A 57671-nucleotide genomic window follows, 5' to 3' on the forward strand; every position below is an offset into this window, starting at 1 on the left:
TATATAATTAATTTTAATAACTAAATATAAAGATTATATGAAGCAAAAATAATTATTTTATGGAATGGATTACCATGTTATTATGCTATAAAAATTAAAACTTTATTCATGAAATTTTAATTTAAACTATATATGTATTAAGGTAATATTTTAAGTAACAATATGAAAAATTAGGTGATAAAACATCAATAAAATTTTAAGTTCATGGGCATACTTAATTGGAAATAAAAATCAATGAAATAAGAAATGTGGAAAATTGACTATTATGTGGTGACTAATTCACTGCTATGCTATAATAGTCCTAATCGGGAGCTGGGAACTTAAGATTCGTAGTTATAAACTGATAATTATATAAAGGGGAAGGTTTAATGAATGAATTTACAACATATATTATAGAGGCTTTAACAAAACATTTTGGATATACTTTAATAGAGCTTGAAAGTGAGAGTGGAGGAATTGCATCGCCCTGGGGGCTTTTAAGGGAAAATGAAGAGGGTGAGCTAAAGGGAATAGTGTTTTGCAGAGAAGATTATGGTGTGTCTGATGACAATTGGGTTAAATATAATTTCAGTAAAAATACCAATGAGTCCTTTGTGAAAATTACTAGGATATACTTAATAGATGGAGAGATAGCAGCCAGGAAGGTAATGGACGAAGCTAATAGTAATTCGTTAAATGGCGATAATTATATAGCTGTAGATTTACAAAGTAATGCTATTACCTTTTATACAGGGGATGAGGAAGAAGTATTACAGACAATTTCTTATTATTTAAATAGAGGTAATATCATACCAGATGAAAAGAAAGTAAAAGAAGAAAAACCTATTCTTACATATATTTTTGTAGGATTGAATGTGCTTATGTACTTAATTACTGCATTTCTATCAGGAAATATAATAGATAGTAATACAAGAGTTTTAGTGTTTTTAGGAGCAAAGGTTAACCCCTTAATAGATAGAGGCCAGTACTATAGACTTATTACAGCGGCTTTCTTACATGGAGGATTAATGCATATAGGCTTTAATATGTATGCTTTAACTGCACTAGGGCCACTTGTTGAAAAGGTATTTGGAAAAGTTAAGTATATTATTATATATTTTGTTTCAGCAATTACTTCCTCTTATTTAAGCTATATTTTTTCTAACAGTATTTCTGTAGGTGCATCTGGTGCCATATTTGGTCTTTTAGGAGCATCCTTAGTATTTGCAGTTAGATCTGAAGATAAAGTTGGAAGAGGATTTGTAAATAACATTATGTCTGTTATAGTTGTGAACTTAATTATAGGTTTTTCTATAGCTAATGTGGATAACTTCGGACATATTGGGGGATTAATTGGAGGATTTCTGGTGTCGCTGATACTTTACAAACGTGAAATTAAATCGGAGATATAGATTACATATGACTCCATAATTTTGTATAATAACTGTTAATTATTAGCTTACAGTTAATATAAAAATCTAGTTTATTACAACTAGATTTTTTATATGCAATAAAATCTTAGAGACTATGTAGGGAACTAAAATTCACTTAAATAGGTATTATTCTTTTAAAAACTTTCCCTGATCAGGTACTGCAATTTCTTCAAATTCATGAACAAGTAAGGATAGGTGTTTTGAAAGTTCTTCACCTTCCATGGGCTGGCCATGGCTTGGAAGGGCTAATAAAGGATTTAAATCTTTTAGTACTTTTACGGACTTTTCAGCGGAATCCCAATTTGTAGTAAGATATTTTGGGGGACCGCTTATCTCTTCCTTTTGAGTTATTACAGATATAAGAGATTCTTGTTTTACTGTCGTAAAGGCATCACCAACTATAAGGACTCCATCTTTTTCTCTAAATAACGATATATGACCTTCAGTATGTCCAGGAGTATGTATCCATTTCCAATCTGGCATACCAGGAACGGTACCATCGGATGGCAAAACTTTTACATGCTCTTTTAAATCAATACTTGTGTGAGGAAAAGTAGGTGATAATCTTGCAACCATTCCTCCACCAACGGCTGGATCTGCTAAGGGATAATCTTTTTTTCCTGTTACATAAGGAAGTTCCAGTTCATGAATATAAACAGGCACATTCCACATATTAATAAGCTTTATTATTGAGCCTACATGATCAAAGTGTCCATGAGTAAGTATAATTGCTTCAGGACGACTATCCTTTCCAAAGCGCTTTTCAGCGGATTCTAAAATAAAATCTGCTGAATTTTCAAGGCCAGCGTCCACAAGTACCCATTTGGAAGACTTATCCTTAGGAGTGCCCACTAAAAAGGCATTTACAACAGTGAATTCTAAAATTAAAATATCTGAATTAATTTGCAGGGAAGAAGTAGTCAGCTTGGACAATCCTTCTACTAGAGCATTTCCCATATATATTACCACCCTTCGTAATGTAGAGTAATTTATAGTAACTAAGAAAGACATCTTAGCTAAAACTAAAATGTCCTACTTAGTTGTAAATTAATAATTTTACTGCTGATTGTATTGTGGTTCTTGTTGTTGTATATATTGCTGTCTTTGCTGTAATGTTTGAAGTGCACTATCAAGGTCTTGAGCAATGTTTTGAAAATCTTTTTTAGCTTGAGTATCTTCAGTTTCTAGAGCAAAAGTTTTCATAGTTGCTGAAGCACTTTGAATACCAGCAATAGCTTGTTGCATTTGAGTTCCCACTGTCATATAAATCACCTCCTTTCATTATCCTTTTGGTTTGAATATGAGTGATGCCAAAAATGCAAATATTATAGCAGCAGAAATTCCTGCACTGGTTATTTCAAAAATTCCTGTAAGTACACCAATAAATCCTGTTTTTTCTGCTTCAGTTAAAGCACCTTTGACTAAGGCATTTCCAAAACTCATTATTGGAGTAGAAGCTCCAGCACCTGCAAACTTTATTAGGGGATCATACCATCCAAGACCTCCAAGTATAGCCCCTACAACTACCATTGTACTTGTTGTATGGGCAGGAGTGAGTTTAAATACATCCATCATTATTTGTCCTAAAACACATATTCCACCACCTACAATAAATGCCCAAAATATTTTCTCCATATGTATGCACCTCTTTTACATTTCTATAGATACTGCATGAGCTATGCAAGGGATACTTTCCTTTTGTTGATAGGACAAAGGAGATAGAAGTGCCCCAGTACCAATGATTAATATCCTTTTAAGCTCTCCCTTTTTCATTCGGTTTAATAAATGGCCGTGTAATACTGTTGCTGAGCAAGCACATCCACTAGCACCAGCAAATACTGGCTGGTCTTCTTTATAAATTAATAGTCCACAATCAGTAAAAGTCTTTTTAGGTATTATTAATCCATGCTTAGTTAATAAATCAGCACATATTTGATGGCCAACCCTTCCTAAGTCTCCTGTTGCAATTAAATCATAGTAAGTTGGATCTATATTTAAATCTCTGAAATGCGCTTCAATTGTATCTACGGCAGCAGGGGCCATAGCTGCTCCCATATTATATGGATCTGTAATTCCCATATCAACCACATGGCCAATGGTAGCTGAAGTTATCTTAGGACCGTTGCCCTTTGAAGCAACCAGTCCTGCTCCAGCGCCAGTTACAGTCCACTGAGCAGTTGGAGGTTTTTGTGCTCCATATTCTGTAGGATATCTAAAAAGCTTTTCTGCAGCTACATTGTGACTTGATGCAGCAGCAATTATGTAATTGGCAGCACCACTGTCTATAAGCTGTGAACCTATAGCTAAACCCTCTATAGCGCTTGAACAGGCTCCAAATATTCCAAGATAGGGTATACCAAGGCTTCTAGCTGCAAAGCTGCTTGAAATTATTTGATTCATAAGGTCACCGCTTAAGAAAAAAGTGATATCTTCTTTTTTCATATTGGCTTTGTGAATTGCCGTTTCGGCAGCTTCTTGTAAAAGTGTTTTTTCTGCTTTTTCAAAACTATCTTGACCAACCCATGTATCTTCATGAAGTATATCAAAGTCTTCAGCCAAATTGCCCTTTGCTTCGAAAGGACCGCCTACAGCAGCAGAAGATATAATTACAGGTTTTGATTCAAAAATCCATGATTGATTGCCTTTAAGCATTTACATCGCCCCCAACCATTGAAGAGTAAGTTTTATTATTGCAACTACAAAGGCAGAAAATGTTCCAAATACAATAACAGAACCTGCAAGCTTAAACATATTTCCACCTACACCTAAAACATAGCCTTCAGTTCTATGTTCAATGGCAGCTGATGCCATGGTATTTGCAAATCCAGTAATTGGAATGGCTGTACCAGCTCCAGCCCATTGTGCAATATGGTCAAAAACTCCAAAGCCAGTAAGTGTAATAGAAACTATTATAAGTACTGCAGAAGTCGGATTGCCTGCAGTTTCAGGCGTAAAGTTAAATTGATTAATAAAAAAGAACTGTAAAATCTGTCCGATGGCACATATAAGTCCTCCAACTAAGAAAGCTCTTATACAGTTCTTAAAAACAGGGCGTTTTGGTTCTCTATCCTTTGCAAAGTCTTGATATTCCTGTTGAGTAGGAGTTAATTCCTTCTTTTTTTTGCTAGACACAAAAATCACCTTCCAATAAAATTTATCTAACGCATAAGATAAGGCTCTAATTTATCCATGACCTTTTTTAATCTATTTGCATTGTTAAAGTAGGCCTTTTTAACCTCCGGGTTATTTACCTCTAAAGAAAATGAAAGTAAATCAGATTGAGCTTTGGCAATACTTGCGTATAGCAATTCCTTAACTTTAGCCTGAGGTACGTCTATAGAATCCATAAAAAGATCTATATACAAATCACCAGAAGAATCAGCTTGAGCAATAAATACATTATCTAGTGATACTCCAGAGCTGGATAATTGAACCTTTAACCATTCTCTGTTAAGCCCTATATTTTTTAAGCCTTCATCAAGGATATTTCCATCTAATATTACAGTCTCAGGCTCTGAAGAGGGATTAACCTTTTGATGTAAGTCATGAGGAGTTACAGGTTTTTTATCAGATTTTAATAGGACGTTTACATCTCCTGTGGTTTCCATAACTGCAAACTCCACATCTGCTAAGTTAAAGGCACTTTTTGAACGCAGCTCCCTTAAAAGCTCGTCACCTGTAAACTTTACTTGCATTAAGTTGTTTTCAAGAACTTTACCGTCTTTCATAAGAACCGTTTCACGTCCATTTATGAAATCATGAAGTTTTTTACTTTTTAACGATAAATAATCTAGTGCAAGCAAGAGTAAAACCCAGCTTGCTAGGGCAACAAATGCAAAAGCAATGTTTGGTACTAAACCTAAAGAAATCAAAACCGTTATTATAGATACAAATATGTAACTTATGACTTTAAAAGGAGAAGACTTCGATAAATTTTCATTTCCTACAATTTTAGTTATGCCTAAAGCTACAAAAAATAAAACTACAGTTCTTAAAAGTACTATAAACCAAGCTTGCATATATATCCCTCACTTAATTACCTTTATATTGTGGTTCTTCAAATTCTAGTGTTTTAATTCTATTTTCCATATCATAAATTACGGACTCAGCATCTTTTAATGCTTCTTTATAAACACTTTTTTCTTCTTCATTTCTGCTTTGAAGTGAATAAATCCTAAGTGTACTTTCAATTCCTTTTAAATTAGCAAGAGTTTGTTTGACTTTTGAACCAACTGTCACCTTGAATACCTCCTTAGAACGTCATTTATCCGATGGCAACCATCCGTAATACTCCTATCCCTTTTAGGTGGGAGATATTAGAACTCTTTGACTTCAGTCAGTTAGAGCTCTTATGCTGTGCATAACGGATGATACGCCCCTGGATAAGTTCTTCTAAGACTCAGATGGAGAGAAGTATTCTTCATAAGCAAGCTCCACCTGAGTCTAAGAATCACTTGATCTTAAATGATTATTAATTTTTAAAATATATTAAAAGGTTGCGAGTTTATTATTAGTAGTATTCATAAAAAATATTAGTTTTTTAGTAAAATTTTTATATTTTTTTATTCAATATGTTATTTAACAAATTATTAAATAGAGGTAAACATTTTGAAAAGTAATTGTTTGGTAAAGTTAACTATATGTATTGACATATTATGAATAAAAATATAAAATGAACATAATAAAACTAAGTAAACCTATAGGAATAGTTACAAAGATGACGTCAATTTAAAGTAAAATAATAAAATTATATAAATTACAAAATAAAGCATCTCAATGAAATTGAGATGTATTAATTAATAGTTAAACCTAGTATTTATATATGAATACTATAACAACCTGGAGGTGTTGAAATGAAGAGTAGGCTTAATTTTAAGATTTTTTTACCATTAGTAGCTTCAGCTATTGCAATGCTTATTAGTAAATTTGTCCCTAATAAAATACAGGCATATAGAACAGTTTACTGGGTTCCTTTTATTTGTACATTTGCAATAATATTTTTATTATTAATACTTATTTCATTGAAAAACAAAAAGCTTTTACATAATTTAAAGGAAAAGGCACCATTAATTACGGTGGCAATTTTTATATTATCATTAATGGAAGTGTTAACAGCTAAAACAAGGATATTACCACTACCATATTTTCCAGCACCAGGACAAGTAGTGGATGCTATGATAACTGATTGGAAAATGCTTTTAACAAGTGCATTATATTCACTTAGAATGCTAACTTTAGGTTATTTTGTAGGAGCAGCACTAGGACTTGTAACAGGTACAATGATAGGTTGGAATAAGAAGTTAAACTATTGGCTCTCTCCACTGCAAAAGGTCATAGGGCCAATACCAGCAACAGCATGGATTCCAATTGCAATGACAGTTTTTCCTACAAGCTTTGCTGCTAGTATATTTATACTGGCACTAACAGTGTGGTTTCCAGTTACGGTTATGACAAGCTCTGGAATTGCAAATGTTAGAAAGTCATATTTTGAGGTAGCAGAAACCCTTGGCGCTAACAAGTGGTATTTAATATTTAAAGTAGCGCTGCCTTCAGCTCTGCCAAATATATTTATAGGACTGTTTATGGGCCTTGGAACATCCTTTGTTACATTAATAGTAGCAGAAATGTTAGGAGTTAAAGCTGGTCTTGGATGGTATATTAACTGGGCTCAAGGATGGGCAGAATATAAGAAGGTTTATGCGAGCTTGGTTGTTATGTCCCTATTATTCTCTACAATTATAACGCTATTATTTAAGGTTAGAGATAGGATACTGATATGGCAAAGGGGGCTTATAAAATGGTAAAGAGTGAAGGAAAAATATTAGTGGAAAATTTGAGTTGTGAGTTTGTAGACCATGAAGGTAATAAAATGACAGCCTTAGATAAGGTTAATTTAGAGTTTAACGCTGGAGAATTCGTATCAATTGTAGGGCCAAGTGGCTGTGGAAAGTCAACATTACTTAGAATAATTGCAGGCCTTCAAAAGCCAAGTAATGGAGGTACATTATTGGATAATGATGAAATTAATGGTCCAAGTTATGAGAGAGGATTAGTATTTCAGGATCCTACGCTGTTTCCATGGATTAATGTTCGTGATAACGTAGCTACGGGGCTTGTGGCTAGGAAATTATATAAGGAAAGAAAGAATGATGTAACAGAATACATTAATCTTGTTGGTCTTAAGGGCTTTGAAAAGTCCTATCCTCATCAATTATCTGGGGGAATGGCTCAGAGAGTAGCTATTGCAAGAGCCTTAGTAAATCATCCTAAGGTGCTGCTTTTAGATGAACCTTTAGGAGCACTGGATGCCTTCACTCGTATGTACATGCAGGATGAAATACTAAGAATATGGAAAGAACGTAAAAGCACAATGATTTTGGTTACTCATGATGTGGACGAGGCAATTTATCTAAGCGATAAGATAGTAATAATGTCCCCACGTCCTGGTCGAGTTCAAAAGGTTATAGATGTTAGTATGGCTAGACCAAGAAGAAGAAATGGTAAGGAATTTACGGAGCTTAGAAATGAAATATTAGAAGTGCTTAATTTTTAGGAGGTAACAATTTTGAAAAAAGGTATTATAAGAATTATTAGTGTATTATCAATTACAGCGGTGCTTGCCACAGGATGCTCAAGCAAATCAAAAGAAACTGCTTCAAAGGACACAAAGGGTGAACTTACAAAGGTGACACTTGGAACATATAACGGTACTTGTGAGGCACCACTATATGCAGCGGTTGAAAATGGTACTTTTAAGAAATATGGTTTAGATGTAGAACTTGTAAATATAAACTCTGAAACTCTTAAGGAAGGACTTGCTTCAGGAAAAATAGATGGAGCTCAAATTTCTCCAGGAATGTTTAAGGCAATAGAGCAGGGACTTAATATTAAACTTACAAACGGAGTACATACAGGATGTATCCAAGGGGTTGTATCAAAGGACTCAAAAATACAATCTGTTAAGGATTTAAAGGGTAAGAAAATTGGAATAGATGCTATTGGGGGAGTTCCTCAGGTGCTTTTAACTCTTGAACTTGGTAAATATAATATTGATGGAAAAACTGACGTAGAGTGGAGAGTATATCCTCAGGCAAACTTACAACAGGCTCTTGACAAGGGAGATATTGATGCATTTGCAGCTTGGGATCCATATGGAGCTATGGCTGTATCTTCAGGGAAGGCTAGAAAGATATTTGGAAACAACAATAGTGAAAGTGGAGCACAGGACAGCTACTGCTGCTTCTTAGGGGTAAATGGAAAACTTGCTCAGGAAAAACCTGAAATTGCAAAGGCAATTGATGATGCTTGGAAAGAAGCAAATGAATGGGTACAGCACAATCATGAAGATGCAGGAAAAATGGCCGTTGATAAGAAATATGTAAGCAGCGGAGATGAAGTTGCAAATAGTAAACTAATTGGAGACTATAAGTTTGTATCTGATAAAGAAAAGGCAAAGGTAGACTTTAAAAATACTTTAGATGCTATGAAAAAACAAGGAATACTTGATCAGGCAACAGATGTTAATCAGCTTGTAGAAGACACTTTTATAAAATAAAGTGTTAAAATTAAAGTGCCATCCACGTGGCAAGTGGCAAGTGAATAATAGACAATGGCTAAAATTATTAATATTGATTAATTATTTTATTTGTGATACTATGAAAATAAATTAGTAAAGAAATAATTTTAATGTTAAAAGGGAGTAGCTGCCCGTATTAGGGTGATAAAGTCAACATACTGGCTTTCGAGTCTGGCTTTATCGTGGCTTATTTTAGTCAAGTGAGACTTTTAGCACAATGGCTTATTTGTCGTTGTGTTGAAGGTCTTTTTTAGCGTAATAATTATGTTAAAAAAGATTTTCAACACAAAGATAAGCGTTGTGCTGAAGGTCTTTAATTTTTTATATTTTAATCCAAAAAGGAGGTTATAATAATGACAGCATTTATCAAAGCATTATTATTTGTAGTTGTGGCAGAAATGGGTGATAAAACTCAGCTTCTAGCAATGGCTATGGCAAGTAAATACAAGGCGAAGCAGGTACTTATAGGAGTCTTTATTGCTACTATTTTTAATCATGCTCTTGCTGTAGCAGTTGGAAGTTATTTAAGTGCTTTTATTCCAATGGATACCGTAAAAATTGTTGCAGCAATATCATTTTTAATCTTTGGTCTTTGGACGTTAAGAGGAGATAAAATTGATGATGAAAATGAGAAAAAGGCTAAGTTTGGTCCGATTGTTACCGTAGCTATAGCATTTTTTCTAGCGGAAATGGGGGATAAGACTCAGCTTATGACTATAGCTATTTCAGCACAATATCAACAACCAATTTATATACTTATGGGAACAACTGTTGGTATGATGGTTGCAGATAGTATAGGAATTATAGGAGGAGCATGGATGTGCAAAAATGTTCCAGAGGCATACATAAAGTGGATAGCAGGAATAATATTTATGTTCTTTGGAACTTTAACACTATATGGCTCAGTTCCTGCAAGTATGCTAAACGCAGCGTATATAAGTTTATATCTTATAATAACAGCAATACTTATATACTTAGCAGGAGTTAAATTTGCATATCATGATGAGGTTTCTAATATAGTTTCAGTAGAAAAGAGTAATCCACAAAGTGAGATAAAATAAATATATAACAGAATTATTCAAGCATATAATTAAAAGTGGAAATAAGATTGAGAGGTGTAAAAATTGATTAAAGAACTTATATTAAAAAATAGATCCTATAGAAGATTTTATGAGGATAAAACCATTGAAATGGACACTTTAAGAGAGCTTGTAGATTTGGCTAGGTTATCACCTTCAGGTGCTAATAGACAGGGATTAAAATATGCTATATCAAATACTAAGGAGAAAAATGATAAGATATATGATTGCTTAGGATGGGCAGGATATTTGAAAGACTGGGACGGTCCAGAAGAAGGAGAAAGACCAAGTGCGTATTTAGTAGTTGTTAGTGATACGTCCCTTGGTGCTGTTTTACCACAGGATGAAGGAATAGCAGGCCAAAGCATTTTACTTGGTGCTGTTGAAAAAGGTCTTGGAGGGTGTTTCATTAAAAATATTAATAAGAAAAAATTAGCTGAGGCACTTAATTTAGATGATAAATATGAAATATCACTTGTATTAGCATTAGGTTATCCAAAGGAAGAAGTGATTATTGAACCTATGAATGAAAATGGAGACATTAAATATTGGCGAGATGAAGACTTAGTACATTATGTGCCTAAAAGAGGATTAGATGAGCTGATTTTATAGTAACCAATATGCTAGTAACCAATAGCCAATATAGATGTTTTGCAACAGGAAACTGCATTTTATTGGTCATTGGTTACTAATAACTGGATGCTAAAAAATGCTTAGCGTTTTTTCTATATTTCTTTAGAATATATAGTGGATGGGTTTGGTGTTAAAATAACAAAGCAGGACATGTTTTTATCTCCTGTATTTTTTAAAGCAAACATTGCTGCTCCATCGCAATGTAAAACATCACCTTCAGTAAGCTTACTCATAGTTCCCTCTACAGTAACTTCTCCTTCACCTACAAGCACATGAACAATAAGATCGCTATTTTCATGGTTATGAGGAGGCACTTCTTGGCCAGGTTTTAGATTTAAAATAAAATTAAGAACCTTGTCTTCATTAAAAAGAACTCTCTTTGTAATAGTCTCATCTAAGTACACCATTTTATCTGATATTTTTTCTATTTTCATAATTATCCCTCCATAAATAAATTTCTGTGAAAAACTTTACTTTAAGCAAGCTTATATCATTCAATTATTATTGCATTTACAGGGCAGCTTGTTTCAGTATCTTTTGCACTTTCTATTAGTGTTTCCCAAATTTCATTTTCTAATGCTTCTGCTTTCCCATTATCTTTCATTTCAAAGATTTCCGGACACATTCCAGCACATAATCCGCATCCTATACAGGTATCTTTATCAACAAACGCTTTCATAAATAACACCCCTTATAAATTATTTTTGTATCTCCTATGCTTAAATTGTAAATCATTAGCATTGGAAATAATGTGATTCAAATCAAAAACTAGAAGTATTACGATATTTTTAATGCTTTGGGTCGTATAGAACTTTCATCTAGGAAGGCGTTCATTTCACCGAGAACGGCTAATATTTATAAATTTAAAATTCCTAAACCGCCTAAACTCGCTATCACTCAGACAGTAGGCGGCTCTTAACGGTATTTTAAATTTATAAATAAAGCCGTTCTAAGGCTCATTCAATGCCTTCTACGATGAAAGTTCTATGCTTCTAGAGCATTAAAAAGTTCTTCATGTGAACAGCTGAAGGAAGAAATTCAGCCAACTGAATTTCTAAAATATTTTAGGAATTAGTGCACAAAGATCTTTTAGGGCGTCAGCCCGGACGTTACAAGAGCTGATACGAAATAAATGAGGAAATTTAATTTACAAGTTAAAGATAAGATAATATAACAAAAGGTTTTTATCGAAAATAGAATGATTAACATTTTACGACCTATCGGTCTGCGTGCTTATCAGCCCTTTGGCAAGCGTCAATTTAAAGGAATTTCGTCAAAACGAAATTCCTTCCTTCAGTCAGTGAGCCTGAACGATATTTTTAATGTTGAACACAAGTATGAAATTTGCATTGTAGAAAGCATTGAGCAAGCAATTAAAAGCTCTTTATTTCTGATTTTAAGGCGCCGTATAGAGCCTTCTACTGTTTGAGCTGTAGGCGAGTTTAGAAGGCTTAGACGCCTTAAAAGGAAGAAATGTTAGAGTTTTTTTGCGTAGCGAACGCTTTCCTAAATGCAAATTCCATACGACCTGTTCAACATTAAAAACGTCGCAATTTCCTTTAATTATGCTATAATAACAAATAAAAATTAAAATAGTAAAGATAGGTATTGTGTATATACTATTTTATAATAAAGGGGGCTAATATTTTGAAAAAATTATATGGATTATTGGGAGAAAAGCTTGGACATAGTTTTTCGCCGCAAATACATTCACTAATATTTAAAGAATTAGATATAGAAGGATACTATCATTTATTTGAAGTGAATAAGGCGGAGCTGCATAATGCAGTCTTAGGATTTAAAGCTCTAAAAGTAACAGGAGTAAATGTGACCATTCCTTATAAGGTTGATATGGTAAAATATTTAGATGATATATCACCAGAAGGCAAGAACATAGGGGCAATTAATACAATATGCTTTAAAGATGGAAAAACCATAGGATATAATACAGATTATTATGGTTTTGGAATGATGCTGGATAAATTTAATGTGAAAGTAAAAGGAAAAAATGCAGTTATTTTGGGGTCAGGAGGAGCTTCCCAAGCTGTGCTTCAATTCCTATTAGATAATGGTGTTAATGAAGTTACTTTTGCAACCAGAAATGAAGAGCAATGTAAGAAAAAGTGTAAGGAATTTAAAGCTATTGATTATAATAAAATTAAGTATCTAAATAATCAAGATATAGTAATTAACTGTACTCCACTGGGAATGTACCCTAATGTAGAAAGCTCTCCTTTAAGTAAGGAAGATGTCTTAAAATTTACTACAGTTGTTGATTTGATTTATAATCCAGAGGAGACCTTATTGCTAAAATACGCAAGAGAACAAGGAATACAAGGTGTAAATGGATTATATATGTTAGTAGGGCAAGCGATAAAGGCACAGGAGTTGTGGAATAGTGTAATAATTAATAAAGAATCTGTGGATAAAATTTATGAGGAATTCAAATAAAAATACGATTTTAAAAGGAGCAAAAAAATGAAGTGGTTAAGAAATTTCATGATTGGAAGAAATGGTGTAGATCATATATGTATAGCTTTAATAGTGGGCTATATGGCAACTTCTTTAATAGTTTCTGTTACAGGTATTAAAGCTCTGATGATTATTGGCTATATTTTGTGGGGAATATGTTTATTTAGAATATTATCTCGTGATATTATAAAACGACGAAAAGAAAATATGGTATTTTTACAGTGGTGGAATAAGATATCCTATAAATTTAGAAATAAATCTAACGAAATAAAATCCATGAAGACCTACCGTATTTTTAAATGCCCAAACTGTAAATTAAAACTTCGTGTACCAAAGGGAAAGGGAAAAGTTACAATTACTTGCTCAAGGTGTAAAACAGAGTTTTCTAAAAGGACTTAGGGGAAAGCGGATTAGACGAGGTAGTAAAAGATTTTCTGTGAGCTAAATTGAGGGGAATTAAACAGAGCATGAAAATTGTTATTAAATTTAATAAAAATAATGGGGGGATAGTGTATGGAATATAAAATTGAAGAAATGAAATCATCTGATTGGGAACAGGTAAAGAATATTTATTTAGAGGGAATAAAGACAAAGATAGCAACATTTCAGACGGAAGCACCTACTTGGGAAGAGTGGAATAGTGGTCATATTAATTCATGCAGATTAGTTGCACGTTCAGGGGATAATGTATTAGGTTGGGCAGCACTGAGTCCGACCTCAGGTAGATGCTGTTATGTAGGAGTAGTAGAAGTTAGTATTTACATAGGAGAAAAATATAAAGGACAAGGTGTAGGGACGGCTCTCTTTGAACAGTTAATTAGACTATCAGAAGAAAGTGGTTTTTGGACTTTGTATTCTTCGATTATAAGAAAAAATAGTGCAAGTATAGCCCTTCATAAAAAGTGCGGTTTTAGGGAAATAGGAATGAGAGAAAAGATAGCTAAGACCAGTGAGGGGATATGGCATGATGTAGTTTTAATGGAGAGAAGAAGTAAAGTAGCTGGCATAGATTAAGTTTTATGTATGGAAACATACTAACTAGAATTTAAAATGAAAACCATGGATAGGTATCAGTTTCTAAAGCTGAATTATCCATGGTTCTTTTATTGAGTATTTAATATCTAATTAAATTATTCCAACTTACCACTTGCCACGTGGGTGGCACCTTTAGGTGGCATTTTTATATTCATTAAATTTAATAATCACATCAGGATTATCCTTTATAAAATTTACGTACTCCTCAAAGCATTTAATGGTTTTATCACTTAATGTGTGCTCAACTTTTTCGGTTTCAGCCAGTATTGTTTTTTCGGATACCCCTAAAACCTTTAGAAGAGCAGCAATGGTGTTATGACGTTTGATTAATGATTTTCCAAGTTTTTTTCCACTTTCCTCAAGCATTATATATCCATACTTTTCATATTTTATAAGTTTCAATTCACTGAGTTTTTGCACCATCTTAGTAGCAGATGGGGGCTGTACATTTAGTGCATCTGATAATTCATGGATTCTTGTAAATCCAGTGTTTATAGAAAGTCTGTATATCATTTCAAGATAATCTTCCATGGATGCTGTAAGGAGATTCTCTTCTTTTTTCATATATTCATTAAAAGTATAAAATTCATTGTTATCCATAATACATCACCAGCTTTATAAAATTTATATAGGTTCCCAGTAAATTATATGCAGGGATAAATTAAAAAATTACTACCATGTAACCTTTTTATATCAATATTCATAACTTATATAGTGTAGGAAAGTTAGCTAAGGCTAATACTTTTAATCCTCAGTAACTGTTTGATGGTTAGCTAAACTGCACCAATATATAGGAGGAGATATCCGTGGATAATGAAAGGGCAATAGATAAAGCAGCAAGCTTTGAATTGCATAAAGTAAGAACAAATAGTAGTTTAAATATAATAAAAAGATTTAAGCAGTTATTAAAGTTTTTAGGACCTGCGTTTATAGTGAGCGTTGCTTATGTGGACCCAGGAAATTTTGCTGCAAATATCACTGGAGGGTCAATATTTAATTATGGTCTTGTGTGGGTTATTTTATGGAGTAACATAATGGCTATATTTTTACAGGTTATGTCTGCTAAACTAGGCATAGCTACAGGAAAAAATTTACCTCAAATGTGCAAAGAAGTATTTTCAAAGAGAGTGAATTGGCTTTTTTATATTGTAGCAGCAATTGCAGCAATGGCAACCACCATGGCTGAATTTATAGGAGCAGTACTAGGTTTTTACTTGTTATTTGGGATTCCCTTGGGGTATTCTGTTGTGTTAACTGCTGTAGTAACATTTGTAATCACATACTTACAAAAGTATGGCCAAAGGGTTGTAGAGATAGTTATTACTTTACTTATTGCGGTAATATGCGGTGCATACACTATAGAGTTATTTCTTGCAAAGCCTGATTGGACACAGGTAGCTCTTCATACATTAGTTCCTTCGCTGCCAAATGGTCAAGCGGTCTTAATCGCTGTAAGTATGCTGGGGGCTACAGTTATGCCTCATGTAATATATCTTCATTCTCAGCTTGTTCAAAGTCGTAATGAAGGAATGACATTACAAGAAAAGAAAAGGCACTTTTTCATGGAAAAGATTGATGTTGTTATAGCTATGAATATCGCATTTATTGTAAATGCTGCAATGGTAGTAATTTCTGCATCAGTATTTTTTAGCAGGGGGATGGTGGTTGATTCAATAGAAGTTGCACACAGATCTCTTGAGCCACTTTTAGGATCACTATCAAGTGGTGCATTTGCAGTTGCTTTGCTTGCTTCAGGATTTTCCTCATCATCAGTAGGGGCTATGGCTGGAGAAACTGTTATGGATGGATTTGTGGATTTTAAAATTCCTATCAACTTAAGAAGAATAATAACAATGCTTCCAGGTGCCATTGTAATACTTGCTGGAGTAAATCCCATGAAAGCATTAGTTATAAGCCAAGCTAGTCTAAGTTTTGCGCTGCCAGCAGCGATAATACCTATGATAATTATTACAAGTAATAAAAAACTCATGGGCGAATTTGTAAATAAATCTTGGATAAAGGTAGTTGGCTGGGCAATTGCTTCAACAATTATTGCATTGAATGTGGTGCTTTTATACTTAACCTTCACTGGAAATGTATAAAAAAAGTCATGGATAAACATAAGTTTTAATACTGAATTATCCATGACCTTTTTATTTAGGGAGGAGTTATTTTTAACGTTAACTTGCCACTTGTCACGTGGGTGGCACTTTTCTTTTTTACCATTCACCAAACCAAGCTATGGCTTCATAATGGGCAGGGGAGTCTAGGGCTTCTGTGGATGAAAATTTAATATAGTAAGTTCCTTTAGGAAGTTCAATTGAAATTCCTGCTGATCCAGTATCTAAATCTACAGGAGAAGTAGCAAGTATTTTACCGCTGCTGTCCATTATAGATACTGATGTTTGAACTCGTCCCAATGGTATATCTACAAATATATTTAAATTTTGAAGCTTAGTATTGGTTACTTTATATAAGTCATCATCCTTAGGTTTTAAGTAACCGGAGATTAAAGGAGAATAATTTATATTTTCATTAGGTGTATAAGACTGTGCAAAGAACAAGGAATCATTGGGTTCTTTATCAAGGATATAAGAACCTAAAAATGGTACATCCACACTTTCATCTAACTTCATTTGTCTAAGAGTATAGTTTTGAGAATCTTGGTCAAAAGACTGATAAAAAATCCATTCACCCATTGGAGTAATTCCATCTGCTAGATTATATGACAGCTGAGTTAAATCAGAGCCATCTGTACGCACTCTACGTAAACCACCACCAGGAGTGTCTGCAGAAAAATAAATCCATCCATCATATACATTAAGAGTATCAAATGTCCGCGCATTAAGTGAGGTATCATTTAAGCCATCCGCAGTCATCTTATGAATACGATTATCACGTTGGCTCTCATAGTAAATCCAACCGTCTTCAACATCAAAAATACCAACACCATAATCTAACATTTTTATTTTATTTGTTCCATCAAGGTTCATTTTATATAAGAAGTGATTATCTATTTGGCTGATATAATATAGGTAACCATCTTCTACAATCATTTTAGAAGCTAGCTCATCACCAATCTTAACTTTAGATGAGCCATCAACCTTACATTTATAAAAGGCAGAGTTATATCTTTGTCCATAGCTGTAATAGATATCATCGCCTACAACAAGAAGACTATATATGGATTCATTTACTATTTGTGTTTTTTCTGAGCCGTCTAATTTCATTTTATAAATTTTTTTCCCATCAGATAAATTTCTATAATAAATCCAATCATGTACTATGTTTATTTGGTCAATTTTATCGTCACTTATCTTTGTTAGGTTTGTGCCATTATAGCTGAGCTTGTATAACTTATCGTTATCAAAATAAGCAGTAAAATAAATATTGCCCTTGTAATATGCAAGCTGTCCACCGTTTGTAAGATTTCCATATACACTTCCTGTTTCTTCAACAACTTTTACGGTAAGTTTTATCTTCTTGTCCCAGCCATCAATAGTTCCATAAATAATGTGAGTTCCAGCAGTGGAAGTATCCAGAGAGTCTTCTTCCCATTTAACGGGAACAAGTTTTTTAGCTATACTATAGCTTAATATGTTGCTAGGTGCACCATCATACATTACTAACACATTAGAGGGAAATGTATAATCTTCTCCTATAAATGCCATGTCTGAAATGTCATCTGCTTTAGTTATAATAAAAGTTTTTACCTCATCTTTTATTGTATTTTTTAAGGAATCACTAATAGCTCCTGTACCACCAATGATACTTATATTTTTAGTGCTTTGAAGACTTAAATAAGATTTTGTTATTTGCGGAAGAGTGCTGTCTACTAATACAATTGGTGCATCTTTTGAAGCAGCTAAAGCACTTCCTGATAGGGCATCTGGAAAGTTCTTACCTGAAGCCACATACAAATTAGTGAAATCAATTTTACCTTGGAATTCTTTAAGTATAGAGATATTAGTATCAAATCTATTTAGTCCGCTTAGTCTTTTAGCATTTGTTAATGATGATTGTACACTTTCGCCTATAGAGCCTGTTCCACCAATAATATAAGAAACGGGAATATTCTTATCCTTAATAAAGGCGCTTACTTTGTCAGGTAATTTGCTTTGGCTAGATAACAAAATTGGCATTTGCATTTTTGCTGCAATAGGAGCCATGCTTAATGCATCAGGAAAGTTTTCACTGGATGCCACAGCAATTCCATTTTCTGTACCAAGCATTTCAGCTATTTTCACCGAAGTTTCATAGCGATCCTTTCCAGAGAGTCTAGTTGTAGTTATATTAAGTGTCTTTAATTGCTCTTCAATATTTGGAGAAACAACTCCTGTACCACCAACGATATAGACATTTTTAACCTCTAAATCTTTAAGTGATTTTAAAGCATCAAGGCTTAAGCCATTTTTGGAAGTTAAAAATATAGGAGCGTTTTTACTTTTGGCTAAAGGAGTTGCACAAAGGGCATCAGGGAATGCCTCTCCACTTGCAATTACGGCATAAGAAGATTTAGTCCAGCCTTTTTTAATAATTGATAAATTTGTGCTGTACCTATCTTGCCCATATAATCTATCTACGGATGGAGTCGCTGCATGGACATTTGTAGATAAAAGGTAAGATGAGGTAAGAGTTGTACAAATAGAAAGCACTAAAACAGCTAAGAGTTTTCCTTTGGTCACGATTACATTCAATCCTTTCGTTGTTAATATTTTTTATGATGAATAAAAAGTAAAGAGAAATTTCATAGTAGTGAGTTTTTTTCTCTTGCAACTTAATTTAATAAAATGATAACATGGGTTTGGTAATAAGTTAACAGTTAATATATGGTATATGTAAAAGGTTTGGTATAAATTAACTATGAAATACAATATAAAAAAGGACTTTGCATCACAAAGTCCTTCTCTAACTTGCCACTTGTCACGTGGGTGGCACTTTACAATTTGTTCACGATTTCCATTAGTTTTTCATTGTGAATAGTTTCTTTTTCTAAAAGTTCTTGAGTTATAGCTTCTAAAAGATCTCTTTCTTTTAATAAAAGAGCCTTTGTTTCTTCATATAGTGAATCGATTAATTCCTTACATTCATTAACTAAGTCTGCTTGTTTTGCATTTGCTTCACCTAGGGCTTCTATGCTTAAAAGGCCTAGGGATTTTCCCATACCGTATGCACCAAGCATGTGATATGCAATGTTTGTACATTGTTTTAAATCGTGGCTAGCTCCTGTTGTGATGTTGTCTTCACCAAATATTATTTCCTCAGCAGCACGTCCACCAAGAAGCATCATTATTCTTCTCTTTAAATAGGTTTTATCTTGATATAGCTTGTCCTCAGGAATTGTCATTGTATATCCACCAGCACCCTTTGTGCTTGGGATTATTGTTATCTTAGATACTTTTTCATTAGGCAGCATCTTAAGTCCTACAAGAGCATGTCCTGTTTCGTGATAAGCTGTAACTTTTCTGTCCTTTTCAGTTATATAATCTCTGTCTTGTTTTTCATGTCCTGCTATAACTATTGAAAATGCTTTGTCCATGTGGATGTTTTCAATTGCTTCTGCTTCATCTTTACAAGCAAGTATTGCAGCTTCATTTACAAGACTTTCAAGTTTAGCTCCAGAAAAGCCAGATGTCTTTTGTGCCCATTCGTGTACTGTGATATTTCCAACGGGTTTATTTTTTAAATGAAGATTTAATATCTTTTCACGAGCAGATATATCTGGCAGCATAATTTCTATGTGTCTATCAAATCTACCTGGTCTTAAAAGTGCTTCATCTAATATATCCAGTCTATTTGTTGCTGCCATGATGATTATGCCTTCCTTTTCATTAAAGCCTGACATTTCAGTAAGAAGCGCATTTAATGTTTGATCTTTTTCATCAGAGCCACCAGCTTTTCCACCATCTCTTTTCTTACCTATTGCATCTATTTCATCAATAAATATTACGGCTTTACCATTTTGTCTTGCCTTCTTAAATAATTGCCTTACTCTACTTGCACCAACACCTACATAAACTTGAACGAAGTCAGAACCTGACATTGCATAAAAAGGAACTCCAGCTTCTCCAGCAACAGCCTTTGCAAGCAATGTTTTACCTGTACCTGGATCCCCGTAAAGTATAACTCCCTTAGGCATTCTAGCGCCATAAGCTGCATACTTTTCAGGATTTTTTAAGAAATCCACTACATCTTTAACACTTTCCTTTGCTTCTTCATTTCCTGCAACATTTTCAAAAGTGAAAGGTGTGTCTTCTAGTGCAGATGTTTCAAGTTTGTCCACACTAAGTAGTCCTTTATTTGATAAACCAGATTTTTTAGCCATTACAAATACTAAAGAGATAATTGATACTAAAAAAGCTGAACCAAATATTACAGAACTTTTTTCTGTAGGAGAGTACTCTAAAACTTTAACTCCTTCTTTTAAAAGAACTTCCTTAAATGTGTCTATACGAGGGTTGTCTGTTTCATAAGATGTTCCATCACTTAATACAACCTTAAGCTGAGGAGTTGGGGATAAGTAAACTTTACTTATTTTATGAGAGTTTAAATCCTTTAAGAAGTTTACGTAAGATTTATTTTCAGTAGTTTTGAAACCAATTTGAGATGTTATAAGTAGCACTAAAGATAGTGCAGCAGTTATCAATGGTAATAAAAAGGGTTTTTTCTTCATCATATTCATTAAGATACCTCCGATATTTCAATTATAGTTGGGAGCCATCGAACATTTATTATTCTATAATAGCTATTTGATATTGTCTAATAAATCTCATAATTTTTACTAAAGTAATTTATGGAAGCTTTCTTAGTAATTGCAGAAATTTCTATTTAGGGTATAATCTTATATATAGTAGCTAGCATTTTAGTAATTAATACATAGTAACTTGCCTTAAGAGATAATTACTGGGCACTTGGGAGTGCTAATTAGAAATTTAATATTATAGGTATAAATTAATGTTTTAATAGGAAATTTAAAATAGGTGAGGGAGTTGATTAATATGAAAGTAAGTTCAGTAAAGCTTACTCTTCATGAGGAAGAGATATTAAAGGGGTTAAATGAGTTCATTGATTTAGAAGGGCTAAAATTTAATAATTTAGAGGTAGGAGAACTTATAAATGTCCACGGAAGTTATAAAAAGGGGGTAGAGATCCCATTTACCGCAGTAGTTGGTCTTGGAAATGTAATAGCCAACAAGGTTAAAGTGAAAATTTTTGACGTGAAGGTTGCAAAAATCGGGGTGCTTGCTGGTATAAAAAATATCATATTAAAGCAGGTAGGGAAGAAGACCGAGGCATATGGTGTTGAGGTTGAAGGTGACGTAATTACAGTAGATCTTGATACTATAATAAAGCTTATACCTAATGTAAATATGAAGGTGAAAAATATATCTCTTGTTCAAGGACAGATAGTAGCTGATGTAGAAGATTTAGTTTATTCTAAGGATAAGGAAACCTTAAAGCCTCAAGAAGAGAAGATAATTTATGAGATGGATAGGAAAACTACTGAGGATTCCTATACAAAATTTAGAGCAGCTGTAGATGTCAAGACTCCTGACAAATATGAAAGCATTAAAGAATATGCAATGCTTATTCCAGATATAGCAGCACTTTTATGGAGACTTTTTAAGGATCCAAGAGTTGATTCTAAAACTAAGGCAAAGGTAGCAGCTGTGGCAGGATATCTTGCTATTCCCATTGATATATTACCAGACTTTATACCCTTTGTAGGTCAAATAGATGACATTGCAATAGCTTTTTATGGATTAAATACTATATTAAATGAAGTTCCTGAAGAAATAATACTAGAAAACTGGCAGGGAAAGGGTGATATAATTCTTATTGTAAAAAAAGGAGTAAAGACAATTTCAAACTATGTTGGTGCAGATAAGGTAAATAAGCTTGGCTCATATATAAAAAGAGGCATGGAGAAAATGGGAAAAAAGGTTGAAATTACTCATAACAATGTGGAGGAAAACAACGATTAGCTAAGGAATATTCCTCGATAAAAGTAAAAAATTGCCGGGGAAATATGGGGAAATTACACTGTAACTTCCCCATAAGTTTCCTTAAAATTATTATGAGTAAAATCCATATCCGTTTTTACCAGCCTTTTTTACCCTGTACATTGCAATATCAGCTTTTTTTATTAACTCGTCCATTTCAAATCCGTCTTTGGAGTAAATTGAAATACCTATGCTTACACCAATGGTAAATTCATGATTTTTAATATATATCTTTTCGTTTATCACCTCAATAACGCGCGAAGCAATTATTTTAAGTATTATATCATCAACTATATAAGGTATTAAAATAACGAATTCATCTCCACCTATTCTGGCCACAGTATCAATATTTCTTACGCTTTTTGTAAGACGGTTACTAATTTCCTTGAGAACTTCATCACCAACATCATGTCCAAAATTATCGTTTACAAGTTTAAATCCATCTAAATCCAAAAATAAAATTCCAAGCATGAAGTTGCTGCTGTCATATTTTTTTAGATAATCATCAAATAAGGATAATAAGTAGCATCTATTTACAAGTCCAGTCAATTTATCCGTATAGGACAGCTTGTATAAATGTTTGGTAAGTGTTTCTTCGTCTTCTAAGCGAGCATGAAGAAGTTCGAAGGTTCTTAAAATAATGTATACATAGTAAAGCATGATGAAAAAACCAATTACATTTAGGAAGATTATTATCTCATTTATAAGTACAGCTATTTCGAAAAATTTTATTATGAGGCTTCCAAGGGTTACTACATATAAATAAGTTACAATAGCTATAGAATTAGCCATAAAGTCTTTTTTTAAGTTTTTACGTGTTTCAAAAATGCGCCTAATAAATAAAAGAGTAAGCTGCAATATGTTTGCAATTGATGCTCTAATAATAATAAGTTCATAGTTTATCTTTTCTGCCCAATTTAGTCCCAGAAAGTGATTAGTTCTTCCGATTAAAAGTAAATGTACCAGCAAACAAATAAATCCTATAGATAATAATGTATTAAAAATTAATGTGATGATAAGACTTCTATTTTCAGTAATACATACTTTTTTAAACAATAATTTCTCTTTAATTTTAATGAGCATGACAAACACACCTTTTAAAGTAGTATTTTATAATAAATTAATATTCTTAATATTATAGTATGTTTATAGTGGGAAATATGACCTTGATATTTTTATAACACTTGAATATTTGGGATATAGTTGCATAACAGGAATATATGTGGTAAGATTTTATAACGGCATTGGCGTACATATATGTTTTATAGGAAGACAAAGGGGTTATTAGATGTATTAATTATGAAAGAAATCATATAAATCAGCATAGGGGGCGGAAGGTATGAAGCGTATATTAAAAAAGTTCAGCAGTTTAAAGATTAAAACAGTAATTTTGTTTATGTCAGTGTTTTCAATACTATGCTTAGTTTTAATTAGTGAAGTTGGGTATAACGGAATGAACAAAATTAATAATCATTTAGGTGAGGTATATGATAGCAAACTTCTTCCTATTTCCTATGTTGGAGATATTAGAGGGGATGTATTAAAAATTAGACTATCTATATCCAAAATGTCACAAGAAAATAGTATTGTAAATACCAGTGAAATAGATGAATATGATCAAAAAATTAAAGGTAGGTTTCAAGCTTATAAGGATAGTAATATGAAAGATGATGAAGAAAAAATGCTTTTAAGTGTTGAAGACCAGTATAATATTTTTATAAATGCATGGCAAAAGAAAAAGGATAGAGTAAAAAACGGTCAGAAATTAACTACAAGTGAACTAAGTGAATTACACGACCTAGGGGAAGAAGTAGATATGAGTATTGAAGCTCTTAAATATATGAATATGTATTCAGCAGAAGATTTAAATATTAAGGGTGATGACTTGTATTATGGAAGAAAAAAATCACTTATATTAATTATTTCAATATGCATATTTGTTTTTGCAGCTATTTCTTATATGATTATTAAATTTATAAATGCTTCAATGAAAAATCACATAAATAGTTTAAATACTGTAGCTGAAGGTGACTTTAGGGTTTCATTAGATACGGAAAGTAAATCAGAATTTGGGCTTATGAATAGGGCACTAGCTAAGACTATTGATAATATTTCCAGCATGATAACAGAAGTTAAAGAAAAGTCTAATTTTATAGATAAGAAGTCTAATGATTTATCAACTATAGCAGATGAGATGTCAGCTTCTTCTGAAAATGTAGCAAATTCTATACAGGATGCAGCAGAGGGGACAAGTTCTCAAGCTGAAGAAATATCCACTATAGTAAATATTTTAGATGATTTTAGTGTGGAATTAGAAAATATCATACAAGCTATAAGAGGCATTGATGGAAAATCACATCATATAAGTGCTATGGCAAATGAAAGTGATGTTAATATGTTAGCACTGGTAAAGTCTATAAATAATATAAAAGATTCCTTTGCTGGATTTGCAAGTAAGGTTATAAATCTTGGTGAAAACATTAGTCAAATAAATGAAATAACTGATGTTATAAATAATATAGCTGATCAGACAAATTTACTTGCGTTAAATGCAGCCATTGAAGCCGCTAGAGCTGGAGAATCAGGAAGGGGATTTTCAGTAGTTGCAGATGAAATAAGAAAGCTTGCAGAGCAGTCTAAAGTTTCTTCTAAGAATATTAATTCTTTAATTAATGGTATCTCAAGTGAAACTAATGTAATGGTTAAAAATACAGGAAATATGGAAGAAGAGTTAACGAGCCAAGTAAATATGATAAATGTTACAATTAATTCCTTCAAAAATATATTGAAAGCAGTAGAAGAAGTTATACCTGAAATAGAAGCAGTCAATTCTACAGCTTTAAATATAAATGAGGAAAAAGATATAATATTAGAAAAGATACAACAGGTTTCTGCAATTGCAGAAGAGGTATCGGCATCTTCTGAAGAAATTGCAGCAGCTGCACAGGAAAGTAATTTATCATCTCATCAAGTGGCAAAAACTTCTGAAGAATTAAGCAGCATGACTAAAGAAATGATAAATGATGTGGAAAAGTTTAAGTTAGCAAATAGTGAGAAGGAGAATGAATCTAGTAATCAGTTAGTAGTAAATGATGAATATGAGTTAATAAACAGTGATGAGAATACTAGTATGCAAGAACTAGCAGCTATTGATGAAGAATCTTATATGAAATAAACTTATAAATAAATAGTATGTTATTTTACGAAGACTTTTTTAGGAAAAAGCCTTCGTTTTTTATTAAGCGCTTAAATTAAAATTTTAGATTTATATTGCATTATATAAACAACGTACATATGTCTATAAATGGAATACTTCCCAGTACTCTTCAATAGATTTCCATAAAAAATTAATATAAAATTTACATTGAATTAATTTCTATTATAAAGGGTGGAGGAAGATTACATGAATTTTAAAAGAGTTTCAAGGTTAATGATCACAACTATTTTAGCTGTTACAGTTGCACAGGGATTTAATCCTATAAGTGTACAAGCTGAAACTATACAGCTAACTAAAACTGCTAAAAGAGTTCAAGGTTTAGACAGATTCAAAACATCAAGGGCTATAGCAGAGGAAATAGGATTTACTGAGTTAGAAAATGTAGTAATCACGTCTGGATATGGTTTTGCAGATGGATTAAGTGCTGGTACCTTTGCTAAAAAGTTAAATGCACCACTACTTCTTGCAGGAGATTTAAAGAGCAGCAGTGAGGCAATAGCGTACATATCAGGTAAATTAAAATCAAACGGAAACGTTTATATCATTGGTGGAGAAGGCGTTGTAAGTAAGGAAACAGAAAATGTACTTACAAGTAAGGGATATAAGGTTACAAGAATTTTTGGTAAGGGAAGAATAGAAACAAATGATGCCATTATAAACGAATTAGAGGTTACGCAAGGAACTCCAGTATTTATATCAAATGCACTAGGCTATGCAGATGCGCTAAGTGCTTCAGGAGTTGCTGCAATAAAGGATTATCCAATGCTTCTTACAAATGCAGATAAATTACCAGATGTTATTAAGGATCAGTTAACTAAAATAAAGCCATCTAAGGTTTATATAGTTGGAGGAGAAGCAGTAGTTAAGCCAGCAGTAGTAAATGAAATTAAGACTATACTTCCATCAGTAGAAATAGTTAGATTAGGTGGAAGCAGTAGATATGAAACATCAATGAGCATATTTAATGAATTTAATTTAGATTCAAAAAATATTGTATTAGCATCAGGTAAAGGGTTTGCAGATGCATTATCAGGAAGTCAATTAGCTGCTAAGTTAAATGCTCCAATGGTACTTGCAGATGAAACTAATTTATTTAAACAGCAGTCAGAATTTGATAAAAAAGCTCTTGAAAATTATTACTTACTAGGTGGTACAGGCTCACTTACTACAAATGTAGAGCAAATTGCAGTAATGAATGTTGATAAAGAGTTTCAAGATATAAATACAATACTCACTAAACTTGCACAAACTATAAGATTAAAAATTGTTGGTGAATATCTAGCACTATTTGATTTAAATACTCAAGAATATAAAGAAGCTAGACAAGCACTTGAAGAACTTTTTAAAGAGTTAAACATGAACGATTTAGATATTATACCAACTTATAAGTCAATTAATGTAATTTCAATGAATGCTACAGAAGCAAAAGTTAAGACTAGAAGGAATGATGCAATAACAGATAATTATGAGAAGGCTACAGAATATGTGGAGTATACTCAAATACTTAGCTTTAGAAAAGTAAATGGACAATGGAAAATATATAATGCTGAAAATATTCAATAACGAAAAAATTGTTGCAGCTTGAAACATGGATTCGTTTATATATAACATATTAAGGTGGTAATAAAAGTGAGTATGAGTACTAAAAAAATAAAAAGGTTAAACATTGTTATTGCACTATTATATATTTGGATTGGAATTACTGGAATATTAGAGGGGGCAGATCCATCAAGCAGATTTTATTATGTTGACAATATAGTTCTTAGAATTATAGGGGCAGCACTTACAGTTACAAGTATTGGGTTATTATTAAAGAAAGAACTTGCTCGTAAATCTTTTATAGTTTTAATGGTAGCTTGTATTTTGGAAATGATAATTACCTTTGATATAAGTGTTGAAGAAAAAATTGTAGTTATTGTTACAGCAGTGTTTGCAGTGATAATTTATGTTTTGCCAATGGTATTTTATATGATTCCAAAGGTAAAGAGATGTTTTCAGCTTGGTGAATGGAGCCAATATGAAAGTACCTATGCAAATTATAATGAAAAGCAAAATTACAAGCATTCTGGGTTGGGAATTGCTTCATTTGTAATAGCTTTAGTTAGTATAGCTATTTTTACAGCAGGTGTAATAATAACTTACAATAGTGTTGCTGTAGGTATATCATCAGAGGAAGTAATGCAGGCATCTCCTATAGTAGTTATAATTGGAATACTTTTTATTGGGGGTATGATTTCAAGTGTTGTGGGATTAGTTCTTGGAATTATAGGAGTATTTGCAAGAAAGAAGAAAAGAGTACTTGCTGTTTGGGGGATTATATTAAACTTAATAATTACAGCTATATTTACATTATCAACTATAAGCAGCATATTTAACGAAAACATTTTAGACGGCAATTACTATATGCTCTTTATTGGATGATAAGTATATTTATGAATTAACATCCATTACTATCCAATAGATTTTATTTATAGTTTAATATAAAATGGTAATACAAATGGAATTATTTATGGATATTGTATGGAGGGAAACAAATGAATTTAAAAAAAGTATCAAAATTAATGGTATCAACATTCCTAGCTTTTACTATTGCTCAAGGATTTAATCCAGTAAGTGTACAAGCTGAAACACAGTTAACTAAAACTGCTAAGAGAGTTCAAGGGTTAGACAGATTTAAAACATCAAGAGCTATAGCAGAGGAAATAGGATTTGGTGAACTAGAAAATGTAGTAATTACATCTGGATTTGGTTTTGCAGATGGTTTAAGTGCAAGTACATTTGCTAAAAAGTTAAATGCTCCATTACTTCTTGCAGGAGATTTAAAGAGCAGCAGCGAGGCGATATCATATATATCAGCTAAATTAAAGGATCAGGGAAATGTTTATATCATTGGTGGAGAAGGTGTTGTAAGTAAGGATACAGAAACTGCACTTACAAACAAGGGCTATAAGGTTACAAGAATTTTTGGTAAGGGAAGAATAGAAACAAATAATGCTATTATAAATGAATTAGAAGTTGCAGAAGGAACTCCAGTATTTATATCAAATGCGTTAGGTTATGCGGATGCACTAAGTGCGTCTGGGGTTGCAGCAATAAAGGATTATCCGATGCTTCTTACAAATGCGGACAAACTTCCGGATTTAATTAAGGGCCAGTTAACTAAAATAAAGCCATCTAAGGTTTATGTAGTTGGTGGAGAAGGTGTAGTTAAGCCAGCAGTTGTAAATGAAATTAAAGCTATGCTTCCTTCAGTAGAAATAGTTAGACTAGGTGGAAGTACTAGATATGAAACTTCAATGAGTATATTTAATCAGTTTGATTTAGATACAAAAAATATTGTACTAGCATCAGGTAAGGGATTTGCAGATGCATTATCAGGAAGCCAATTAGCTGTTAAGTTAAATGCTCCAATGGTGCTTGCAGATGAATCTAATTTATATAAACAACAATTAAAATTTGATGAAAAGGCACTTGAAAATTATTATTTATTAGGTGGGACAGGTTCACTTAGTGATAATGTACAACAATTTGTAGTAATGGATTTGGATAAAGAGTTTGCAGATATAAAAGCAGTTCTCAATAATCTTGCTGAAGCTGTAAAGTTTAAGGACATCGAAATGTACATGGCTGAGATAGACCCAAGTGCTCCTGGATATAAAGATACTAGAGACGTATATACAGAAGTTTTTGCAGCATTAACTGAAGAAGAAGTAAATATTGAATCAATTTATGAGTCTATAGATATGATGTCAATGACAACTAAGGAAGCAAAAGTTAAGGCTGTAGAAAATGATAAGATAACATACAAAGATCCAGAAACAGGAGAAGATGTTGCGGAAGAAGAATTATATACTATGACAGTAACCTTTAAGAAAGTAAATGGGAAATGGAAAATTTACGAGTCCGAAATTATAGAAGAATAGAAAAAGTACGACATTTTAAGATAATGTTGAACCTACCGTATAGGATTTGCATCTAGGAAGGTCATTGAGTTATGGTAACATCTCAGCAAACTGAGATGTGCTGATTTATAACGAAATCATAGATTTCTATAAATCATGCAATAGCGGCTAATATTTATAAATTTAAAATACCTAAGCCTCCTAAACTCGTCGTAGGCTCAAACAGTAGGAGGCTCTTAACGGTATTTTAAATTTATAAATAAAGCCGCTCTAAAGCTCATTCAATGCTTTCTACGATGCAAATCTCATACTATATGTTCAACATTAAAAATATCTCTTACACCGGCTGAAGGAAGAAATTCAGCTAACTGAATTTCTAAGATATTTTTGGAATTAGCACATAAAGATCTTTTAGGGCGGCAGCCCCGGAGGTTACAAGAACTTATAGAAAATAGATGAAAAAATTTAATTTATAAATTAAGGCTCTGCTAAAGAACAGTGTTGATAGTATGCTATATTTAAGGGAACTTAGAAAGTTCCCTTAATCCACGTTATAACATAATTGTAAACTATCAATTATTAAATATCTTATAATGCTATCAGTTTTTCTGTAGGTAGCCATCCATCTTCTAAATCAGTCAATCTACTACACCATAACCAACCATTGAGTTCTAATTCTCCATCAACTATATCACCTTTACTTACGTCCAACTCTTTAGCCGAATAATCATTTAATACAATTCCATATTCATTTTGAGTTTGAATAATCTGTGCAGGAGTCCATCCTTCACTATTACTATGTAAACTGTAACAGTATATCCAATTATTCCAACCATCATCCCCACCAGATTTTCTACCTAATTTTACAGTTTCACCTTTCTCTGCTTTTATAGGATTACTATTATTAGGTTTATGTTCTTCAATAACCTTATACTTCATTTAGTTTGTACCTCCATTTATAAATTCATTATGTAAATAACCTCTATTATACAATTAATAATATCCTCCTTCAGCAGTGTGCATGAAGACATTTTTAATGTTGAATTTAGTATGAGATTTGCATTGTAGAAGGCTTTGAACAAGCAATTAGAAGCTCTTTATCTCTCAATTTAAAACACCGTAAAGAACTTTCTACTGTCTGAGCTGCAGCGAGTTTAGAAAGTTTAGGTGATTTAAATCGAGAGATATTAGAGCTTCTTTGCGCAGTGAACGGTTGCATGATTTATAGAAATCTCTGATTTCGTTATAAATTAGCACATCTCAGCAAACTGAGATGTTTCATTAATTATGCAGAACCCATACGGAAGATTTAACATTAAAAATGTCGTAATATCCTTATTATGAAGCATTTACTTGTTCCTTAGTTTTAAATTTAGTAATCTCATCTAGTACCTTGCTTGTCATTTCAGTTAAGTTTTGTGCAGTGTTTGCAACATCTAGAGAGGAGCCGTTCATTTCTTCAGTTGAAGCTGAAATTTCTTCAGAAGATGCAGATATTTCTTGAGCAACGGAAGAAGAAGCTTCCACCTTTTCTAATATAACATCCTTGTCTTTATTGATTTCTTCAACAGAATCAGTAATTTGTTGAATTTTAGGAGCTAATCTTTCTATACCATGTAATATATCTTGGAATGAATCCATGGTATTTTTTATAACATTAACTTGATTTTTTAATTCGCCGTCCATGGTATCAGTGGTGTTTAAAATTGTATTGGAGCTATTTGATATATTGCTTACTAATGAGTTTATATTATCTGATGAAACCTTTGTTTGTTCTGCAAGTTTTCTTATCTCATCTGCAACTACAGCAAATCCACGACCAGCTTCTCCAGCACGAGCTGCTTCAATAGAGGCATTTAGCGCTAGTAAATTTGTTTGGTCTGCAATTCCATTTATAATGCTTGTTATTTCATTTATTTTATGTATATCTTGTCCAAGTGTTGATATTTTTAAAGCAAAATCGTTAAAAGAAGATCCTACATTTCTTACTGAATCAGATAAGAAATTCATATTATCATTACTATCGCTTGCCATAGCATTAAAGTTTTTGGAGGCTACATCAACATCTAATATATCTTGAACAATTTTTTCAAGCTTTTCTCCAAATTGATTTAAAATAGATGTGATAGAGACCAAATCTTGTGCTTGAGAGCCTGTACCTTCAGCTACGTCTTGTATTGCACTTGCTACATTTTCTGATACTGATGTCATTTCTTCAGATATTGCAGCTAAGGAAAGTGATTTTTCATCTATGTTTTTAGAAGTTTCCTTAAAAGACTCAAGTATGGATGAAACATTATTCACAGTTTGCTTAACTGCACCTGTAAGTTCTCCAATTTCAGATTCGTTTACAGGAAGATTGATATCTACAGAAAAGTCTCCTTTAGATACTTCAATTAAAATATCTCTTAACTTTTTAATAGGGTTTATAAGTTTAGTTGTATAAACGTACACGTTAGCTAAAGTAGATGCAATCAGAGCAAAGGTTAAAATTATTAAAAGTATTATATATCTAGCTAGCACTGCTTCAGCTATTTTTAGCTCTTTAGCTGACTTATCATCTATGCTATTTTGGAAGCTTGTTAAAGCATCTGTTAAAGTATTTGATTCAGTATCATAATTAGAATCAAACATTAACTGGCGTGCTTTATTAAAGTCCTTTTGTTCAACTGCCTTAGCTGCTTCTTGCTCTATTTGCCTTAATGCATCAGATGAGGTTTTAGCTTTTTCAAGTAAACTTAGCTGCTCCTCAGGTATATCAAGTTTTATTAAATTTTCTTTTGCATTTTCCATAGATTTAGTTCCATTTAATTCTCTCATGTAGTTATCGTAATGTTCCTTTTCGCCAAATTGAACATAACTTCTTGCTTCTGATGATAGATAATCAGTTGCATCCCCAAATTTACTTCCTAAGTCTTTGAGCTCCATTCTTTTACTTTGTATAGCTTGTTCTGTTTTAAATGCCATTCTAATAAGTACACCACCGCTAATTAATAAAATTGCAAGGACGATTGCAATAGTGCTTAAAATGCGATTGAGTGTAGATTGTTTCATTGCTTTTTTTCTCATGTTGACAACCCTCTTTTGTAAAAAATTCTTATAATATTGAAGATTATACCATATAGTCCAACAAATAGCTAACTCAAAAAGTAAATTTATTTTTAATATTTGAATATAGTGTATCGCAAAAATAAAATAGGATATTCTTATCAATAATCATCAATTTATTTCTGGAATCTATAGAAAAGATATTAGAGTTTCAATTCAAGGTATAGGGGTAAGGAGAATAGCCAATACTAATTTTGAAGTAAAAAATAGGGGTGATTATTATAAAAACTAAAACTCAAATAATTCAAATATTGGTAATAATAAATTTAGGAATTCTAGCCTTTATTTTATTGGGAAAACTAAGCATTATTCATAAGCTTATGGTAACTATAGCGAAGGCATTTTTAATTCCTCTGTTTATTTCAGCACTGCTATTTTATATAATAAGGCCTCTAAATAATATTTTTATAAAAAAGGGACTTACTCGGGGTAAAGCAAGTTTGCTTTCATTGATAATATTTACATTTATTTTAAGTGGATTGTTATCTTATTTTAGTAAATATGCCTATGGACAATTCGAACAACTTAGAAGACAGATGTGGACAATTTTAAATAATAAAAAGCAAATTGATGGGTTTATGAGTTGGATAAACAGTTTTATAAATGTAGGCAAAATATATGCATTAATAGCAGCTTCTGCTACAAATTACATTCAGCAAATAGGATATAATTTTATGAAAGTTATAGGATATTTTATGAATGCTTTTTCCACAGTATTTCTTATTGTAGTTATAGTGTTTTATATGCTTAAGGATGGAGATAAGCTTAAATATAAGATTTTAAGGATAATACCTGGAAGGCACAAAAAGGTTTCAAATGAAATATTGTCTCAAAGTGATACCATACTTAGTCATTATGTCACAGGTCAAGCAAAGGTAGCATTGTCACTATCCAGTATGATATTTTTAGGTTACAAAATTATAGGAATGCCCAATGCACTGATTCTTTCAACCATAACATTTATACTTGCATTTATACCCTTTGTAGGGTTTTTTATTTCAATGATAATTCCTGTAGTCATAGCAATAGGAATGGGACTCCCTATGTTTTTAAAGCTTATAGTTTTATTTATCATTGTTCAAACTTTAAAGGGAAGAGTTGTAGTACCGCTTGTAATGGCTAAAAGTATGAACATACATCCTTTAACTGATATATTTTTGGTAATAGGGGCAATAGCCATAGGAGGACCATTTACTGCTTTTGCAATAGTACCAATATATGCTATTATAAAGAATGTAGTGATGATAGTAAGTGACAAGAAAGCTAGTAACCAGTAACCAGTTTCTAGATTTTAGTGATTGGTTGTGAATAATATATAATAATTCATAAACAACAATTTTGATAGAAATTCAGGTAACTGAATTTCATCCATTAGTAGGTTATAAGTGACATTTTTAATGTTGAATATAGTATTAAATTTGCATCGTAGAAAGCATTGAATGAGCTTTAAAACGACTTTGCTTCTAAAATCAAAATACCGTATAGAGCCTTCTACTGTTTGAGCTAGCGAGTTTAGAAGGCTTAGGTATTTTAATTTTAGAAACATTAGACGTTTTAAGCGAAATGAACGCTTTCCTAGATGCAAATTTAATACTAAAAATTCAACATTACCTTAAAAGGAGGAACATATGGGGAAGAAAGTTTATGCAATTAAAGAGGGATATGATTTTGAAAGCAATAGAAAGATAGAAGATCTAATAGTAGGTACTTGGGCTGAATGCTTAAAATATGTTAAGGGCGTTAAGGGTGCTAAATATAAAAGCTTTGAATCCATGGCAGAAGCTAAAAGTTTTTTAACCGACACAAAAAAACTCTTAAAAAAGGGTGAGGATTCCTATCCTTTAGATATACCTCATGCATATGTGGATGGAAGTTTTAATATATCTACAGGTAAATTTGGGTATGGACTAGTAGTGGTTCATGATAATGTGATAGAGTATATAGAAAATGGAGCACCGGAGGATGATTCTAAAAAGGCTTTAAGGCAAATTGCAGGAGAGCTCAAGGCTTCAGTTAGAGCAGCAGAATATGCAGTAGAAAAGGGATATAAAGAAATTGTAATTCTTCATGATTATGAAGGGATTTCTCATCATGCAACAGGATACTGGGAAAGAAGAGACAAATCATCTGAGGAATATTACAATACAATGAATAGTCTTATGACAAATCATAATCTTAAAGTAATTTTTGTAAAGGTAGATAGCCATACGGGCGATCTTTATAATGAAATTGCTGACGAGGAAGCTAAAGTAGCTATAAATATGGAGCTTCCTAAGATCACTTTGAAATGGCTTAAGGAAAATAAAATTAAGGTAGTAAATGAAGAGATTAAAGAGGAGCTTTTAAATATAACATCTCAAAGTGTAGAAGAAAACATCATAGTATTAAATAATAAGATTGAAAAGATTAATCCAGTTAATAATGATGAAAATATAGAGATTATAATATCAAAACTTATTAATGCATATAAGGAAAAAGATATTAACTTACATAAATATATTAGAGGATTAAATGATAGCTTAAAAGATAAAGTGATATTGGAAATGATAAAGAAAATTTAAAGTCTATTAGCACATTTTTAAAAAACTCTTCATATTATATAACGTAACATTTTAAAAATAGGGGTGTAAATGTGAAAAGAAATATGAGGAGTAGGTCTTATCAAGAAATGTACAGGGATGATAACGAAATAAATAAGAGTAAATATGACTTAGGCATGAATAACATGGATGATATTTACAATATTAAGGACATAGGTGATACAGATAACGTAGCTGGAATGAAAGATGTTTACGACATGGACGACATGAATAATATGACTGGAATGAAAGACATATATGATATGGATGACATGAATAATATGACTGGAATGAAAGACATATATGATATGGATGATATGAATAATATGACTGGAATGAAAGACGTATATGACATGGATGATATGAATAATATGACTGGAATGAAAGACATATATGACGTGAATAATATGAACAACATGACTGGAATGAAAGACATGTATGATATGAATAATATGAATAACATGACTGGAATGAAAGACATTTATGATATGGATGATATGGAAAGCCCAATGATGCATTGCCCAATGCACGGATTACAAGGAGCACAGACAGGCAGACCAATGTGTCCAATGATGGGTATGCATAACGGAATGAGCCCAATGATGGAAGGTATGCATGATATGCATAACGGAATGAGTCCAATGATGGGTATGCATGACATGCACCACGGAATGTGCCCAATGATGCAAGGTATGCATGATATGCACCATGGAATGTGCCCAATGATGATGATGTGCTGCATGCCATGTGGAATGCATCCAATGATGGGAATGCAGGATATGGAACATGAAATGTGCCCAATGATGCCAGATATAAAGGATATATATGACATGAGTGGCTGTTATGATGATTATGAAGACAAATGCCATAAAAAAGAAAAAGATAAGGATAAGAAGTGCAGCTGTGTCATGAAAAATATGGAAAATATCAAAGATATTTATGATAAAGATGATAAGAAATGCAATAAACATGACAAATGTAAAAAACATCGTATGTATGGAATTTATTTAGACGAAGACTAGAAATATTACGAAATTTTTAATGTTGAACAGGTCGTATGGAATTTGCATTTAGGAAAGCGTTCGCTATGCAAAAAAGATCTAATATTTCTTCATTTTAAGGCGCCTAAGCCTTCTAAACTCGCTATCGCTCAAACAGTAGAAGGCTCTATACGGCGTCTTAAAATCAGAAATAAAGAGCTTTTAATTGCTTGCTCAATGCTTTCTACAATGCAAACTCCATACTTTTGTTCAACATTAAAAACATCATTCAGACTTACCTGATGTAGGAAGAAATTCAGCTAACTGAATTTCTAAGATTTTTTAGAAATTATTGCGTAAAGATCTTTTAGGGTGACAGCCCATGATGGTATAAGAACTTACACTAAATAAATGAGTAATTTTAACTTAAAAGTTGAATATATCAGAGTATGATAGAAAGTTCTAAATAGAAAATTGTATCATTAATAATTGAAAACTTTATGTGAAAGTAATATAATTTTATTAATTTAATAACTTGTGAATTTATTGCACTAATTTATTAAATTAAGGGGCAAAAATTGATAATTATTTGACAAAAAAACTAATGAAATAGGGGGCTTTTTTATGAATGAAATTATTGTAGCAAAATTTGGTGGCAGTTCTTTAGCAGATAGTGAACAATTTAAAAAGGTAAAGTCAATTGTAATGGAGGATTCAAGAAGAAAGTACATAGTTCCTTCAGCGCCGGGAAAAAGATTTAAGGAAGACTATAAGATAACTGATTTATTATATCTTTGTCATGCTCATGTTGAGCAAAACATTTCCTTTGAGGAAGTATTTAATATAATTGAAGAAAGATACATGGGGCTTGTAGAAGAATTAAATCTAGATTTAGATATAAAAAGTGAACTTAATATAGTAAGAGAAAAGGTTAAAAATGGGGCAAGTAAAGATTATACTGCGAGCAGGGGAGAATATCTAAATGGGCTTATACTTGCAGCCTATCTAAACATTCCTTTTGTTGATCCTAAGGAACTTATATACTTTAATGAAAAAGGAGTACTTGACTTAGAAGTTACCTTTAAAAGAGTAAGTGAAAAGTTATCAGGAACTCCGGCAGCAGTAATACCGGGATTCTATGGTGCCTTAGAAAATGGAGATATAAAGACATTTTCAAGGGGAGGTTCAGATATAACAGGATCTATAATATCAAGAGGAGTTAATGCGGCTTTATATGAAAACTGGACAGATGTTTCAGGATTCTTAATGGCAGATCCAAGAATAGTAGATAATCCAAGAAATATAGAAAAAATAACTTATAAGGAATTAAGAGAGCTTTCTTATATGGGAGCTACGGTGCTTCATGAAGAAGCTGTATTCCCAGTAAGGGAAGCTGGAATACCTATAAATATAAAGAATACAAATAGGCCTGGAGATAAGGGAACTCTTATAGTTAGTGATGATAACTTTGAAAATACATACAATACTATTACAGGGGTAGCAGGTAAAAAGGACTTTACTGTAATAACAATTGAAAAGACAATGATGAATGCTGAAAAGGGATATTGTAGAAGGGTGCTTTCTATACTTGAAGATCATAATATGGCATTTGAACATATGCCTTCAGGAATAGATAACGTATCTGTAATAGTTTCTAATTCAGAGCTAAATGGAAAGCTTGAGGAAATATTAGAAGAAATAAGATTTAAATGTAAGCCTGATTTTATAGAAGTTCATGGGGATATGGCGTTAATTGCTGTTGTAGGTAAGGTTATGAAAAGAAATGCAGGAATTTCAGCAAAGTTATTTAATGCATTATATGAAAGTGATGTAAATGTTAGAATGATTACTCAGGGCTCCAGTGAAATAAATATAATTATAGGAGTTGAAAATGGAGACTTTGAAAAAGCTCTAAAAGTTATATATGAAGCGTTTTAATGTTGAAACACAAGTATGAAATTTGCATTTAGGTAAGCGTTCGCTTCGCAAAAAAGGACTAATATTTCTTCCTTTTAAAACACCTAAGCCTTCTAAACTCACTTCGTTCAGACAGTAGAAGGCTTTATACGGTGTTTTAAAATCAGAAATAAAGTCCTTTTAATGCTTGCTCAATGCTTACTACAATGCAAATTCCATACTTGTAAAATCAACATTAAAATCATAGTTAGCGTGTGATTAATGTCATTCTACGATGCAAATTCCATACTTTAATTCAACATTAAAACATGGTTGGTATGTGTGCAGAAGGAGGAAATTCTGTTTGTACAGAATTTCTGCGATAATTATTAAATATTCAGTGTTAAGTATTAATTTTTAACGGTAGGCTCATAGAGACTAAAGATTGGAGACTAGGGATTAGAGATTAATAGTTAGTGATTAGGGATTGATAGCTAGAAAGTATAATAAAAAAGCAAAAAAATCGATAAAATACTGATAATCGGTGCCTTAATTTAAATATATTTCATATCATAGTATGTAACAAAATTATAGGGCGGTGTTTAAATGAGGATAGGGGTAACAGCGGATACCCATTTGAGTAAGCATCCTGAAAAAATAGAAGAGATGATAAAGAGATACTTTTCTGATGTGGATTTAATTATTCATTTGGGGGACTTTACCTCAATTGAGGTGCTTCATAAAATGCAAAAGTATAAAAAGGTCATTGCAGTTTACGGGAATAATGATAAGGGAAAACTTACAGAAGAACTTAGACAAAGTGAAATAATAAACATAGAGGGCTATAAAATTGGACTTTATCATGGTCATGGTTCTGGAGAAAGTACCATGGATAGAGCATACAATGAATTTGAAAAAGATAAGGTAGATATAATTATATTTGGACATAGTCATCAGCCAATTATAAAGACTAAGAAAAAGACGCTTCTTATAAATCCAGGCTCTCCAACTAAAAAGTTTAAGGAGAGATGGTACTCCTATGTGCTTCTTGAAATTACTAAGAAAAACATAGAAGCAAAGGTTGTATTATATAATTAAAAATGGAAAAAGCACTAATCTATAATTGGGATTATGTGCTTTTTTATATTTATCATTTCTTAATGTTTAATTATCCTTTTCTTGGGAACAATAAAGTTTGTTAATATATTCATAAATAAGTTGTTAAATTTAAGTCACAGTATAGCATAATATTGTACTGGTAAGTACAAGTAGTATAGCACATTGATATAATTCAAAAAAAATATGTTATGTAAAACGTTGACATTGAATATATAATATTATATAATTTAGTAAACCGGTTTAGTAAATCGGTTAAGTATAGTTAGGTGGGTGAATACTTAATGAAAAATAGTATTTGTGTACTGGGAAGTCTTAATATGGACATAGTGCTTAAAGTTGAAAGAATGGTTAGAAGCGGAGAGACGATACTTGCTAAGGGATTTGATAAAATTCCAGGAGGTAAGGGCGCTAATCAGGCAGTAGCAGCAAGAAGACTTGGAACTAACGTATATATGGTAGGCAAAGTTGGAAACGATGACAATGGACATAGCCTAGTTGAAGCTCTTAAAAATGATGATGTAAACTTAGAATATTTATATACAGATGAAAAAGAACCTACAGGAATGGCGATAATACCTGTAGATGATGAAGGAAATAACTCAATTATAGTAGTTTCTGGATCAAATATGGCTATAACTAGTGAGGATATTAAAAAATCAGAAAAAGCTATAATAAATTCAAAGGTGCTTATAACTCAATTTGAAACACCAGCTGAAGTAAGTATAGAAGCATTTAAGATGGCAAAGGAAAATGGAGTTATAACTATATTAAATCCAGCGCCAGCAAGAAAGGTTCCGGAAGAACTTTTAAAATATACAGATATAATTGCTCCAAATGAAACGGAAGCATACGAACTTACAGGAATAAAAGTGGATAGTGAAAATACAATAAAGGAAGCTGCTAAAACTTTTTTAGATAAGGGAGTTAAATTTGTATTAATAACGTTAGGGGAAAGAGGAGCAGCACTTGTTTCAAAGGATGAATTTTGTATAGTTCCAGCTCATAAGGTTAAGGCTATAGATACAACTGCAGCAGGAGATAGTTTTATAGGTGGTGTGGCAACAAAACTTTGTGATGAGGAAAGCCTAAACTATGCAGTTTTGATAAAAGCAGTAACTTTTGCAAACAAGGTTTCTTCAATAGTAGTACAAAGAAAAGGAGCTCAAACCTCACTACCTACACTTGAAGAAGTAATGAAAGCTTAATTATTATTAGATATGGGAGGAACACTGATGAAAAAGACCCCATTATTAAACAGCGAAATATCAAGAGTTATATCTCAAATGGGTCATACAGATAGTATTGCCATAGGGGATGCAGGTCTGCCGATACCTAACTCAGTTGAAAGAATAGATTTAGCGGTTATGAAAAATTTACCAACATTCATAGATACATTAAAGGCAATTTTAACTGAACTTGAAATAGAGGAAGTTGAAATTGCAAGAGAAATAAAGGATGCTAGCCCTGAAGTTTATGAGGGTATAGCAAAGGAAATAGGAAACGTAAAAATTACATGGATAAGTCATGAAGAGTTAAAGGAAAACTTAAAAAAATGTAAGGCAGTAGTTAGGACAGGAGAGCAGACACCATATGCCAACATAATTTTAAAATCTGGCGTAGTTTTTTAAAGGGGGAAATGATTATGGAAAATAAGACACCTCTATTGGAAATGCAAAATATATCAAAATCGTTTCCAGGGGTAAAAGCCCTTCAAAATGTAAACTTAAAAGCTTATGGTGGAGAAGTAATGGCTCTTTTAGGTGAAAATGGGGCAGGTAAATCCACGCTTATGAAGATTTTAAGTGGTGTATATACAAAAGATGAAGGAAAAGTTTTTATAGAAGGTAAAGAAGCAAACGTAACAGGCATAAAAGATGCTGAAGCTCTAGGTGTATCTATAATACATCAAGAATTAAGCTTACTTCCGAATCTTACTATATATGAAAATATATTTTTGGGAAATGAAAAATATAACGGTATTTTTAGAAAATTAGACAAGAAATATATGATAGAAAAAAGCAGAGAGCTCTTAAGTAGAATTGGATTTACTACAGATCCAAGTACTATGACATCCGACTTAACTGTAGGGGAAATGCAGATGATAGAGATAATAAAGGCTGTATCCAAGGATTCTAAAATAATAATTATGGATGAGCCAACTACTGCACTTACAGATGTGGAGACAGAAAAGCTATTTGAAGTTATAGAAAAGTTAAGAAGTGAAGGAATAGCAGTAATATATATATCTCATAGAATGGATGAAATATTTGCAATATGTAATAGAGTAACAGTTTTAAGAGATGGACAGTATGTTGGAGAGGCAATGGTAAAGGACGTTGATAAGGACAGCCTTATTGCTATGATGGTAGGAAGAAAACTTGAAGAGCAATTTCCTTATAGAGAAGAGAAAAAGGGAAATGTAGTTTTAAAGGTTGAAAACTTAAGTTACAAAAATAAAGTAAAAGATGTTTCTTTTGAAGTTAAAGCTGGAGAAATAGTAGGGTTTGCAGGCCTTATGGGATCTGGTAGAACTGAGACTGCAAAAACTATATTTGGAGAATACAAAAAAACTTCAGGTGAAATATATATAAATGGAGAAAAGGCAAATATAAATTCTCCAAAAGATGCTATAACACATGGAATAGCATATCTTTCTGAGGATAGAAAGAAAGAAGGATTAGTGCTTAATATGACTGTTGGAACAAACATGACATTAAGTAACCTTAAAAAGTATGAAAATACATTTAAGAGAATAGACACTAAGGAAGAGCTTAAGGAAATTAAGGAATATATAGAAAAACTTTCAGTAAAGACTCCTTCTCATGCTCAAATGATGAAAAATTTAAGTGGTGGTAATCAACAAAAGGCAATAATTGCAAAATGGATCATGCTATCACCTAACTTACTTATAGTGGATGAACCTACAAAGGGTATAGACGTAGGAGCTAAAAAAGAAATTTATGAAGTTCTAAATGAACTTAAAAAAGAAGGAAAAGCAATAATTATGATTTCTTCAGATATGGCAGAAATACTTGGTGTAAGTGATAGAGTTATTGTAATGAGCGAAGGAAAAGTTACAGGAGAGTTAAGTCGCAGCGAAGCAACCCAGGAAAGCATAATGAAATATGCAGTAGGAATTAAAGAGTAATCAGCTGTTAATAACTAATGATTAGTAAAAAGGAAAGGGGAAGAACTGATGAATAAGGATGTAAAGAGCACGCTTTTGAAGTTTAAATCATTACTTGGATTAATAGTTCTTTGTGTGATTATATCAATTGCAGCTCCAAGGTTTTTAAATATAAATAACATATTAAACGTACTAACTCAGGTTTCTGTTAATGCAATACTTGCAATAGGAATGTCTTTTGTAATACTTACGGGAGGAATTGACCTTTCTGTAGGATCAACTTTAGCACTTGTAGGAGCAATAGCAGCAACTTTTGCTAAAAGTTCTAATGGTGGAATATTAGTTCCACTCTTAATAGCAATTGTTTTAGGAGCTATAATAGGACTTTTTAATGGCATATTTGTTTCAAAAGGTAAAATGCAGGCATTTATAGTTACATTAGCTAGTATGACAATATTTAGAGGAGCAACTTATGTATACACTAATGGTACTCCGATATCAGGGATTTCTGGAAACTTCATAAACATAGGAAATAAAAAAATAGCAGGAATTCCAATGCCAGTACTTATAATATTTCTAGTATTTATAATAGCTTGGTACATTTTAACTCAAACAAGATACGGAAGATATGTATATGCACTAGGGGGAAATGAAGATTCAGCAAGGCTTTCAGGAATAAATACTGATAAAGTGAAAACACTAGTATATGTAATAAGTGGAATTACTGCAGCACTTGCAGGAGTTATAGTTACCAGCAGAGTAGGTTCTGCTTCACCAAATGCTGGATCAGGTTTTGAATTAGATGCAATAGCAGCAGTAGTACTTGGAGGAACAAGCCTTTCAGGTGGAGAAGGTTCTATAACAGGAACTTTAATAGGTGCTATGATAATAGGAGTTTTAAATAATGGATTAAATCTTATGAATGTTTCTCCATATTATCAGTCTATCGTAAAAGGTGCAGTAATATTATTTGCTATATTACTTGATAAGAGAAGTAAAAAATAATTAAAAAATAAATAAATGGAGGAGTTTAAAATGAAAAAAACAAAGGTAAAAATGCTTTCACTTGCTCTAACAGGAATACTTATGCTAGGAGGACTTACAGGCTGTGGACAGCAAGCAGGACAGAAAAAAGATAGTAAGAAAATTGGTCTTGCAATATCAACTTTAAACAATCCTTTCTTTGTATCTATGAAGGAAGGCGCTGAAAAGAAGGCTAAGGAACTTGGATATGAATTAGTAGTTTTAGATTCTCAAAATGAAGCAGCAAAAGAAAGATCTAATATTGAAGATTTAGTACAGCAGGGAGTTGCAGCGATAATTGTTAACCCAACAGATAGTGATGCAGTAGTAAATGCTATAAAAGTTGCAAATGATGCAGAAATTCCAGTACTTACTGTAGATAGAAAGTCAAATGGTGGAACTGTAGCAACTCATATAGCTTCTGATAATGTTAAGGGCGGACAAATGGCAGCAGAATTTATACTAAATAAATTAGGCGGAAAAGCAAACATAGTTGAACTTCAAGGAATACCAGGTGCTTCTGCAACAAGAGATAGAGGTACAGGATTCCACAAGGGAGTAGACAATAAGGCTGGAGTTAAGGTTGTATCAAGCCAGCCAGCAGATTTTGATAGACAAAAAGGATTAAGTGTTATGGAAAACATAATACAGGCTACTCCAAACTTTGATGCTATATTTGCTCACAATGATGAGATGGCATTAGGTGCTTTAAAGGCATTAAAGGGTAAAAAGGCTTTAGTTGTAGGATTTGATGGAACAGCAGATGCTATAAAAGCAGTAGAAGCTGGAGAAATGGCAGCTACAATTGCACAACAGCCAGATCTAATGGGAACTATGGCTATTGAAAATGCAGTTAAAGTTATAAACAAAGAAAACGTGGCAAAAGAAATACCAGTAGATTTAAAAATTGTAGAAAAGAAATAATTTAGCAACTAGTGGAGGTACTAGGTTCTAGGAATAAGGAGATAGGAAATGTAGAAAGTTTTTATATGGAAACTTTCATCCAGTTCTAAGCCCTAAGTCCTAATTCCTAGTACCTTTTTACGCTATAGAAGATTATATGTTTTTATACTATATGGTGTAATTAATTTGTACAAATGGCTTACTATGTTAAAATGAATTAGAATCCATGAATTTATTGAGAGATTTATCATAACTAGTAACTATTAATTTTTAACTATTAACTAGAACAAGAGGGGTTTTTTATGAAGAAAATTACAATGAAGGATATAGCTGAAATGGCTAAGGTATCTAAGACCACTGTATCCATGGTTTTAAATAATAGAGAAACAAACATAAGTGAGGAAACTAAAAATAGGGTATGGGAAATAGCAAATAAATATAATTATATTCCTAATTCTGTTGCAAGAAGCTTAAGCACAAAAAGAACAAATACTATAGGAATAATTTTACCTGATATAACAAACCCATTCTTTTCTGAAATTGCAAGGGCAATAGAAGATGGGGCAGGAAGCTTAGGGTATAATGTAATATTCTGCAATACAGACAATGAGGAAGAAAAAGAAAATAGATATACGCAGCTTCTTATAAGTAAGCTTGTGGATGGCGTTATACTTATTTCAGGTGGAGAAGGATATCAAAGTATCAAAGTATTAAAAGATAATAATATTCCCTTTGTAGTGGTGGACAGACATATAGAACTTGAAGAAGAACATTACGGAGTGTATGTTTTAAACAAAGAAGGAATACGAAGGGGAATGGAGTATTTATATAATAAAGGAAAGAAAAAAATAGCTTTTGTAAAGGGACCTTATGGATTAAAGACCTCTGAAGAAAGGTTTTTAGGATACAAGGAGTGTATGGATCTAAAAGGATTCTATGATGAAGATTTAGTGGCGCAAGGAGACTTTACTATTGAAGGTGGAATAAAAGCTACAGAAGAGATATTAAGTAAAAATAAAAATGTAGATGCTATATTTTATAGCAATGATATAATGGCTTGTGCAGGCATAAAATACCTTATAAAGAAAGGTATAAGAATACCCGAAGATATAAGTGTAATGGGATTTGATAATATAACCTTAGCAAGTTTTTTTGAGCCAGAACTTACAACCTTAGCACAACCAATATATTTAATGGGAAGAGAATCCTGTAAAATGCTTATAGATTTAATCATGGAAAATCCTATAGATAAAAATCAAATATATTTTGAAACAGAACTTATTGTTAGGAAGACAGTTTAGAATATATAATATTTAGTTAGTTGAAAGATTAATTATTAAATGAGAAGGAGGAGATAAAGGTGTTTGAATGGAAAGAACAATATGACACTGGAGTTAATGCAATAGATAAGGAGCATAAAAGGCTTTTTGAAATAGGAAGTCAAATATATGCTTTAGCTAAAAACGATAATTATATTGATTACTATGATAAAATAATGGATCTTATAGAAGAACTTAAAAGCTACACTGTATATCATTTTAATAATGAAGAAAAAATAATGAAGCTTTATGAATATCCTAAATATGATGAGCAAAAAGACATGCATTATAAGTTTATACAAAAGATTAATAATTTAGACTTAAAAGAAATAGATGCAAACCAACAAGGGTCAATCTTAGAACTTCTGGAGTTTGTATGTAAATGGATAGAAAGCCATATATTAAAGGAAGATGTTCAGATAAGAGATTATTTACAAGATTTAAAAACAGGAGTAAAACTTAAACTAGGCAAAAGATACTAACTAATAATATGGAGGGTACTGTGCTGAATTTTAATAATGAGCTAGCTAGCTGTAATGAAAAGCAACTTTCAATAGTACAGGAATTAGATAAAAATGTACTGCTATTGGCTTCAGCAGGGACGGGAAAGACCAGAACATTATGTCTAAGAATTGCAAATATATTAGAGAAAAAAATGGCAGAGGCAGAAGAAGTATTATGCTTAACCTTTACAAATAGAGCATGCAGGGAAATGACAGAAAAAATAAGTGAAATGCTTGGAAAGATTGGGCAAAGCGTAAAAATAAAAACCTTTCATAGTTTTTGCTTTGATATTATAAAAGAAGAGGCAAAGGAACATACGGATATACCTTCTGATTTTATAATATATGATGAAGAGGACACAAAGGAAGTAATAGGGGAGTTTAATATAAATAAATTTCCTGTAAATTCCCTTCAATCCTTTATAAGAGAAGTTAAAGAAAAAAAGGCCATTTATAAACAAGGCACTTATGAGGAAATAATAGCTTCATTATATAAATATGATATAGAAAAGATAAAATCCATATGTGTAGATAATAACTATAAGGTAAGGCTCGATATGGTAAAGTATCTTGAAACCTATGGGGCTAAATTTATAGAAGCTTATAATGCAAGACTTTCAGAAAGACATGCAGTGGATTTTGATGATCTTTTATTGAACTGCAATGAACTATTTTTAAAGGAAAAGATAGTAGAAAAATGGAGAAAAAAATTTAAGTATTTACATATAGATGAAGTTCAGGATACAAGTGAGCTGGAATATAATATCATTTCTAAACTGTTTAATGGAAATAACATTTTGATGTGTGGTGATAAATTTCAAACCATATATGCTTGGAGAGGATCTAATCCAGAGACTATACTTAAGAAATTTAAAGAAGATTGCATCCCTACATTTATTGCTTTCGATGAAAACTATAGAAGCAGCAAAACACTTTTAGATGCCTCCTATGGATTTTTGAAAAATGCTTTTAATGAAGAAGTAAGTGAAATATATAAAGATGGCATAGAATCTAAAGTAAGTTTTACAGGAGATAAGATTAAACTTAAAATTGCTTCAGATTTTAATGAAGAAGCTAAGTGGATTTTTCATAATATAAGTGATCTTAAACAGCAGGATGTAAAAAAAATTGCAATACTTACCAGAGGAAATAGAACAGCTAAGGACTTAAGTTCCATTTTTACTATGATTAATGCAAGCATTCCAAAGGAAAAAAGGTTAGAGTTTTTGCTTGTGGATGATTTTAAGTTTTTTAGACGACAAGAAATTAAGGATATACTTTCTTATTTAAAGCTAATTAAAAATCCTTTTGACTATACAAGTCTTAGAAGAATAATTAAAAGATTTGTAAAAGGGGTAGGAGATAAGAGCATAGAAGAAATAGAAAGTAAAGATGCTAAGGCGCTGGGGATTAGGCTTACAGATTTTATAAATGGATTTACACTAGACTATGGAGAGCCCTACAGACCACTTTTAGATGGCCTAAGTGAGGGAAATGTAGTTATATTTGATGTGGAAAGCACGGGAGTGGATACTGAAAAGGATGAAATAATTCAAATATCTGCAGTGAGAATAAATGATGAAGGTAAGATACTAGATAAATTTGAAAGGTTTTTAACACCTACAAAAGGCGTTGGAACTTCCTATGATGTCCATGGATTTAGTGATGACTTTTTAAGGGAAAATGGAGAACCTAAAGAAAAGGTTTTAAGAGAATTTAAGGAGTATGTGCAGGATAGAATTGTACTTGGACATAATGTATCCTATGACATAAATATTTTTAATAGTGAACTTAAAAGGTTAGGGTTAGGATATGCAGAATTCATAACTTATTTTGATACCTTGGATTTGAGCAGAAGATTTTATCCAAAACTTAAAAATCATAAGCTTGAAACCTTAAGTAACTTATTTGATACAGAAGTAAAATCTAGTCATAATGCCATAGATGATGTACTTGCAACTAAAGATGTACTTTTAAACATCTTAACAGATAAACTTTTACCTGTTTTAGATGAAAGAGAAGAATTTTATAGTAGATATAGTGAAAAGTTTATGGAACTGTGCGATGATATTAATGATTTAAGAGAAGAAGCAAAGCTTGTAAGAACCTTTGATATCATTACACACATAGTAAATATTTCAGGAATAAAGGATGTATATAGTAAAGAGCCTCAAAGAATTGAAAACGTAAGGAATCTTTACCTCATAGCTAAAGAGGGAGATAATGAAACAATGAGACCAATGGAGGCTTTAGCAGAATTTTTAAAGCTTACAGCTCTTTCAAATACTGAAATAGAAAGCATAACTTCAAAGAGGCCCAAAATTCCAATTATAACAGTGCATCAAGCAAAGGGAGCAGAGTTTGATCACGTATTTTTGGCAGGGCTTCAAGAAATGATATTTCCAAGTTACCAATCAGTAAAGTCTGGTGACTTAAGAGAAGAGGCAAGAACCTTTTATGTAGCCATGACTCGCGCTAAGAAAAATTTATATTTGAGTGCTTCAAGAAATGGTGGCAAAAAGCCAAGTAGGTTCTTAGAAATGATACCAAGCGAGTTTGTTGATAACAATTAATTTTTATTGAAATTTCACTAAGGTGAAATTTCTTCCTTTAGCAGTTTCAGTGATATTTTTAATGTTGAATTATAGTATGGGATTTACATTGTAGAAAGCATTGAGTAAGTATTAAAAGGTCTCTATTTCTGAACTTAAAATATCGTTAAGAACCTTCTACTGTGTGAGCAAAGCGAGTTTAGAAGGTTTAGATATTTTAAGGGCAGAAATATTAGACCTTTTTTACGAAACGAACGCTTTCTTAAATGTAAATCCTATACGGTCCATTCAACATTATCTTAAAATGTCTATATTATTAATCAATAGGGTAGTCAAATTTATCTGGGTAATTTAAAAACAGATCATAGTCTCCTCGTGTAAGATTGCCATCTGCATATCTATTTTGAGGTACTGTTACGCTAGTTCTTCTAGTTGAAAAATCTCCATCTACGTCAAAGGCTTCTATGGCAACTTCAGTAGCTCTATCAGGTCTAATCCTTACCCTGCTTAAAGGAATTACATAGGATGTAGCATTTTTACTTAAAGTAGTTATATAATTTGCATTTGCAAATAAGTTATATCCATTTAAGTCTATGTCAGGGTTCTTATTCCATGAAACATAAATGTTTTTGCTATCCATAGTTGCACGAAGTCCAGAAACTGGTACAGGAGGCCTTAGAAGATCTATATTGTCAGGACCCCAGTTTAAATCTACTGGATTACTCACTCCATTTATTCTGCCTTCTTCTGTATACTGCCAAATTCTCCATCTAGTCCATCCACCAGCATTTCTAGGAATTGGAGGATTTCCTGGAATGCTTGGATACATTGCTATCCATAAAGGCATATGACTAACAACAAATCCACGACCAGGAATGAAGAAATTATTATAAATGTCAATAAAGAAAGCACCAGTATAAAGCATAAGTTGTCTTCTAGTTAATCTTTCAAAGGTGGCCTCAAATCTCAATATCCAATTAAGTAAAACTGAAGTAGGTATAGATCTATCAGTAGGTGTTTCTACATCCAATACAGGGAATATATCGCCATAATCTCCTTCACCAAAGGCTGCTTCTAAGGTATTTGCGAAGTCAGTAGCTTGAAGTTCTGCAGTTCTTAAATCATAATTTGGAAGTGCATAGTGGTAGGCACCAACAGGGATTCCAAATTGCCTAGCACCTCTTGCAAATTCAAAAAACTTTCTATCTATTCTAAATCTGCCGGTACCAGAACCGGATGCTCTAAGATATAAAAAGTCTACAGTGCTAGCCAGTTGTTGAAAGTTCACGTTCTGACTAAATTCATTTAAGTCTGTTCCAAAAAGACTGTTATCATTTCTAGGTTGCATTATTTCCTCCACAAAAAAAGTTCTCTTACTTATTATATTAAGGTAATCACTATAAAGTGACAGATTTTAATTATAAAGTATCAGGTATTCATTTTATAATGGTAAGCAAAAATTGATATTACTATAAATACGGTAAATACTATATTAAAAGAAATTATATTAAGAGAGGAAGTATATGATGGATATTAGTGTAGTAAAAATAGAAACCTTCATTCCAGAGGAATATGTAGATAAGTTAAGAGAAGCTTTAAACGAAATTGCAGCATTAAGCATCGGAGGAAATTATGATAACTGTATGGCAGTTTCAAAGGTAACAGGATATTGGAGGCCGCTTAAAGGCGCAAATCCATTTGAAGGAGAAGTAGGAGAGCTTTCTAGCGAAGAGGAGTGTAAGGTGGAATTTTGTTGTCTTATAGAGGTGGCAAAACAAGCAGTGGAAACAATAAAAAAGGTGCATCCTTATGAAGTACCTGTAATAAATGTTATACAGTTAATCAATTTTTAATGTTGAACCTACCGTATAAGATTTGCATCTAGGAAAGCGTTCATTTTGCTAAGAGCTGCTAATATTTATAAATTTAAAATACCTAAGCCTCCTAAACTCGCCGTAGGCTCAAACAGTAGGAGGCTCTTAACGGTATTTTAAATTTATAAATAAAGCCGCTCTAAAGCTCATTCAATGCTTTCTACGATGCAAATCCCATCCTATATGTTCAACATTAAAAATAGCATTCATGCTTATTTATATTCATTTAATTTATTTATTCTTGAAAGTAAAACTTCGCGTTTAACCATAAATTTATCTCCTAAAATATTCGCCATTTTTTATTTTCTCAATCATTGTATTATCATATATATCTGAGTAGTATTTAAAGTCAAAATACTCTCGCAAAGATAAAGATTCAAAATCAGCTCTTTCATCGTGATCTTTGATAACTATTCCATTATGAATTATTTCATATTTTAATAATAAAGAAGAAATACTATTTAAGGAAACAACATCTACATCTTTCTTAAAAAAGCTTTGCCTTCTTCTATAATATCTCCTCTTACAAAAGCATCTTCTATAGGTGTATAACTGTTATCAAAGTATATAGCTATATCTATATCACTATTTTCAGCAGCAGTGCCTGTCGCTTGGGAACCAAAAATATAAGCAAATTTTATCTTATGTTTCTTATGTGTATCTACAATAAAATCCTTAGCTTTATCTATAATGGGGTTCATTTTTAATCACCACCAAGTGTAATCTTAAAATATTAATGTTAATTGTAAGTATATTAACCATTATATTATATCACATACTTATAGGTCTTAGACATACCATTCAAGCATTTAGGGCAACGCAACTAAATCATTATCTTTATAAACAAGTTCCTATTGTTTTAATTATTGATTTTTCGTAAATACTAACCATAGATTGATGATATGCATGCAAAACTAATACATATGCAAGATAGATCAATGAAAATAGAGGTTGTAATAAATATACGAGGAGGCAAAGTAATGAAAAAAGGAATAGCTGCATCTAATGGATATGCTATAGGTCAAGTATTTATAAAAGAAAATAAGGAAATTTCCATAGTAGAAAGAGTTATAGATGATGAGGAAAAAGAAAAAGCTAGGCTTCAAAATGCTATAGAAAGTTCAAAAGAACAATTAACAAAGATAATGGAAAAAGCAGAAAAGGAATTAGGAAGTGACAAAGCAGCAGTTTTTGAGAGTCATATTATGCTTTTAGACGATCCAGAATTTACCGGAGCTGTTGTTATGAATATAGAGTCAAGTAAGATAAATGCTGAAAAGGCTTTAAGTGATGTTATAGAAATGTATATGGGCATTTTTGCTGCCATGGAAGATGAATATATGAGAGAAAGAGCAGCAGATATAAAAGACGTTGGGAATAGAATACTAGCTAACTTAGTAGGAAGGGGAGAAAATACATTAGAGGATTTAAACGAGAATACAGTAATTGTAGCTCATGACTTAACTCCTTCTGATACTGCTGGGCTAGATAGAAGCAAGGTTATTGGATTTATAACCAATATAGGTGGAAGAACATCACACAGTGCAATAATGGCAAGAACTTTAGAAATTCCTGCTGTTCTAGGTCTAAATGATATAACTGAAAGCGTTAAGAACGGGGATATAGTAATTGTAGATGGATATCAAGGTATAGTTTTAATTAATCCAAGTGAAGATACTATACTGGAATATAGAAAGAAAAAAGAAACTTATGAGAAAGAAAAAGAAGAACTTAAAAAGCTGATAAATGTAGCAACCGTTACTAAGGCTGGAAAGCACGTAGAAGTTGCAGGAAATATAGGTAAGGCAGAAGATATCCATCAAGTACTAGAAAATGGAGGAGATGGCGTGGGATTATTTAGAACAGAATTCTTATATATGGACAGAAGTGATATGCCATCAGAAGAAGAACAATTTGAATCATATAAATATGTGGCTGAGAAAACAGAAGGTAAACCAGTGGTTATAAGAACACTTGATATAGGTGGGGATAAAAAATTACCATACTTACCACTACCCAATGAAATGAATCCATTCTTAGGCTACAGAGCTATAAGACTTTGTTTAGATAGAAAAGATATATTTAAAATACAATTGAGAGCGTTACTTAGAGCATCCGCCTTTGGTAACATAAAAATAATGTTCCCAATGATAGCTTCCTTAGAAGAATTCTTAGATGCAAAAAAAATACTTAAAGAATGCATGGATGAGTTAAAAAGAGAAGGAAAGGGCTTTAATGAGGAGCTAGAAGTTGGAATAATGGTGGAAATACCAGCAGCAGCTATTTATTCAGATGAACTTGCAAAACATGTAGATTTTTTTAGTATAGGAACTAATGACTTGATTCAATACACTTTAGCTGCTGATAGAATGAATGAAAAAATTTCATATCTATATAATCCGAAACACCCTGCAGTTTTAAGATTGATAAAGATGACAATAGATGCAGCACACAAAGAAGGAAAATGGTGTGGAATGTGTGGAGAGGCAGCAGGGGAGGAAGATATGATACCAATTCTTGTTGAATATGGACTTGATGAATTCTCTATGAGTGCAACTTCCATATTGAAAGCAAAACAAATTATAATGAACAATTAGTATAAAATGGCTCAAGGAGAATAATAGGAGGTATCATTATGAAAAGATTATTTGCTGTTTTGCAAAAGATAGGTAAATCGCTAATGCTGCCAGTATCTGTTTTACCAGCAGCAGGATTACTATTGAGATTTGGTCAACCAGACTTATTAAATTTACCATATATGGCGCAAGCGGGAGATGCTATATTTAGCAATCTTCCAATGATTTTTGCAGCTGGGGTTGCTATTGGTTTTACTGGTGGAGAAGGTGTTGCGGCTTTAGCTGCTGTTGTAGGTCAATTTGTTTTGCAAGCCACTATAAAGGTAGCAAGTGCTAGCGGTGCAGCAGCACTTGCTACAAAGCTTGCCTCTGAGCAAGGAATAACATTAGAAGCATTTATGAAAACAGCAGCTTATACTGATGTAGTTTCACAAACAACTATTAATATGGGTGTCTTTGGAGGTATATCAATAGGTTTGATATCAGGTGCTTTATATAATAGATTCCATGATATAAGGCTGCCACAGGTTCTTGGATTTTTTGGTGGAAAGAGATTTGTACCAATTATAACTTCTCTTGTAGCTTTAGTTTTTGGGATTATTGGAGTTAGTATTTGGGCTCCAATTCAAAATGGAATAAATGTATTTTCGCATTGGGCATCAACTTCTATATTAGGCCCAGCCTTTTATGCAGCAGGAAAGAGGTTACTGATTCCTGTAGGATTACATCATATGTATTATCCAGCCTTTTTATATCAATTTGGAGAATATGTTGCAAATGGAGTAACTTATTTTGGTGACTCTCCAAGATACTTTCATGGCGATCCTACTGCGGGATATTTCATGGCTTCAGAGTTCCCAATATTGATGTTTGGCCTTCCGGGAGCTGCTTTAGCTATGATTGCAGCAGCTAGGAAGGAAAATAGAAAAAAGGTATCAGGTATGATGATTTCAGCGGCATTTGTGGCTTTTCTTACAGGGATAACAGAACCAATCGAATTTTCATTTATATTTGTAGCACCTATGTTATTTATATTTCACGTTGCGGCTGCATTTTTATCTGGTATTATTACAAGTTTACTAAATATTAGACTCGGGTATACATTTTCGGCTTCCTTTATTGATTATCTATTGGGATTTAAATTTGCAGGTAATCCATGGTTAATGTGGTTAGTTGGATTAGCTTTCTTTGCATTATATTTTGCAGTTTTTTATTTTACAATTAGGGCTTTAAATTTAAAAACTCCTGGTAGAGAAGATGATGAAGAAGCAGTAGTAGCTCCTATAAATGCTAAAGGTAGTGAAAAGGCTGCAAGGGTACTAGAAGCAATAGGAGGAAAAGAAAATATAGAAGTTCTGGATGCTTGCATAACAAGGCTTAGGCTTACTTTAAAGGATCCATCAAAGGTTGATAAAGGTACGTTAAAAGCACTTGGAGCAGCGGGAATATTAAATGCAGGAAATAGTGTTCAAGTTATTTTTGGTACAGAGGCAGAAAAAATTAAGGATAATATAAAAGCTATTATAGCAAATGGAGGTTACGCTGAACCATTTAGTGATGAGATAGAAGAAGAACTTGAGGAAACAGCTATTGATGATAGTAAAAACGCTGGTAAAGCTTCCTATTCATTATATAACCCAATTGATGGTGAGATTGTTCAACTGGAAAAGGTTCCAGACGAAGCTTTTTCACAAAAGATTTTGGGAGATGGGTTTGCTGTTATACCTTCAGGAAATAAGGTATATGCTCCGGCCAGTGGAGAAATAACAGTATTATTCCCAACTAAACATGCTGTGGCAATTACAACAGAAGAAGGATTAGAAATTTTAGTTCATATAGGAATAGATACTGTTAACTTAAATGGTGAAGGATTTACAGCTCATGTTGAACAAGGTGATAAGGTTAAGAAAGGAGATTTATTAGTATCTTTTGATGATGAGTTTATTCAGAAAAATGCAAAGAGTTTAATTACTCCTGTAGTTATAACAAATATGCATGAAGTAGAAAGCCTTACAGTTGATTTCTCAAAAAAGAAGGCTATGGAACAGGTTGCAACAATTGTAAAGTAATAAAATTTATAATATGAAATTCTGCTTAGGCAGAATTTCTTTTTTTATTTGAAACTTTTTACATGGTAATAAGGTCTAATGGGTGTAATAATTGTATCAGCTGATGCTTTAAAATATATTGGGGGGTGTGAGCTATATTTAGCTTTACAAGAAACAAGATTATTAATGATAAGGAATTTGAAAATTTAATAAAAGAAAATAAGGAAGGGTTATATAAAATTGCATATAGTTATGCTCAAAATTCTGACGATGCTATGGATATTGTTCAGGAAGCAGTTTATAAGGCCTATGTTAAGAAAAGCAATTTGAAGCAGCCAGAATATTTTATGACTTGGATAACAAGGATATTAATTAATTGTGCTATAGATTTCTTAAAGAAATCAAAGAAGATAACAAATTTTGATGAAACTTTCAATGAAGCTGATAAGAACAAGGTTACTCCAGAGGAAATAATTGATTTATATTCTGCTTTAAAGGATCTGGATGAAAGGGCAAAAGCTATAGTAGTATTAAGGTATTTTGAAGATATGACACTTAAAGATATTTCAAATATTCTTGATTTACCACTAAGCACTACTAAGACCATACTTTATAGAACTCTTAGTGAGTTGAAAATAAAATTAGAGGAGAATGATTAATTATGAGTAAAAAAATAGATGAGTTAAAAAAGAGCTATGATGATATAGAAATTCCAAAGGAGCTTGATGATAAGATTAATTCGGCAATAAAAAGGGCAAAAACAAGAAACAAGTTTAATATAACAGGGGGAGCAGTAGCTGCAGCAGTTCTCACCTTTACCTTATTTGTCAATACCAATGCTGCATTTGCAAAAAGCATGAGTTCAATGCCAGTACTTGGAAAGTTAGTTCAAGTTCTTCAGTTTAATAAGGGTATAGGATATGGTGGAGATATAACAGACGGAGCAGATATAGCATCTATAGAGAATTCTAATAAGGGTAATACCTCAAAAATTACAATCAACGTGTCAACCATTATGAATACTATGAATAAGTTTAAAGTGGAATATAAAGATTATCCAAGTACTATGATTTTTACAATGTATGGAACAAGAAATATGAGTGCAGAAAAAGAATTTGGAGAATTAAAGAAGAACCCTTTCATAAAAGATGTTTATAAAATAATAACTTTAGATGATTCTACCGTAAGATTTGCAGTGGTCTTAAATTTCCCAGTGCAATATGAAATAAAGGAATATAAAGATCCCGCTAAAATTGAAATAAGCTTAAAAAAGCTTAAGTATGATAAATCAAAAGTTGTATATTCTGTTAGAAGCGCATCTTATGAGATGGGTGAAGGACTTGGAATAGTTGAGGAAGTATTTTTTAAAGCTGAAGATAAAAGAATACTAAAAGATGAAAGTGGAAAGTTTGCTGTAGAGCTTAAATACTATGACTCTAAAGAAGAAGCTGAAAAAGCTCTTAATGATTTTAAAGATGAATTTGGAGATATAGTTAAGTTATTTATTGAAGAAAGAAAAGAAGGGAAAGCTCTAAAAGCTATTGAACAGTAGATGATATATTACCACATTTTTAATGCTCTGGGTCCTATAGAATTTTCATCTAGGAAGGCGTTCGTTTCGCCGAGAACGGCTAATATTTATAAATTTAAAATCCCTAAGCCGCCTAAACTCGCTATCGCTCAGACAGTAGGCGGCTCTTAACGGTATTTTTAATTTATAAGTTGAATATAAGGCAATCTTATGAAAGATTCTTAGTAAAAAATAGAATAATTAATATTTCCCGACCTGTCGGTCTGCGGGCTTACCAGCCCTTTGATAAGTGTCAATTAAAAAGGAACTTTCGCCAAAGCGAAATTCCCTCCTTTAGTAAGGTAAGCGTGAAGACATTTTTAATGTTAAATTTAGTATGGGTTTTGCATTGTAGAAAGCATTGAACAAGCAATTAGAAGCTCTTTGTCTCTCAATTTAAATCACCGTAAAGAACTTTCTACTGTCTGAGCTGTCAGCGAGTTTAGAAAGTTTAGGTGATTTAAATTGAGGGATATTAGAGCTCTTTTGCGAAGCGAACGCGTTGCATAATTTATAGAAATCTGTGATTTCGTTATAAATTAGCACATCTCAGTAAGCTGAGATGTTTCATTAACAATGCAAATTCCATACGACCCGTTCAACATTAAAAATGCTACAATTTTCTTTTTGTATCATATAAAATTTTTTTCAAGCATAACTATAATATTGGAGAAAACACAAGAATTATAAGGAGTTGAATTATGGAAATTAAGAGTGATATTGAAATAGTGACGGGAGTTTTGGGCTCAGGAAAAACCTCACTTATAAATGCACTACTTAATATAAATTTAATACCTAAAGAAAAAGTTCTCATTTTACAAGAGGAAATAGGAGGAAGAGAAATTGAGAAAAGGTTTAAACAAAATAGTAATATAATAATTAGGAGTATTTGCACTGAACAGCCACTTACAAAAGAATATTTTAAGTATTTAGCAAATTTACATCATCCCAATAGAATCATAATCGAAATGGATGAAACAAAAGACCTAGAAGAAATACTAGGAATGCTAAATGAATCAGAAATAAAAAAAGTTAGTAGAATATCTACTATATATTATGTGGCAGAGGCTCAAAACTTTGAAAACTATTTGAAAAACAATAATTCATTTTTAGTACCTCTATTAGCTCACAGCAATTTAATACTTTTAACAAAATGCATATTTTT

At 32.2% G+C, this 57671-nt stretch carries 51 protein-coding genes (1 of these 51 running past the window's edge); 34 read left to right on the plus strand and 17 right to left on the minus strand.

The features are described 5' to 3' along the window. Positions 1-368 precede the first annotated feature (368 nt). Positions 369-1391, plus strand: a complete 1023-nt coding sequence (locus tag BSD9I1_RS18515; protein WP_186431569.1) for a rhomboid family intramembrane serine protease — start codon at positions 369-371, stop codon at positions 1389-1391. 147 nt (positions 1392-1538) lie between these two features. On the opposite strand, the gene BSD9I1_RS18520 is transcribed toward BSD9I1_RS18515, so the two are convergent. From BSD9I1_RS18520 to BSD9I1_RS18550, 7 genes are all read right to left on the minus strand, one after another. Continuing rightward, a complete protein-coding gene (locus BSD9I1_RS18520) occupies positions 1539-2369 on the minus strand; it encodes an MBL fold metallo-hydrolase (RefSeq protein ID WP_186431570.1) in 831 nt (276 codons plus the stop codon). 99 nt (positions 2370-2468) lie between these two features. After that, on the minus strand, positions 2469-2675 hold the full coding sequence (locus BSD9I1_RS18525) for a DUF1657 domain-containing protein (RefSeq protein ID WP_186431571.1): 207 nt from the start codon (positions 2673-2675) through the stop codon (positions 2469-2471). Positions 2676-2693: 18 nt separating this feature from the next. Continuing rightward, entirely contained in the window at positions 2694-3047 is a 354-nt protein-coding gene (spoVAE, locus tag BSD9I1_RS18530) for a stage V sporulation protein AE (RefSeq protein WP_186431572.1), read from the minus strand. Positions 3048-3062: 15 nt separating this feature from the next. Beyond that, positions 3063-4064, minus strand: coding sequence for a stage V sporulation protein AD (gene spoVAD / locus BSD9I1_RS18535; protein ID WP_186431573.1), 1002 nt, complete (start codon positions 4062-4064; stop codon positions 3063-3065). Continuing rightward, on the minus strand, positions 4065-4544 hold the full coding sequence (gene spoVAC / locus BSD9I1_RS18540) for a stage V sporulation protein AC (RefSeq protein ID WP_186431574.1): 480 nt from the start codon (positions 4542-4544) through the stop codon (positions 4065-4067). Between the two features lie 26 nt (positions 4545-4570). Beyond that, the gene (locus BSD9I1_RS18545; protein ID WP_186431575.1) at positions 4571-5431 is read right to left on the minus strand and encodes a DUF421 domain-containing protein; all 861 of its coding nucleotides are present in this window, start codon (positions 5429-5431) and stop codon (positions 4571-4573) included. 13 nt (positions 5432-5444) lie between these two features. Next, positions 5445-5651 carry a DUF1657 domain-containing protein gene (locus BSD9I1_RS18550; protein WP_186431576.1) on the minus strand — a complete coding sequence of 69 codons (207 nt, stop codon included), beginning with the start codon at positions 5649-5651 and terminating at the stop codon, positions 5445-5447. 614 nt (positions 5652-6265) lie between these two features. On the opposite strand from BSD9I1_RS18550, the gene BSD9I1_RS18555 reads away from it, so the two are divergent. The 5 genes from BSD9I1_RS18555 to BSD9I1_RS18575 all read left to right on the plus strand — a co-directional run bounded on the left by BSD9I1_RS18555 (position 6266) and on the right by BSD9I1_RS18575 (position 10679). Continuing rightward, positions 6266-7216, plus strand: coding sequence for an ABC transporter permease (locus BSD9I1_RS18555; protein ID WP_186431577.1), 951 nt, complete (start codon positions 6266-6268; stop codon positions 7214-7216). After that, the gene (locus BSD9I1_RS18560; protein ID WP_186431578.1) at positions 7210-7965 is read left to right on the plus strand and encodes an ABC transporter ATP-binding protein; all 756 of its coding nucleotides are present in this window, start codon (positions 7210-7212) and stop codon (positions 7963-7965) included. Before BSD9I1_RS18555 ends, BSD9I1_RS18560 begins: the two co-directional genes overlap by 7 nt. Before the next feature lie 12 nt (positions 7966-7977). Next, on the plus strand, positions 7978-8967 hold the full coding sequence (locus BSD9I1_RS18565; RefSeq protein WP_186431579.1) for an ABC transporter substrate-binding protein: 990 nt from the start codon (positions 7978-7980) through the stop codon (positions 8965-8967). Positions 8968-9341: 374 nt separating this feature from the next. Further along, on the plus strand, positions 9342-10049 hold the full coding sequence (locus BSD9I1_RS18570) for a TMEM165/GDT1 family protein (protein ID WP_186431580.1): 708 nt from the start codon (positions 9342-9344) through the stop codon (positions 10047-10049). Between the two features lie 63 nt (positions 10050-10112). Further along, positions 10113-10679, plus strand: a complete 567-nt coding sequence (locus BSD9I1_RS18575; protein WP_186431581.1) for a nitroreductase family protein — start codon at positions 10113-10115, stop codon at positions 10677-10679. Positions 10680-10792: 113 nt separating this feature from the next. On the opposite strand, the gene BSD9I1_RS18580 is transcribed toward BSD9I1_RS18575, so the two are convergent. Together BSD9I1_RS18580 and BSD9I1_RS18585 are read right to left on the minus strand one after the other, a co-directional pair. Then, on the minus strand, positions 10793-11134 hold the full coding sequence (locus BSD9I1_RS18580; RefSeq protein WP_186431582.1) for a cupin domain-containing protein: 342 nt from the start codon (positions 11132-11134) through the stop codon (positions 10793-10795). A gap of 56 nt (positions 11135-11190) precedes the next feature. Further along, positions 11191-11379: a ferredoxin gene (locus BSD9I1_RS18585; protein WP_186431583.1), complete on the minus strand. Its 189-nt coding sequence runs from the start codon at positions 11377-11379 to the stop codon at positions 11191-11193. A gap of 968 nt (positions 11380-12347) precedes the next feature. On the opposite strand from BSD9I1_RS18585, the gene aroE reads away from it, so the two are divergent. The 3 genes from aroE to BSD9I1_RS18600 all read left to right on the plus strand — a co-directional run bounded on the left by aroE (position 12348) and on the right by BSD9I1_RS18600 (position 14186). After that, positions 12348-13151 carry a shikimate dehydrogenase gene (gene aroE / locus BSD9I1_RS18590; RefSeq protein WP_186431584.1) on the plus strand — a complete coding sequence of 268 codons (804 nt, stop codon included), beginning with the start codon at positions 12348-12350 and terminating at the stop codon, positions 13149-13151. A gap of 27 nt (positions 13152-13178) precedes the next feature. Then, positions 13179-13571, plus strand: coding sequence for a hypothetical protein (locus tag BSD9I1_RS18595; RefSeq protein WP_186431585.1), 393 nt, complete (start codon positions 13179-13181; stop codon positions 13569-13571). Positions 13572-13685: 114 nt separating this feature from the next. After that, entirely contained in the window at positions 13686-14186 is a 501-nt protein-coding gene (locus BSD9I1_RS18600) for a GNAT family N-acetyltransferase (protein ID WP_186431586.1), read from the plus strand. Positions 14187-14339: 153 nt separating this feature from the next. On the opposite strand, the gene BSD9I1_RS18605 is transcribed toward BSD9I1_RS18600, so the two are convergent. Continuing rightward, entirely contained in the window at positions 14340-14807 is a 468-nt protein-coding gene (locus BSD9I1_RS18605) for a metal-dependent transcriptional regulator (protein WP_186431587.1), read from the minus strand. Between the two features lie 248 nt (positions 14808-15055). Here BSD9I1_RS18605 and BSD9I1_RS18610 point away from each other — a divergent pair, with 248 nt between their 5' ends. Further along, positions 15056-16309, plus strand: a complete 1254-nt coding sequence (locus BSD9I1_RS18610) for an Nramp family divalent metal transporter (RefSeq protein WP_242966569.1) — start codon at positions 15056-15058, stop codon at positions 16307-16309. 117 nt (positions 16310-16426) lie between these two features. Here the strand turns inward: BSD9I1_RS18610 and BSD9I1_RS18615 are convergent, their stop codons facing one another. Continuing rightward, the gene (locus BSD9I1_RS18615) at positions 16427-18892 is read right to left on the minus strand and encodes a cell wall-binding repeat-containing protein (RefSeq protein WP_186431588.1); all 2466 of its coding nucleotides are present in this window, start codon (positions 18890-18892) and stop codon (positions 16427-16429) included. Between the two features lie 254 nt (positions 18893-19146). Further along, positions 19147-20889, minus strand: coding sequence for an ATP-dependent metallopeptidase FtsH/Yme1/Tma family protein (locus tag BSD9I1_RS18620; RefSeq protein ID WP_186431589.1), 1743 nt, complete (start codon positions 20887-20889; stop codon positions 19147-19149). Positions 20890-21205: 316 nt separating this feature from the next. Here BSD9I1_RS18620 and BSD9I1_RS18625 point away from each other — a divergent pair, with 316 nt between their 5' ends. Further along, positions 21206-22192, plus strand: a complete 987-nt coding sequence (locus BSD9I1_RS18625) for a YkvA family protein (RefSeq protein ID WP_186431590.1) — start codon at positions 21206-21208, stop codon at positions 22190-22192. Between the two features lie 90 nt (positions 22193-22282). Here the strand turns inward: BSD9I1_RS18625 and BSD9I1_RS18630 are convergent, their stop codons facing one another. After that, a complete protein-coding gene (locus BSD9I1_RS18630) occupies positions 22283-23293 on the minus strand; it encodes a GGDEF domain-containing protein (RefSeq protein ID WP_186431591.1) in 1011 nt (336 codons plus the stop codon). A gap of 256 nt (positions 23294-23549) precedes the next feature. Here BSD9I1_RS18630 and BSD9I1_RS18635 point away from each other — a divergent pair, with 256 nt between their 5' ends. From BSD9I1_RS18635 to BSD9I1_RS18650, 4 genes are all read left to right on the plus strand, one after another. Next, complete coding sequence (locus tag BSD9I1_RS18635; protein ID WP_186431592.1) at positions 23550-25385, plus strand: methyl-accepting chemotaxis protein; 1836 nt, start codon at positions 23550-23552, stop codon at positions 25383-25385. 228 nt (positions 25386-25613) lie between these two features. Then, a complete protein-coding gene (locus BSD9I1_RS18640; protein ID WP_186431593.1) occupies positions 25614-26990 on the plus strand; it encodes a cell wall-binding repeat-containing protein in 1377 nt (458 codons plus the stop codon). A gap of 72 nt (positions 26991-27062) precedes the next feature. After that, the gene (locus BSD9I1_RS18645) at positions 27063-27848 is read left to right on the plus strand and encodes a hypothetical protein (protein ID WP_186431594.1); all 786 of its coding nucleotides are present in this window, start codon (positions 27063-27065) and stop codon (positions 27846-27848) included. 113 nt (positions 27849-27961) lie between these two features. Then, positions 27962-29350 (plus strand): cell wall-binding repeat-containing protein, encoded by a 1389-nt coding sequence (locus BSD9I1_RS18650; protein ID WP_186431595.1) that lies wholly within the window; start codon positions 27962-27964, stop codon positions 29348-29350. A 567-nt stretch (positions 29351-29917) separates the two neighbouring features. Here BSD9I1_RS18650 and BSD9I1_RS18655 read toward each other — a convergent pair. Both BSD9I1_RS18655 and BSD9I1_RS18660 read right to left on the minus strand, forming a co-directional pair. Beyond that, the gene (locus BSD9I1_RS18655) at positions 29918-30268 is read right to left on the minus strand and encodes an SH3 domain-containing protein (RefSeq protein WP_186431596.1); all 351 of its coding nucleotides are present in this window, start codon (positions 30266-30268) and stop codon (positions 29918-29920) included. Between the two features lie 399 nt (positions 30269-30667). Then, positions 30668-32398 (minus strand): methyl-accepting chemotaxis protein, encoded by a 1731-nt coding sequence (locus BSD9I1_RS18660; protein ID WP_186431597.1) that lies wholly within the window; start codon positions 32396-32398, stop codon positions 30668-30670. Positions 32399-32649: 251 nt separating this feature from the next. On the opposite strand from BSD9I1_RS18660, the gene BSD9I1_RS18665 reads away from it, so the two are divergent. The 13 genes from BSD9I1_RS18665 to BSD9I1_RS18725 all read left to right on the plus strand — a co-directional run bounded on the left by BSD9I1_RS18665 (position 32650) and on the right by BSD9I1_RS18725 (position 48459). Beyond that, entirely contained in the window at positions 32650-33714 is a 1065-nt protein-coding gene (locus BSD9I1_RS18665; protein WP_242966560.1) for an AI-2E family transporter, read from the plus strand. 351 nt (positions 33715-34065) lie between these two features. Continuing rightward, complete coding sequence (locus tag BSD9I1_RS18670) at positions 34066-34998, plus strand: viroplasmin family protein (protein WP_186431598.1); 933 nt, start codon at positions 34066-34068, stop codon at positions 34996-34998. A 71-nt stretch (positions 34999-35069) separates the two neighbouring features. After that, on the plus strand, positions 35070-36038 hold the full coding sequence (locus tag BSD9I1_RS18675) for a DUF2946 domain-containing protein (RefSeq protein WP_186431599.1): 969 nt from the start codon (positions 35070-35072) through the stop codon (positions 36036-36038). A gap of 582 nt (positions 36039-36620) precedes the next feature. After that, entirely contained in the window at positions 36621-37934 is a 1314-nt protein-coding gene (locus BSD9I1_RS18680; RefSeq protein ID WP_035311263.1) for an aspartate kinase, read from the plus strand. Positions 37935-38498: 564 nt separating this feature from the next. Then, entirely contained in the window at positions 38499-38990 is a 492-nt protein-coding gene (locus BSD9I1_RS18685; protein ID WP_186431600.1) for a metallophosphoesterase family protein, read from the plus strand. 302 nt (positions 38991-39292) lie between these two features. Then, on the plus strand, positions 39293-40216 hold the full coding sequence (gene rbsK / locus BSD9I1_RS18690) for a ribokinase (RefSeq protein ID WP_186431601.1): 924 nt from the start codon (positions 39293-39295) through the stop codon (positions 40214-40216). Between the two features lie 27 nt (positions 40217-40243). Then, positions 40244-40639, plus strand: coding sequence for a D-ribose pyranase (rbsD, locus tag BSD9I1_RS18695; RefSeq protein WP_186431602.1), 396 nt, complete (start codon positions 40244-40246; stop codon positions 40637-40639). A 14-nt stretch (positions 40640-40653) separates the two neighbouring features. Continuing rightward, complete coding sequence (locus BSD9I1_RS18700; protein WP_186431603.1) at positions 40654-42159, plus strand: sugar ABC transporter ATP-binding protein; 1506 nt, start codon at positions 40654-40656, stop codon at positions 42157-42159. 48 nt (positions 42160-42207) lie between these two features. Next, positions 42208-43143: an ABC transporter permease gene (locus BSD9I1_RS18705; RefSeq protein ID WP_186431604.1), complete on the plus strand. Its 936-nt coding sequence runs from the start codon at positions 42208-42210 to the stop codon at positions 43141-43143. Between the two features lie 30 nt (positions 43144-43173). Then, the gene (rbsB, locus tag BSD9I1_RS18710) at positions 43174-44085 is read left to right on the plus strand and encodes a ribose ABC transporter substrate-binding protein RbsB (RefSeq protein WP_186431605.1); all 912 of its coding nucleotides are present in this window, start codon (positions 43174-43176) and stop codon (positions 44083-44085) included. A gap of 281 nt (positions 44086-44366) precedes the next feature. Beyond that, the gene (locus BSD9I1_RS18715; RefSeq protein WP_186431606.1) at positions 44367-45365 is read left to right on the plus strand and encodes a LacI family DNA-binding transcriptional regulator; all 999 of its coding nucleotides are present in this window, start codon (positions 44367-44369) and stop codon (positions 45363-45365) included. Between the two features lie 59 nt (positions 45366-45424). After that, positions 45425-45865 carry a bacteriohemerythrin gene (locus BSD9I1_RS18720; RefSeq protein ID WP_186431607.1) on the plus strand — a complete coding sequence of 147 codons (441 nt, stop codon included), beginning with the start codon at positions 45425-45427 and terminating at the stop codon, positions 45863-45865. Positions 45866-45885: 20 nt separating this feature from the next. Next, the gene (locus BSD9I1_RS18725) at positions 45886-48459 is read left to right on the plus strand and encodes a 3'-5' exonuclease (protein ID WP_242966562.1); all 2574 of its coding nucleotides are present in this window, start codon (positions 45886-45888) and stop codon (positions 48457-48459) included. 295 nt (positions 48460-48754) lie between these two features. On the opposite strand, the gene BSD9I1_RS18730 is transcribed toward BSD9I1_RS18725, so the two are convergent. Further along, on the minus strand, positions 48755-49786 hold the full coding sequence (locus BSD9I1_RS18730; RefSeq protein WP_186431609.1) for a glycoside hydrolase family 25 protein: 1032 nt from the start codon (positions 49784-49786) through the stop codon (positions 48755-48757). 178 nt (positions 49787-49964) lie between these two features. Between BSD9I1_RS18730 and BSD9I1_RS18735 the strand changes: the two genes are divergently transcribed. Continuing rightward, entirely contained in the window at positions 49965-50291 is a 327-nt protein-coding gene (locus BSD9I1_RS18735) for a cytochrome C biogenesis protein (RefSeq protein WP_186431635.1), read from the plus strand. 497 nt (positions 50292-50788) lie between these two features. Here BSD9I1_RS18735 and BSD9I1_RS18980 read toward each other — a convergent pair whose 3' ends face one another. Then, positions 50789-51013, minus strand: a complete 225-nt coding sequence (locus tag BSD9I1_RS18980; protein ID WP_242966564.1) for a nucleotidyltransferase family protein — start codon at positions 51011-51013, stop codon at positions 50789-50791. 279 nt (positions 51014-51292) lie between these two features. Between BSD9I1_RS18980 and ptsP the strand changes: the two genes are divergently transcribed. The 5 genes from ptsP to BSD9I1_RS18765 all read left to right on the plus strand — a co-directional run. After that, the gene (ptsP, locus tag BSD9I1_RS18745; RefSeq protein WP_186431610.1) at positions 51293-52909 is read left to right on the plus strand and encodes a phosphoenolpyruvate--protein phosphotransferase; all 1617 of its coding nucleotides are present in this window, start codon (positions 51293-51295) and stop codon (positions 52907-52909) included. 38 nt (positions 52910-52947) lie between these two features. Continuing rightward, a complete protein-coding gene (locus tag BSD9I1_RS18750) occupies positions 52948-54957 on the plus strand; it encodes a glucose PTS transporter subunit IIA (RefSeq protein ID WP_186431611.1) in 2010 nt (669 codons plus the stop codon). Between the two features lie 161 nt (positions 54958-55118). Continuing rightward, positions 55119-55595, plus strand: coding sequence for a sigma-70 family RNA polymerase sigma factor (locus BSD9I1_RS18755; RefSeq protein WP_278281266.1), 477 nt, complete (start codon positions 55119-55121; stop codon positions 55593-55595). Positions 55596-55597: 2 nt separating this feature from the next. Continuing rightward, on the plus strand, positions 55598-56488 hold the full coding sequence (locus BSD9I1_RS18760; protein WP_186431612.1) for a DUF4179 domain-containing protein: 891 nt from the start codon (positions 55598-55600) through the stop codon (positions 56486-56488). Between the two features lie 719 nt (positions 56489-57207). Beyond that, positions 57208-57671, plus strand: the 5' portion of a protein-coding gene (locus BSD9I1_RS18765) for a GTP-binding protein (protein WP_186431613.1). It continues 178 nt past the right edge of the window; the window shows 464 of its 642 coding nt (coding positions 1-464); it begins with the start codon at positions 57208-57210; its stop codon lies beyond the right edge, outside the window.

It is taken from the genome of Clostridium sp. BSD9I1, assembly GCF_900185645.1.
Lineage (GTDB): Bacteria > Bacillota > Clostridia > Clostridiales > Clostridiaceae > Clostridium_AK.

Bases quoted from the DNA above. Each gene is read 5' to 3' on its own strand.
- BSD9I1_RS18630 (WP_186431591.1), bottom strand. From the start codon at position 23,293: ATGCTCATTAAAATTAAAGAGAAATTATTGTTTAAAAAAGTATGTATT.
- BSD9I1_RS18660 (WP_186431597.1), bottom strand. From the start codon at position 32,398: ATGAGAAAAAAAGCAATGAAACAATCTACACTCAATCGCATTTTAAGC.
- rbsD (WP_186431602.1), top strand. From the start codon at position 40,244: ATGAAAAAGACCCCATTATTAAACAGCGAAATATCAAGAGTTATATCT.
- BSD9I1_RS18515 (WP_186431569.1), top strand. From the start codon at position 369: ATGAATGAATTTACAACATATATTATAGAGGCTTTAACAAAACATTTT.
- BSD9I1_RS18645 (WP_186431594.1), top strand. From the start codon at position 27,063: ATGAGTACTAAAAAAATAAAAAGGTTAAACATTGTTATTGCACTATTA.
- BSD9I1_RS18700 (WP_186431603.1), top strand. From the start codon at position 40,654: ATGGAAAATAAGACACCTCTATTGGAAATGCAAAATATATCAAAATCG.
- BSD9I1_RS18650 (WP_186431595.1), top strand. From the start codon at position 27,962: ATGAATTTAAAAAAAGTATCAAAATTAATGGTATCAACATTCCTAGCT.
- BSD9I1_RS18685 (WP_186431600.1), top strand. From the start codon at position 38,499: ATGAGGATAGGGGTAACAGCGGATACCCATTTGAGTAAGCATCCTGAA.
- BSD9I1_RS18585 (WP_186431583.1), bottom strand. From the start codon at position 11,379: ATGAAAGCGTTTGTTGATAAAGATACCTGTATAGGATGCGGATTATGT.
- BSD9I1_RS18625 (WP_186431590.1), top strand. From the start codon at position 21,206: ATGAAAGTAAGTTCAGTAAAGCTTACTCTTCATGAGGAAGAGATATTA.
- BSD9I1_RS18760 (WP_186431612.1), top strand. From the start codon at position 55,598: ATGAGTAAAAAAATAGATGAGTTAAAAAAGAGCTATGATGATATAGAA.
- BSD9I1_RS18525 (WP_186431571.1), bottom strand. From the start codon at position 2,675: ATGACAGTGGGAACTCAAATGCAACAAGCTATTGCTGGTATTCAAAGT.
- BSD9I1_RS18605 (WP_186431587.1), bottom strand. From the start codon at position 14,807: ATGGATAACAATGAATTTTATACTTTTAATGAATATATGAAAAAAGAA.
- BSD9I1_RS18680 (WP_035311263.1), top strand. From the start codon at position 36,621: ATGAATGAAATTATTGTAGCAAAATTTGGTGGCAGTTCTTTAGCAGAT.
- BSD9I1_RS18750 (WP_186431611.1), top strand. From the start codon at position 52,948: ATGAAAAGATTATTTGCTGTTTTGCAAAAGATAGGTAAATCGCTAATG.
- BSD9I1_RS18735 (WP_186431635.1), top strand. From the start codon at position 49,965: ATGGATATTAGTGTAGTAAAAATAGAAACCTTCATTCCAGAGGAATAT.
- rbsB (WP_186431605.1), top strand. From the start codon at position 43,174: ATGAAAAAAACAAAGGTAAAAATGCTTTCACTTGCTCTAACAGGAATA.
- BSD9I1_RS18545 (WP_186431575.1), bottom strand. From the start codon at position 5,431: ATGCAAGCTTGGTTTATAGTACTTTTAAGAACTGTAGTTTTATTTTTT.
- BSD9I1_RS18600 (WP_186431586.1), top strand. From the start codon at position 13,686: ATGGAATATAAAATTGAAGAAATGAAATCATCTGATTGGGAACAGGTA.
- BSD9I1_RS18715 (WP_186431606.1), top strand. From the start codon at position 44,367: ATGAAGAAAATTACAATGAAGGATATAGCTGAAATGGCTAAGGTATCT.
- BSD9I1_RS18730 (WP_186431609.1), bottom strand. From the start codon at position 49,786: ATGCAACCTAGAAATGATAACAGTCTTTTTGGAACAGACTTAAATGAA.
- BSD9I1_RS18670 (WP_186431598.1), top strand. From the start codon at position 34,066: ATGGGGAAGAAAGTTTATGCAATTAAAGAGGGATATGATTTTGAAAGC.
- BSD9I1_RS18655 (WP_186431596.1), bottom strand. From the start codon at position 30,268: ATGAAGTATAAGGTTATTGAAGAACATAAACCTAATAATAGTAATCCT.
- ptsP (WP_186431610.1), top strand. From the start codon at position 51,293: ATGAAAAAAGGAATAGCTGCATCTAATGGATATGCTATAGGTCAAGTA.
- BSD9I1_RS18560 (WP_186431578.1), top strand. From the start codon at position 7,210: ATGGTAAAGAGTGAAGGAAAAATATTAGTGGAAAATTTGAGTTGTGAG.
- BSD9I1_RS18580 (WP_186431582.1), bottom strand. From the start codon at position 11,134: ATGAAAATAGAAAAAATATCAGATAAAATGGTGTACTTAGATGAGACT.
- BSD9I1_RS18640 (WP_186431593.1), top strand. From the start codon at position 25,614: ATGAATTTTAAAAGAGTTTCAAGGTTAATGATCACAACTATTTTAGCT.
- spoVAD (WP_186431573.1), bottom strand. From the start codon at position 4,064: ATGCTTAAAGGCAATCAATCATGGATTTTTGAATCAAAACCTGTAATT.
- BSD9I1_RS18705 (WP_186431604.1), top strand. From the start codon at position 42,208: ATGAATAAGGATGTAAAGAGCACGCTTTTGAAGTTTAAATCATTACTT.
- BSD9I1_RS18620 (WP_186431589.1), bottom strand. From the start codon at position 20,889: ATGAATATGATGAAGAAAAAACCCTTTTTATTACCATTGATAACTGCT.
- rbsK (WP_186431601.1), top strand. From the start codon at position 39,293: ATGAAAAATAGTATTTGTGTACTGGGAAGTCTTAATATGGACATAGTG.
- spoVAE (WP_186431572.1), bottom strand. From the start codon at position 3,047: ATGGAGAAAATATTTTGGGCATTTATTGTAGGTGGTGGAATATGTGTT.
- BSD9I1_RS18555 (WP_186431577.1), top strand. From the start codon at position 6,266: ATGAAGAGTAGGCTTAATTTTAAGATTTTTTTACCATTAGTAGCTTCA.
- BSD9I1_RS18595 (WP_186431585.1), top strand. From the start codon at position 13,179: ATGAAGTGGTTAAGAAATTTCATGATTGGAAGAAATGGTGTAGATCAT.
- BSD9I1_RS18520 (WP_186431570.1), bottom strand. From the start codon at position 2,369: ATGGGAAATGCTCTAGTAGAAGGATTGTCCAAGCTGACTACTTCTTCC.
- BSD9I1_RS18635 (WP_186431592.1), top strand. From the start codon at position 23,550: ATGAAGCGTATATTAAAAAAGTTCAGCAGTTTAAAGATTAAAACAGTA.
- BSD9I1_RS18570 (WP_186431580.1), top strand. From the start codon at position 9,342: ATGACAGCATTTATCAAAGCATTATTATTTGTAGTTGTGGCAGAAATG.
- BSD9I1_RS18980 (WP_242966564.1), bottom strand. From the start codon at position 51,013: ATGAACCCCATTATAGATAAAGCTAAGGATTTTATTGTAGATACACAT.